At 69.0% G+C, this 57671-nt stretch carries 41 protein-coding genes (2 of these 41 cut by a window edge); 20 read left to right on the top strand and 21 right to left on the bottom strand.

Translation table 11 applies throughout. The features are described from left to right. The 3 genes in view from KRR26_RS10665 to KRR26_RS10655 are tightly spaced (at most 30 nt apart) and all read left to right on the top strand, a layout consistent with a single transcriptional unit that may run on beyond the window. Positions 1-626, top strand: partial view of a WGR domain-containing protein gene (locus tag KRR26_RS10665; protein WP_217079760.1) — the 3' portion only. It extends 229 nt beyond the left edge of the window; 626 of the gene's 855 nt are visible here — the last part of the coding sequence; its start codon lies beyond the left edge, outside the window; the stop codon is at positions 624-626. Positions 627-656: 30 nt separating this feature from the next. Then, positions 657-1082 carry a hypothetical protein gene (locus KRR26_RS10660; RefSeq protein ID WP_217079759.1) on the top strand — a complete coding sequence of 142 codons (426 nt, stop codon included), beginning with the start codon at positions 657-659 and terminating at the stop codon, positions 1080-1082. Further along, positions 1079-1789 (top strand): hypothetical protein, encoded by a 711-nt coding sequence (locus KRR26_RS10655; protein ID WP_147422881.1) that lies wholly within the window; start codon positions 1079-1081, stop codon positions 1787-1789. The genes KRR26_RS10660 and KRR26_RS10655 overlap by 4 nt, the downstream gene beginning before the upstream one ends. Position 1790: 1 nt before the next feature. On the opposite strand, the gene KRR26_RS10650 is transcribed toward KRR26_RS10655, so the two are convergent. After that, a complete protein-coding gene (locus KRR26_RS10650) occupies positions 1791-2651 on the bottom strand; it encodes a hypothetical protein (RefSeq protein WP_217079758.1) in 861 nt (286 codons plus the stop codon). Between the two features lie 226 nt (positions 2652-2877). On the opposite strand from KRR26_RS10650, the gene KRR26_RS10645 reads away from it, so the two are divergent. Genes KRR26_RS10645 through KRR26_RS10635 form a run of 3 tightly spaced genes read left to right on the top strand, consistent with a single transcriptional unit; the run spans position 2878 to position 6624 of the window. After that, positions 2878-4575: a substrate-binding domain-containing protein gene (locus tag KRR26_RS10645; protein ID WP_217079757.1), complete on the top strand. Its 1698-nt coding sequence runs from the start codon at positions 2878-2880 to the stop codon at positions 4573-4575. Between the two features lie 58 nt (positions 4576-4633). Further along, the gene (locus KRR26_RS10640) at positions 4634-5443 is read left to right on the top strand and encodes a hypothetical protein (RefSeq protein ID WP_217079756.1); all 810 of its coding nucleotides are present in this window, start codon (positions 4634-4636) and stop codon (positions 5441-5443) included. Next, complete coding sequence (locus KRR26_RS10635; protein WP_217079755.1) at positions 5440-6624, top strand: substrate-binding domain-containing protein; 1185 nt, start codon at positions 5440-5442, stop codon at positions 6622-6624. Before KRR26_RS10640 ends, KRR26_RS10635 begins: the two co-directional genes overlap by 4 nt. A gap of 55 nt (positions 6625-6679) precedes the next feature. Here KRR26_RS10635 and KRR26_RS10630 read toward each other — a convergent pair whose 3' ends face one another. The 5 genes from KRR26_RS10630 to KRR26_RS10610 form a co-directional block, all read right to left on the bottom strand. Next, complete coding sequence (locus tag KRR26_RS10630; protein ID WP_217079754.1) at positions 6680-9649, bottom strand: hypothetical protein; 2970 nt, start codon at positions 9647-9649, stop codon at positions 6680-6682. Positions 9650-9840: 191 nt separating this feature from the next. After that, positions 9841-10443 carry a TetR/AcrR family transcriptional regulator gene (locus KRR26_RS10625; protein ID WP_120202919.1) on the bottom strand — a complete coding sequence of 201 codons (603 nt, stop codon included), beginning with the start codon at positions 10441-10443 and terminating at the stop codon, positions 9841-9843. A 172-nt stretch (positions 10444-10615) separates the two neighbouring features. Continuing rightward, positions 10616-11131 (bottom strand): hypothetical protein, encoded by a 516-nt coding sequence (locus KRR26_RS10620; RefSeq protein ID WP_120202916.1) that lies wholly within the window; start codon positions 11129-11131, stop codon positions 10616-10618. A gap of 28 nt (positions 11132-11159) precedes the next feature. After that, a complete protein-coding gene (locus KRR26_RS10615; RefSeq protein WP_217079753.1) occupies positions 11160-12143 on the bottom strand; it encodes a HEAT repeat domain-containing protein in 984 nt (327 codons plus the stop codon). Between the two features lie 5 nt (positions 12144-12148). Further along, positions 12149-13189, bottom strand: coding sequence for a hypothetical protein (locus KRR26_RS10610; RefSeq protein ID WP_328707108.1), 1041 nt, complete (start codon positions 13187-13189; stop codon positions 12149-12151). Positions 13190-13569: 380 nt separating this feature from the next. Here KRR26_RS10610 and KRR26_RS10605 point away from each other — a divergent pair, with 380 nt between their 5' ends. After that, on the top strand, positions 13570-14004 hold the full coding sequence (locus KRR26_RS10605) for a GFA family protein (protein WP_120202911.1): 435 nt from the start codon (positions 13570-13572) through the stop codon (positions 14002-14004). A gap of 280 nt (positions 14005-14284) precedes the next feature. Here KRR26_RS10605 and KRR26_RS10600 read toward each other — a convergent pair whose 3' ends face one another. The 3 genes from KRR26_RS10600 to KRR26_RS10590 all read right to left on the bottom strand — a co-directional run bounded on the left by KRR26_RS10600 (position 14285) and on the right by KRR26_RS10590 (position 16701). After that, positions 14285-15097 (bottom strand): M14 family metallopeptidase, encoded by an 813-nt coding sequence (locus tag KRR26_RS10600; RefSeq protein WP_120203334.1) that lies wholly within the window; start codon positions 15095-15097, stop codon positions 14285-14287. A 103-nt stretch (positions 15098-15200) separates the two neighbouring features. Next, positions 15201-15650 carry a Spy/CpxP family protein refolding chaperone gene (locus KRR26_RS10595; RefSeq protein WP_120202909.1) on the bottom strand — a complete coding sequence of 150 codons (450 nt, stop codon included), beginning with the start codon at positions 15648-15650 and terminating at the stop codon, positions 15201-15203. Positions 15651-15771: 121 nt separating this feature from the next. Further along, entirely contained in the window at positions 15772-16701 is a 930-nt protein-coding gene (locus KRR26_RS10590; protein ID WP_217079751.1) for a LysR family transcriptional regulator, read from the bottom strand. A gap of 83 nt (positions 16702-16784) precedes the next feature. Here KRR26_RS10590 and KRR26_RS10585 point away from each other — a divergent pair, with 83 nt between their 5' ends. From KRR26_RS10585 to KRR26_RS10575, 3 genes are all read left to right on the top strand, one after another. Further along, positions 16785-18020 (top strand): acyl-CoA dehydrogenase family protein, encoded by a 1236-nt coding sequence (locus KRR26_RS10585; protein WP_120202905.1) that lies wholly within the window; start codon positions 16785-16787, stop codon positions 18018-18020. Positions 18021-18127: 107 nt separating this feature from the next. Then, complete coding sequence (locus tag KRR26_RS10580) at positions 18128-19045, top strand: DUF6310 domain-containing protein (RefSeq protein ID WP_217079750.1); 918 nt, start codon at positions 18128-18130, stop codon at positions 19043-19045. Then, positions 19042-19797 carry a DUF5953 family protein gene (locus tag KRR26_RS10575; RefSeq protein ID WP_120202900.1) on the top strand — a complete coding sequence of 252 codons (756 nt, stop codon included), beginning with the start codon at positions 19042-19044 and terminating at the stop codon, positions 19795-19797. Before KRR26_RS10580 ends, KRR26_RS10575 begins: the two co-directional genes overlap by 4 nt. Positions 19798-19878: 81 nt before the next feature. On the opposite strand, the gene KRR26_RS10570 is transcribed toward KRR26_RS10575, so the two are convergent. From KRR26_RS10570 to KRR26_RS10555, 4 genes are all read right to left on the bottom strand, one after another. Continuing rightward, on the bottom strand, positions 19879-20781 hold the full coding sequence (locus KRR26_RS10570) for a MaoC family dehydratase (protein ID WP_217079749.1): 903 nt from the start codon (positions 20779-20781) through the stop codon (positions 19879-19881). 15 nt (positions 20782-20796) lie between these two features. Further along, positions 20797-24480 carry an efflux RND transporter permease subunit gene (locus KRR26_RS10565; protein ID WP_217079748.1) on the bottom strand — a complete coding sequence of 1228 codons (3684 nt, stop codon included), beginning with the start codon at positions 24478-24480 and terminating at the stop codon, positions 20797-20799. Next, the gene (locus KRR26_RS10560; RefSeq protein ID WP_217079747.1) at positions 24477-25598 is read right to left on the bottom strand and encodes an efflux RND transporter periplasmic adaptor subunit; all 1122 of its coding nucleotides are present in this window, start codon (positions 25596-25598) and stop codon (positions 24477-24479) included. Before KRR26_RS10560 ends, KRR26_RS10565 begins: the two co-directional genes overlap by 4 nt. A 130-nt stretch (positions 25599-25728) precedes the next feature. After that, entirely contained in the window at positions 25729-26364 is a 636-nt protein-coding gene (locus tag KRR26_RS10555) for a hypothetical protein (protein WP_120202891.1), read from the bottom strand. Positions 26365-26502: 138 nt separating this feature from the next. Between KRR26_RS10555 and KRR26_RS10550 the strand changes: the two genes are divergently transcribed. The 8 genes from KRR26_RS10550 (at position 26503) to KRR26_RS10515 (ending at position 43592) form a co-directional block, all read left to right on the top strand. Then, positions 26503-27207 carry a TetR/AcrR family transcriptional regulator gene (locus tag KRR26_RS10550; RefSeq protein ID WP_120202889.1) on the top strand — a complete coding sequence of 235 codons (705 nt, stop codon included), beginning with the start codon at positions 26503-26505 and terminating at the stop codon, positions 27205-27207. Between the two features lie 285 nt (positions 27208-27492). After that, positions 27493-31041 carry a DNA polymerase III subunit alpha gene (gene dnaE / locus KRR26_RS10545; protein ID WP_120202887.1) on the top strand — a complete coding sequence of 1183 codons (3549 nt, stop codon included), beginning with the start codon at positions 27493-27495 and terminating at the stop codon, positions 31039-31041. Then, a complete protein-coding gene (locus tag KRR26_RS10540) occupies positions 31041-31862 on the top strand; it encodes a crotonase/enoyl-CoA hydratase family protein (RefSeq protein ID WP_120202885.1) in 822 nt (273 codons plus the stop codon). Before dnaE ends, KRR26_RS10540 begins: the two co-directional genes overlap by 1 nt. 57 nt (positions 31863-31919) lie before the next feature. Next, positions 31920-32723 (top strand): SDR family oxidoreductase, encoded by an 804-nt coding sequence (locus tag KRR26_RS10535; protein ID WP_120202883.1) that lies wholly within the window; start codon positions 31920-31922, stop codon positions 32721-32723. Between the two features lie 128 nt (positions 32724-32851). Next, positions 32852-38626 carry a beta strand repeat-containing protein gene (locus tag KRR26_RS10530; protein ID WP_217079746.1) on the top strand — a complete coding sequence of 1925 codons (5775 nt, stop codon included), beginning with the start codon at positions 32852-32854 and terminating at the stop codon, positions 38624-38626. Between the two features lie 529 nt (positions 38627-39155). Continuing rightward, positions 39156-39434 carry a metal/formaldehyde-sensitive transcriptional repressor gene (locus KRR26_RS10525; RefSeq protein WP_217079745.1) on the top strand — a complete coding sequence of 93 codons (279 nt, stop codon included), beginning with the start codon at positions 39156-39158 and terminating at the stop codon, positions 39432-39434. Between the two features lie 13 nt (positions 39435-39447). Beyond that, on the top strand, positions 39448-41418 hold the full coding sequence (locus KRR26_RS10520; RefSeq protein WP_217079744.1) for a heavy metal translocating P-type ATPase: 1971 nt from the start codon (positions 39448-39450) through the stop codon (positions 41416-41418). A gap of 221 nt (positions 41419-41639) precedes the next feature. Next, complete coding sequence (locus tag KRR26_RS10515) at positions 41640-43592, top strand: M3 family metallopeptidase (protein WP_120202879.1); 1953 nt, start codon at positions 41640-41642, stop codon at positions 43590-43592. 55 nt (positions 43593-43647) lie between these two features. Here the strand turns inward: KRR26_RS10515 and KRR26_RS10510 are convergent, their stop codons facing one another. Further along, positions 43648-46155, bottom strand: coding sequence for a glycogen/starch/alpha-glucan phosphorylase (locus KRR26_RS10510; RefSeq protein ID WP_217079743.1), 2508 nt, complete (start codon positions 46153-46155; stop codon positions 43648-43650). Positions 46156-46416: 261 nt separating this feature from the next. Here KRR26_RS10510 and KRR26_RS10505 point away from each other — a divergent pair, with 261 nt between their 5' ends. Beyond that, entirely contained in the window at positions 46417-47001 is a 585-nt protein-coding gene (locus KRR26_RS10505; RefSeq protein WP_120202874.1) for a TIGR02265 family protein, read from the top strand. Between the two features lie 7 nt (positions 47002-47008). Here KRR26_RS10505 and KRR26_RS10500 read toward each other — a convergent pair whose 3' ends face one another. The 6 genes from KRR26_RS10500 to KRR26_RS10475 all read right to left on the bottom strand — a co-directional run bounded on the left by KRR26_RS10500 (position 47009) and on the right by KRR26_RS10475 (position 54892). Next, positions 47009-48193 (bottom strand): peptidoglycan DD-metalloendopeptidase family protein, encoded by a 1185-nt coding sequence (locus tag KRR26_RS10500; RefSeq protein WP_120202872.1) that lies wholly within the window; start codon positions 48191-48193, stop codon positions 47009-47011. A gap of 96 nt (positions 48194-48289) precedes the next feature. Continuing rightward, positions 48290-49783 (bottom strand): SpoVR family protein, encoded by a 1494-nt coding sequence (locus KRR26_RS10495; protein WP_120202870.1) that lies wholly within the window; start codon positions 49781-49783, stop codon positions 48290-48292. Positions 49784-49818: 35 nt separating this feature from the next. Then, complete coding sequence (locus KRR26_RS10490) at positions 49819-50928, bottom strand: DUF444 family protein (protein ID WP_120202868.1); 1110 nt, start codon at positions 50926-50928, stop codon at positions 49819-49821. Between the two features lie 24 nt (positions 50929-50952). Then, positions 50953-53016 (bottom strand): PrkA family serine protein kinase, encoded by a 2064-nt coding sequence (locus KRR26_RS10485; RefSeq protein ID WP_120202866.1) that lies wholly within the window; start codon positions 53014-53016, stop codon positions 50953-50955. A gap of 326 nt (positions 53017-53342) precedes the next feature. Beyond that, positions 53343-54140: an ABC transporter permease gene (locus KRR26_RS10480; RefSeq protein WP_217079742.1), complete on the bottom strand. Its 798-nt coding sequence runs from the start codon at positions 54138-54140 to the stop codon at positions 53343-53345. Then, positions 54137-54892, bottom strand: a complete 756-nt coding sequence (locus KRR26_RS10475; RefSeq protein WP_120202861.1) for an ABC transporter ATP-binding protein — start codon at positions 54890-54892, stop codon at positions 54137-54139. The genes KRR26_RS10480 and KRR26_RS10475 overlap by 4 nt, the downstream gene beginning before the upstream one ends. A gap of 319 nt (positions 54893-55211) precedes the next feature. On the opposite strand from KRR26_RS10475, the gene KRR26_RS10470 reads away from it, so the two are divergent. Beyond that, positions 55212-56789, top strand: a complete 1578-nt coding sequence (locus tag KRR26_RS10470; RefSeq protein WP_120202859.1) for an ArnT family glycosyltransferase — start codon at positions 55212-55214, stop codon at positions 56787-56789. Between the two features lie 70 nt (positions 56790-56859). On the opposite strand, the gene mltG is transcribed toward KRR26_RS10470, so the two are convergent. Continuing rightward, positions 56860-57671, bottom strand: the 3' portion of a protein-coding gene (mltG, locus tag KRR26_RS10465) for an endolytic transglycosylase MltG (RefSeq protein ID WP_120202858.1). Its footprint extends 259 nt past the window's final position; 812 of the gene's 1071 nt are visible here — the last part of the coding sequence; its start codon lies beyond the right edge, outside the window; the stop codon is at positions 56860-56862.

Genomic DNA, 57671 nt, shown 5'->3' with positions numbered 1-57671 from the left:
CCGTGCCCGCGGGGCCGCCGGCTCGGCCCGCGTTGCCTCGCCGCGTGCCCGCGCTCACCGCGCGTCCGGAGCAGGTGGCCGCCGCGGCTGCCGCGCTCATCGGGCTGGACAAGAGCCTCGGCCGGCGAAGCTGGCGGGTGACGCGCGAGGCCCTGCGCGCGCGCAGGACGCTGCGCGCCCTGGGCGGCGTGGACCCTGCCGCGCACGCCGAGCTGTCGGGCCCGTTCGCCTCGCTGATGGAGCGCGTGGTGGCCACGGGCCGGGCGCGCCTGCCGGTGCGCCATGCGCTGGCGCTGCTGTCGGCGGTGGATGTGGCGGCCTTCGTGCGGACGCTCGACGTCTGGCGCCGCGCGGCCACGCCGGTGCCCGGCGCCAGCGTGGTGGTGAAGCAGGCAGACGCCCTCTCCGAGCCCGAGCTGGCGCTGCGCGTGGGCGCGCTGCTGGTGGAGCGGCCGGAGCTGCGGGGCCACTCCGAGGACCGCTGGGGCAAGCGCTGGACCGAGCTGCGCCCGCACGTGGAAGCGCACCTGACGGACGCGGGCGGCTCGTTCGCCGCGTGGCTGGGGGCGCTGGATACCCAGGGTGACGCGCACGTCGCCAAGCGCAGGACGCGCCTGGAGGCGTGAAGCCCGGGCCCGGTGCTAGCCTGGGCAGGCATGAACATCTCGTCACGTGGGGGGCTGGCGGCGCTGTGCGTGCTGCTGGCGACGGTGGGCTGCGCATCCCGGAGTGCTGGGCGCAACCCGAACATGGCGTCCGACGCGAGCATGGAGAAGCGCGCGGACGCGCTCGAGGAGCGCAACCAACAGCTGCGTGAGGAGCTGCGCCGCAAGGAGGCGGAGGTCGAGCAGTCCTTCGCGGCGGTGACTCGCGCGGAGGATGCCGCGCAGCTCGGCTCGCTGGGCTGTGCCGGCGCGACGCCCTCGGCCTCGCCCGCGCGCGGACTGCCTCGCTCGGGCGCGGTGCACGCGAAGCTCGCGCTCCAGCGCCAGAGCTATCGCGTGACGACCTCCTTCACGCCCGCGCGCACGGTGGGCACGTGGAAGGTGTCCCAGGGCACGTGCCAGGTGGCCTCGCCATGAGGGCCGCGAGTCGTTGGTCCGCGATGGGACTGGTCGCGTGGACGGGGCTCATGGGCTGCGCGTCGGATCCCCGCGCGCGGATGATGGCGCTGGAGCAGGAGAACGCCCGGCTCACCCAGGCCACCCAGGCGGCGGACGAAGCCGTGCGCGCCTCGGCCGAGTACTCCGAGGAGCTTCAGTCCCCAGCGAAAGCGGGCAACACCTTCTCGCTGTACTACGCGCCCGCCACGCTGGAGCAGGCGGCCTCGCGGATGGTGCCGTACCGGATGCCGGGCCGGGACTTCCACAGCAAGCTCGCCGGCGACATCGTCGTCGAGCGCCTCACCGACTTCCGCCCGCTGTCTCGCAACCGGCTCGCCTGTCGCGCCCACCTGCGCGGCGACAACGTGCGCTACACCGGGAAGGTGCCGTCCTTCGCCAAGGGGCAGGTGCGCGACTTCGAGCGCGCCGTGGCGGCGGGCGCGGTGGCCGACCTGGAGGTGCAGCTCACGCTGGAGGGGTCCTCCGTCCAGGCGCGCGCCCAGGCGGTGCAGGCCCGCTTCAACTCCAAGGAGGGCGCGGGCTACGAGCGGCAGCTCACGGACGAGATGAACCAGCGCGCGCTGCGCCTCCCGCTCGTGTTCGACCTCTCCATCCAGGGCACCTCGGCGACGCCCCGGCGGCTGATGGTGACGGGCAACCACGTCATCGTCACCTACACGCCTTGAGTCAGGGCGACTCGAACGGCGGGGCGGGTTCCTTGGGGGCGGGAGTCTCCGGGGCGCTCGTATCGGTCGCGGGCGCCTCGGCGGGCACGGTGCGCGGCGGCCGGTCGATCTCCTCGGACGGGTACTCGCGCGCGGCCTCCAGGTAGCGCTGGGCCTGGAGGCGCTTGCGCTCCTGGCGGCTGAGTCCGTCGGGGCTCACCAGTTGTAGCGCGCCGTCCTCGCCCTGCTCCACGCGGTGCCCGTCGCAGAAGAGCCACTCGATGCGCTCGTTGGCCGCCTGACGCGCGAAGTACAGGTCCGGCTCGCCCATCTGCGGCTTCTTCGAGCACCAGGTGCGCCGGGCCGTGGCCTCGCGCTCCTCGGCCTCGTCGCGCCACTTCTGACGGGCCTCGCTCAGCGCCGCCGCGGCCGCCGCTTGAGGCGCCTGGGCCAGCCTCTCCTGCGCCTCCTTCACCAGCGCCGCGCCGCGTTGGGCGATGTCCGGGAAGGCCCCCGCGCGCCGGAAGCGGCACTCCTGCAACTTCGTGAGGTTGCGCTGGTGGACCGTGAGCACCGGGGGCAGGCTGCGCGCGGCCTCCTGCAAGAGCGCCAGGTGCTGGGGATGCTCCACCGCATCCGGATGCGTCGCGTCCGCCGTCTCCTGGAGGAAGCGCGCCAGCATCCCGTTCACCGCTGACAGCTCGTCCGACAGCCACCGCGGCTCGGCCTTGCAGAGGTTGGACTTCGCCGCCGCGTAGTCTCGGTAGTCCACGCGCGCCATGCCCAGGGAGTACCGCTGGACGGGGGGCGCGGGGGTCGTCGCGCAGGCGCCCAGCGCCGCGCCCAGGCCCAGGAGGGCCATCCGCCGCCAAATCACCTTCATCCGGCCACTGTGCCAGCCGGTTGGAAGGCAAACCAACGACGAGGAGCCTGCGTGCAGTCGAAATTCACCCACGCCCCGTATGAGCAGGCGGGCACGACTGCCACGAACAGGTGACGCCCGTGTGACGAGGGGGTGAGAACGGCAGCGGAGACGGGGGGCTGACTTGTGGGGCCACGGCGGGGCCTTTCACAGTGGGCATCGACTCACCGAAGGGGGAGAGACGTCGATGCGGAAGGTCCACATCGGAATGCTGGCGCTGGTGCTGCTGAGCGCCTGCAAGTGCGGGACGGGCGAGGGGCCCCGGGACGAGGCCACCGCGCGCGCCGAGGCGGTGCCAGACCGCGCGCTGGTGCTGACCGTGGCCTACGGCAGCGAGAAGAAGACGTGGCTGGAGGAGCAGGCCCGGGCCTTCGAGGCCAGCGGCGCCGTGACGCCGAGCGGCCGGCCCATCCGCGTGGTGGGCAAGGCCCTGGGGTCGGGCGAGGCGGTGCAGGAGATTGCGTCCGGGCGACTCAAGGCCCACGTCTTCAGCCCGGCCTCGACCGCGTACCTGCCGCTGCTCAACAGCGCCTGGATGGCCACGTCCGGCCGCACGCAGCCGCTGGTGGGGCAGGGCGAGCCGGTGCTCCTGTCGCCCATCGTCATCGCCATGTGGAAGCCCATGGCGGAGGCGCTGGGCTGGCCCGCGAAGCAGCTGGGGTGGGCGGACCTCCTCAAGGTGGCGGCCAGCCCGCGTGGCTGGGCCGACTACGGGCACCCCGAGTGGGGGAGCTTCAAGCTGGGCCACACCCACCCCGAGTTCTCCAACTCGGGGCTCCTGGCCGTGCTCGCCGAGGCCTATGCGGGCGCCGGCAAGACGCGCGGGCTGACGGCTCAGGACGTGGGCTCGGAGGCGACGCGGGCGATGCTCCAGCGCATCGAGTCCACGGTGGTGCACTACGGCAAGTCCACCGGCTTCTTCGCGGACAAGATGCTCCAGCGCGGCCCGGGCTACATGTCCGCCGCGGTGCTGTACGAGAACCTGGTCATCGAGTCCCAGGGCAAGGCCTCCGACGCCCCGTTCCCGCTCGTGTCGCTCTACCCGGTGGAGGGCACCTTCTGGTCGGACCACCCCTATGCGGTGCTGGACGCGGAGTGGGTGGGCCCGGAGGAGCGGGCGGCGGCCGCGGCGTTCCTCGCCTTCCTCAAGGCCCGGCCCGCGCAGGAGCGGGCGCTCGCGCTCGGCTTCCGGCCGGCGGATCCCTCCATCGCCATCACCACGCCGGTGGACGCCGCGCACGGCGCGGACCCGCGCCAGCCGCAGACGCTCCTGGAGGTCCCCGAGGCGAATGTGCTGGAGTCGCTGCTCGCCACGTGGCGCCAGACGAAGAAGGCCACCGACATCGTCTTCGTGTTCGACAAGTCCGGCAGCATGAAGGGCCGCCCGCTGGCCGAGGCGAAGGTCGGCGCTCGCCGCTTCCTCGACACGCTCTCCGACCGGGACGAGGTGGCCCTGCTCTTCTTCGACAACAACGTCTATCCGGTGGTGGGGCCGCGCGTGCTGGACGCCGCGGGGCGCGCGGAGCTGGGCAGCCGCATCGACACGGCGCTCGCGGATGGTGGCACCGCGCTGTACGAGGCCACGCTGGCCGCGTACCGGGCCTCCCAGGCTCGGGCGAAGGTGGCGCCCGGCCGCATCCACGCGGTGGTGGTGATGACGGACGGACGGGATGAGAGCAGCGTGCTGTCGCTCGCGCAGCTCAAGGCGGGGCTCACGGGAGACAGCGAGCGCGAGTCCACGGTGCGCGTCTTCACCATCGCCTACGGCAACGACGCGGAGGGGCAGGTCCTGGAGCAGATCGCCGAGTCGGGCAAGGGCTCGTTCTCTCGCGGCAACGTGGAGGACATCGTCCAGGTATACCGGGACGTCGCTTCGTTCTTCTGACCATGCCCCGTTCTTCTTCCACCGCCTACGCTTCCACCGCCGACTGGGAGGCACCTCGATGGCCGAGCGCGGCGTGAGCACCTTGCTGCAACACCTGCCCCGCGTGCTGGGGCGCGCGGCGGCGGCTCCCTTGAACCTCGGGGTGGCGGGGGCCGGAGCCCTGGGCGCGGCGGCGCTGCACTCGTGGCCGGTGCTCGCGCTGGGCGGCGCAGCCTATGCGGCGATGGTGGCGTGGGACGTGGCCTCGCCGGACTTCTGGCGCGGGGTGTTGTCCCGCCCCCAGGGCGCGCGGCCCGGCGGTCCGCTGGACGCACGGGCCTTCGCGGACCCCCGGGTGCGCGAGGCCATGCTCGGCATGCTCGGCGCGCGGCGCTCGTTGGAGAATGCGCTGGAGGATGCGCCCGCGGGCGTGCGGGCCCAACTGGGGCTGGCGCTGACGTCGTTGCGGGAGTTGGAGGAGCGGGCGTGGCGGTTGGCCGCGCGCGGTGACGAGTTGTCCGCCTTCCTGCGCGCGACGGACGCCCAGGCGGTGCGAGAGGCCATTCGCGTCACCTCGCAGCAGGCGACGCAGGCGAAGGACGCCGAGGCGCGGGCTCAGTACGAGAGCGCCCGGGCGGCGCACGAGGCGCAGCTCCAGGCGCTGCGGGACATTGGCGCGGCGCATGACCGGGTGCTGGCCAACCTGACGCGCATCGCCGCGACGATGCAGGGCCTGCCCGCCCAAGTGATGCGCCTGCGCGCGCTGGATGCGCAGGCAACCGAAAGCATGTACGGGGACCTCAACGAGGAACTGGGCCGGATGAACGGCGAGCTCGGTGCCTTCGAGGAGTCCCTCCAGTCGTTCCAAGCGGTGGGAGTCGCGTCATGAAGCCCAAGGTCCTCATCATCATCGGATTCCTCGCCGCGGTGGGCGGCGTCTTCTACCTGACCTCCAAGCGGGGGGACGAGGTGCCGGGCGCCAGCACCGCGAGCGCGGCGACGCCGTCTCGGGACGTGACGGAGATCTCCTTCCTCTACAGCACGGAGAAGAAGGACTGGGTGGAGGCCGCGGCGGCGGGCTTCCAGCAGGAGCACCCGGACATCAAGGTGACGCTGGTGGGGCGGGGCTCGCTGGACGCGGCGCAGGCCATCCTGGATGGGCGCGAGAAGCCCACGGTGTGGAGCCCGGCGGACAGCGCGGTGTTGCGGATGCTCTCCTCGGACTGGGCCACGGACCCCACGCGAGGTGCGCTGTTCGCCACGGATGGGGACGCGGCGCCGCAGCCGCTGGTGATTACGCCGCTCGTGTTCGTGGTGTGGGAGGACCGGGCGCAGGTGCTCCAGAAGGCGAACGCGGGGCAGGGCGTGTCGTGGAAGACGCTGCACAAGGCGGTGGCGAGCGACCAGGGCTGGCCGGCGATCGGCGGCAAGGCGGACTGGGGCTTCGTGAAGCTGGGCCACACGGACCCCACGCGCTCCAACTCGGGATTGCAGGCGTTGTTGCTGGCGACGATGGAGTTCTACGGCAAGCGCACGGGCCTGACGGTGGGGGACCTCCTGGACCCCAAGTTCCAGGACTGGGTGAAGCAGTTGGAGAAGGGCGTGACGCGCTTCGAGCCCTCCACGGGCACGTTCATGACGGACATGGTCCGCTTCGGGCCCTCCAAGTACGACGTGGCGGTGGTGTACGAGAACCTGGCGATTTCGCAGATCGCCAACGCGCAGGGCCGGTGGGGGAACCTCAAGGTGTATTACCCCTCGCTGACGCTCTGGAGCGACCATCCGGCGGCGGTGCTGCAGGCCAGCTGGGTGACGCCGAAGCAGAAGGTCGCGGCGGCCGAGTGGCTGCGCTACCTGCACAGCCGCCCGGTGCAGGAGCGGGCGCTGGCGTTTGGCTTCCGTCCGGCGGACCCCTCGGTGCCGTTGAAGACGCAGGACCCGGCGAACCCGTTCACGCGGCTGGCGGAGCAAGGCGTGCAGGTGGACGTGCCCCCCGTGGCAGAGATTCCCGAGGGCCCCGTGGTCCGCAACCTGCTCACGCTGTGGACGCGCCTGATGGCCAGCCGGTAGTCACCGGCCGGCATCTGTCTTCAGTGAAGCCGTCGCGCGAGGGTTTGACGCCAGCTCACGGGAGTGCGGGCTTCACGTCCACGCGGGCCTGGGTGATGGGCAGCTTCCATCCTTGGAGATAGGGCTTGCCGTCCTCGGCGGGCGCGTCCACGTCCAGGTTGCTGGCGAGGTAATACAGCCGCTGGATGTCCAGCCGTGAGGGCCCCTTGCGGCCGCTGTCGAAGCGCTGCGCCAGGTAGTACGGCGGAGTGGCCTGGTAGTACAGCGTGGCCTGGATGCTCCGCACTTGCGACAGCACGTTGGGCGGCAACGTCACTTCGTAGCGCACCGAGTCCGTGCCGCTCAGCTTCGGGTTCGGGACGTAGTCCGGGTCCGTGCCGGTCCCCGTGGACTTCGTCTCGCTCGCGAAGGGGCCCGTGGGGCTCCAGCCTCGGGGCCGCAGGCGATTGTCTTTCTCCACCTGATACTGGTGCAGGAAGCTGGTCGTGAAGCGCCCCTCCGAGTCGCGGATCAACTCTTCGTAGATCTGCACCTGGTTGCCCTGCTGGATGACCTGGTGGTGCGGCTGGAAGAGCTGCTGCCCCTGCGGGCCCGGCAGGAAGAACTCACTCGGCAAGACGGTGTTGCTCAGGCCATCCAGCAGCTCGCCCACCGCCGACGTCCGCCCCGAGGCCCAGAGCGGACGGCCGCTCTCGTCCAGCACGAGGAACTCGATGAACGCGCGCCGGAAGCCCACCCCGCTGGGGAAGTTGTGGCCCGCCTTGTTCGTGACGGTGACCGTCACGGCCACTCCCTGCGGAATGGGTTGGATGGAGGGGATGGCGAGGCTCGCGGTCAACGGCCGCATCTCCGAGAGCACGGCCTCTCGCGCGGTGACGAGCGCCGGCACCGGGCCGCTGTTCATGTAGTCGACTTGCCGGATCCCCAACTGCAAGGGGAACTGCTCGAAGAACGCGGTGAGGAAGAGGTTGAGCCCGAACAGCGTGTGCCGTGAGTAGGTGCTGCGCGGCGCGAGCGCCAGCTCCGAGTCCGGCAGCCGCCCCTCGGTGATGGGGAAGGTGTCGTCCTCGATGTTGGCGATCTTGAACGTCAACGGCTTGCCGTCATGCTTCTGGGACATGTGGCAGTCCTGGCAGGCCGTGTCATGGGAGTCGCTGTTCAGCCATTCCAGATACGTGGCCTGCTCGTAGTGCACGCCGTGCAAGGTGCCGTCATTGGAGAACACGGGCAGCCGGATGGCGTGGCAGCTCGAACAGAGGTCCCCGTCTTGGGTGTACGGCGCCCCGCGTGGGGTGATTCCCAGCGCGTGCTCCATGGGCTTCACCTTCACGTCCGCGTACGGCCCCACCAACTCGGTGGTGGAGGTGAGCTTGAAGTTGCCCGTGTAGGTCGCTTCGTTCCCGAAGCCCTCGTTGGAGATGTGATGGCAGACCGCGCAGGAGATGCCATCCCGCGCGAGCCCGCCGTACTTCGCCAGGGCGGGCTGCTCATCCCGCCACGCCGCCGCCATCTTCCGGGAGAAGAGCTTGCCGCCACGCAGTTGGTCGTCTGGCAGCAATCCCTTGCAGGCCGGGTCCGGGGGAATGAGCTGCGTGTCGAGCGCGAGCTGTCGCTTCCCCATGGCTCCGTGGCAATGCAGGCAGAGGTTCTCGATGCACTTGCCCTTGCCCTTCAGCCCCGCCTGGGCGACCGCGAGGTTCAGCTCGCTTTCGAGTTGGGCGAAGAAGATGGGGTCTCTTCCCGCCAGGCCCATGGGACTTGCCCGCCACTCGGCATAGGGCGAGAGGTTGAGGGGCGCGCCGTGCTCGCGCATCTGGATCATGTTCGGCGTCTTGCCCGTGGTCACCGTGGCGTCGTGACAGGAGATGCACTGGTCGGAGGTCAGGAACATCGCCGGCGCTCCAGGTCCGGGTGGGGCGGGCACGTGGTCGTAGGTCTCGGCCGGGAAGCGCAGCTCCCACGCCTGCTCGAAGGAGAGCGCCGAGAGCTGGGGAAACTCGCGGAGGAAGTCACCGCTGGGGCGGGCCGCGGGAGGTGCCGCCGCCCGGAGGGAGGCCGGGACCGCGCGCGCGGGGACGGCGGGGTGTGGCCCCAGCAAGTCCCAGGCGATGGCATTGGGCGCGAAGGCCGCGACCCGCCCCTGGTAATGATAGACATGCTCGCGCCCGATGAGGCTCTCCAGTGCGATGAAGGTGGACTCCTTCTCCGCGGAGGCGTGGCAGTTGATGCAGTCAGGCCCGAACCCGTAATAGGGGAACACGACGGTGCCCTGGGGATTGCCGGTGGGCAGCCAGCTTGGATCCAACTGCGTCGGATGCGCGGGGAAATTGGAGAGGCTCACGCCGGAGCGATCCCGGATGGGGGGATTGCCCACCTGCTTGTAGTCGAAGTACGCCCAGTACCACTGGTCCCGAGAGCCTCCCGAGGACTTCACCATCACCGTGAAGCTGTCGGCGACCGTGCTCTGCCGCACGTAGAGGTTCTGCGTGGAGGGTTGGATGTACAGGGTCTTCTCATCCAACGCGTGCATCTCTTTGACAATCATTGCCCCGGGCGGCGGTACACCCACCCGGCCTCCACACATCCAGGCGATCATCTCCGGGGAGTAATAGATGCGCACGGCGGGATGGACCCCCAGGTTCTTGAGCGTCTTGTCCTGGGGGCAGCCCTGCACGGGGCCACTCAGACGCCAGTGCGTATCCGACAGCCATCCGAGCTGGGTCGTGTAGACCCGGTCGAGGATGAACTTGCGCAGCAGCAGGGCGTAGGGCTCCTCCGCGGCCTCCCACAGCGGGCCGACGGGAGGCGCCAACCCCACCGCCGGGATGCCGCGGGGCGCGAGCCAGCACAGCTCCTGCTCCGTCTTGTAGCGCCCGTCATTGGGCGGCGGTTCGCCGGATGGGAGGCACTCCGCGGCGGCGCTGGGGGTTGCGGGGGGCGATGCGAGGTCCTCCGCGCGAGCGAGCGTCGCCATCGAGAGACAGGACAAGATGAGCCAGACCGCACAGCGACACGGATTGCGCATGGGTCCCCCGTGAGGTGCCGCCAGCAGTGGCGGGCGAGGACCAGCGTGGCAGCTCTGTTCGCTGCGCCTCGCTGACCGGGCGCGGGACTGTCAGGAAGCCGGGCGCGTGTGGGCTGCCCGGGCAGGCCCATGTCCACGGTTGAATAGCGACCCACGGCCCGAGGACCGTGGCACGGCGCTCGAGGGTTGCGTCAAGTCGCGGGAGGCGTGGCGCGCAGGCCTTCGAGCATGATGGCGAGCAATCGCTCCGCGCGGGCGGGATCCACGGGGGACTGCTCGGCGGCCCAGGCCACCGAGTTGGCGAGCGCCATCACATCCGGCGCGCTGACATCCGCGCGAATGACTCCCGCCGCTTGGGCCCTGGCGAGCACGCGCTGCCCCGCATCACGCATGTCATGACACGCGCTGGTCAGGTCCTCGTCCGCGCTCAGCAGTTGCAGCATGGGCCCCGCGAGCCCCCGGTACGTCGCGCTGTGCTGCACGAGCGCTCGCAACCACGTGGCCAGCGCCTCGGCGGGGGAGGGGGCGTCGAGCAACTCCGTGGCTCGCTGCCCCAGCACGCGGAGCCGGTCCTGGAGCAGCGCCGCGAGCAGTGCGTCGCGCGTGGGGAAGTGCCGGTACAGCGTTCCAATGCCCACCTCGGCACGGCGGGCGATCTCCTCCAGCGAGGCGTCCGTGCCGCGCTCGATGAAGGCGGACTCGGCCGCGGCCAGCAGGCGCTCGAAGTTGCGCCGCGCATCGGCGCGCGACGGGCGGTGGGCCGCTGAACGGGGGGAAGAGGTCTGTGGGCTCATCGGGGCTTCATCGCGGGGCTGGGGAGTGCGACGGGCGCCTTCGCGTCAGAGGCGAAGGCGTCCGCCGGGGCTGGGAGCGGGGGCTCCGGAGCGACAGCGAGGGGACCGTAGCACGTAGGCCAGGGGGCTCCTCGTGGGCGCTCCGAAAGGCGCTCCAGGTCACGACACGGGACTAGCGGATGCTGCCCACGTCCGTGCTGCGGTTGACACTCTGGCCCTTCGACACGCTGTACCAGGACGTGACGTTGGTGCCGTAGCGGTCGTACTGAAGGTGGGCGTGCGGGCCCGTCGCGTTGCCCGTCCCGCCGATGTTGCCCACCTGGCAGCGGTCACACGTGCGGTCGTAGGAGTCGCTCGTCTTGATCCAGTGCCACTGCCGGAACGTGTAGCCATCCGACCAGGCGTGCTTGGCCTCGTTCTGGTTGCCGCTGCCGTTGCCGTTGCAGACCACGCCCGTGGTGCGGATGGAGACGTCCCACGACAGGGTGGCCACCACGCCCGTCTCGGCGCCCCAGTAGTTGCAGCTGCTCGCGCCAATATCCACCGCGCCGTGGAACGTGCCGGAGGAGTAGTACGTCGTGGCCGTGACGGAGCCAGGGAAGGGCGAGCGGACGCTGTACGCGCTCGAGGCCGTGGGAAGGAGCGCCAGGGACGTCAGCGCCGCCAGCATCTTCGTCGTGTTGCGCATCGTGGTTCCTTGTTCCTTTCAGGTCGTTTCACCGAGCCTGACTCAACCGCTGCTTCTCCCTCAGGAGCAGGCTCCACTCCTGGAGTCCCATGCCGAGCACCCGCGTCCAGGCGTCCACCTCGGGCGCCAGGCGTGGGTCCACCTCCCGCAAGCGCTGGAGGTCCGGCACCGCGCCGGAGAACCCCAGCCGGGCGATGCTCTGGAGGATGGCCTTGCGCACCTCGGGGTCCTCTTCCTCGCGGTACATGGCGAGCAAGGACTCCCGAGAGGACTTCATGCCGGAGGCGGGAACGCCGCCCAGCGCGGTGACCGCGGCCGCGCGAACGCTGGAGTCTCCACCGCGCAGCATCCGCTGGAGCCGCGCCTGCGAGTCCGCGCTGATGGCCTCGGTGGACACGGTGCCGAGGATTCGCGCGGTGAGGCTCGCGTCCGTCGAGCCCACCGCCGCCGCCACCGCCGCGTCCGCCGCGGGACCGTGGTGGCCCGAGTAGACGAACTGGTTGTCCTCGATGAGGTTCGTCGCGGCCTCGCGCCGCACGTCGGGCGAGGCGTCACGCATCAGCCGCTCGTACATGTCCCCGGTGCGCTCAATCGCGCTGCTTCGCCGCATGGCGCGCACGGTCGCGGCGCGCACCGCGGGGTCGGCATCTCCCAGGGCGCGCTCACGGACCGCGTCCAGCGCGCTCGACTCCAGACCTCGGTCGGTTCGCGCCACCAGCGCCGCGGCCAGATGCTCGACCATGGCGGGGTCTCGCTCCCGCGCGAACGCGTCGCGGAGCTGGGCCTCTGGCAGCGTGACGGCGGTCTCTCGCAACAGCGCGCGCAGATAGCCGCGATACGCCTCGGACTTCGAGCCGAGTCCGCGGCGGATGGAGTCCATCAACCCGTCGAGTGAGCACGTCTCGGCCTTCAGCACAGGAGGCGAAGGCGTCTGGGCGTGGGCGCTCACGACGGGTGAGAGCACCAGCAGCAGCCCGGCGACGCTGGCGCGAGAGACGTGGGAGACAGGCATGGGGCTCACTCGTCGTGGTGGAGGCAGCCGAAGGGGTCTTGCGTGGAGAGGCTCAACCACACGCGCTCGAAGTCGACGACGCCGCTGGCGTAGATGCGCTCGAAGTCCTGGTACGTCGGTTGGAAGCGCGGATCGACGAGCGCCATGGTGGCCATGACGGGCAGGGCCTCGCGGCCCGCGGCGCGCGCGGCGAAGCGGAAGAGCGCCCAGCGCACGCAGACGTTCTGCTCCGCTGGGAATGCCTTCGCGTAGAGCTCCAGCACGTGGGCCTTGTCCTCGGCCAGTGAGAGGTCGTGCGCCGCCGCTTGCCGCCCGTCTTCGCTGCCCTCCGAGGTGAGGATGTGCGCGTAGCGCTCGGTGCTCTTCGCGTCGAGCACGGGGTCCGCGTGCAGAGGCATCGTCAGCGCGAGGTAGCGGATCTGCTCGTCGGGGGACTCGGCGCTCACGGTGAGCAGGCTGTCGAGATACGGCCGCACTTCTCCCGTGCGGCGCGCGTCCTCGGCCATCACCTTGCCCAGCGTGCGCGTGGCCACCCAGCCCGCCTCGCCCGAGCTGGGGTCCTTGGCGAACGCGGTCAGTCGCGTGAGCACCGCGGGCTCGAAGTGGCGCTGCGTCTCCAGGGCGAGCAGCAGCCCCGTGCGCCGCTCGGCATCGAGGCTCGCATCCAGGCTCATGGCCGTGAGGCGCGCGGCGACCTGTGGCAGGTGGACCGCCTCGCTGTCCTTGAGTCCGGACAGCAGCACCTCCAACTCGTCGGCGGGCGCCTCGCGCGCCCAGTCGAGCACCTCGCCTGCTTTCGCCGCATCTCGGCCAATCAGCTCCGCGAGCCGCGCCTGGAGGTACTCGCGCACCAGCGCATCACCCGAGCCGAGCAATGGCGCGGCCCACTCCCGGAACGTGCCGAGCGTCACCTCTGCGTTGAAGCGCTCCAGGTCCTGCCAACATGGCGGCGCATCGAACCGGCGTGGCGCGGCGGTGGCCTCGCCCTCCGCGAGCGTGTTGGCCTGCGCCGCGCTGTGATGCGTCTCGCCAGATTGTGCAATCACCGCGGGACTGGATCCCGTCGTGTGCTGCTCAGAAGCCACGGAGGGGGCTCGCCAGGTCCACCAGCCCACACCTGCCACGAGGAGCGCCGCGCCCAACGCCACCACGCGCCATGCCGTGCGTCGGACGGGACGGTCTGCCCGAGGTGACTCGGCGCGGGGAACGGAATCGGGCGGCATGGGCGGAACCTGAGGGGGGAGGGCCTTCCACGTAGAGGAGGGCGGGCCTCCGCCCGCATCCCAGAATTAGCGACTTTTCGTGCGCGGCACCGGAGGACGCGCGGGACTGGAGGTCACCTGGAAGAAACCTGACAAAAGGCTGTCATCTGGCGAAGATAGAACCTTCCCATCGCAGCGCACACACCGCACACCGGAGACACACCATGAGCCAGACCGATTCGAAGGCGACGAGCAACGAGAAGACCTACACGGGGACCTGCCTCTGTGGCGCGGTGCGGTTCGAGGCGCGGATGGACCTGAGCCGTGGCGCGAGCCAGTGCAACTGCACCTACTGCACGAAGTTCGGCGTGACGTCCGTGGGGCTGAAGCCGGATGCATTCCGGCTGGTCGCGGGCGCCGAGCACCTGGGCGAGTTCCGCAAGGAGGGCAGCCTGAACAGCCGCTCCTTCTGCAAGCACTGCGGCGTCCAGTGCTTCGGCGCGGGCTACGTCGAGGAACTCGGCGGTGCGTTCGTCTCCGTCAACATCAACTGCATCGACGAGGTGGACGTGGGGCAGCTCACCATCGGGTACTGGGACGGTCGCCACAACAACTGGGCGGCCGGTCTGCGCAGCAAGCCGTGGCCCGTGTTCGCGTGAGCGCGGCCTTCAGCGCGGCAGCACCGTGCTTCCAGGCGCGTGAATGGGCCAGCGGCGTTCGATTGCCTCCATCGCGCGCACGTGGCCCGGTGGAGGCCGCGTCACGCTCGCCCGGTCCCAGGAGCGCCTTCCAGTCTGCTCCAGCGCCTCGCGCAGGGCCAGCATCGCGGCCGTGTCTCTTGGCGGCCGGGGGTTGCGATACGCGACGAGCTGGGAATCGCTCTGGATGGCTTTGCAGCGCAGGTGAGTTGCCGGACTCGCATCCAGGCCGGCATCCGTATCACGGTGGCTCTCCGGGCCTCACGCCCGCGGCCAGGTCGACGAAGCCGCGAATCCAGATGAGATTCACCGCGTGGCACGTCGCCAGAGGCGTCACCGTGGTGGTCTCCAGCGTCGCCGCCCACGGCACACCTAGACGCATGTACCAATCCGTCACGCTGCCATCGTGGAACTCGATGAGCCCGTCCGCGTCGGTGACGTTGTTCTCGTCCACCTTGCGCTGTCGCAGCACCGCCACGCGGGCCGCGCAGGCCGCGACCAAGGGGCGGTACGCCGCCTTGTCTCCGAAGGTATAGGCATACGTCGCGGGACCCGGCAGGTAGTTGTCCTGATGGATGTCCAGCGCGGCGTCCGGTGGAGCGAAGCGCGCGAGGTCCGTCCGCACCGCGCGCGTCTCCTTGGGCCCTCCGTCGTAGAGCGCCCACCGCAGGAAGGGCGGGTCTCCGTTCAGCTCGCCGCGCCACTCGCCGGGGGCGACCTCGTAGCGCAGGAAGTCATTGTTGGGCTTCTCGTCGCTGCGGTTGTAGCGCGTGCCGTCCTCGAAGCCGGAGGGGTTGATGCAGGGGTAGATGCGCAGGCCCACGCCGCGCGCCTTCGCGTAAGCGATGACCTCGGGCAGGTGCTCAGCCAGCGTCAGCGGGCCCGCGGGCTCTTCACCGTGGAAGCCCGAAGTGAGCACCAGCCAGCGTTTGCCCGGGACAATGAGCCGGAAGAGTGGGTACTCGCGACCTCCTTCGAGGACCTGGCCATACTCGGAGACGTCGGCCAGGGAAGCGAAGGAGCGGATGCGCCGGGCATAGTCGGTGTAGTCCACACGAAAACGATAGGTGTGGCCCTCCACGGTGCCCACCTGCCCTTCTCGCCGCCCGTTGAGTGCGTCACGGAGGCGGAAGGCGCAGGGGGGTGTTGGCTGTCATTCACTTCTGGCCGGTGTGCTCGCGGTACTCGGATGCCAGCTCCTGCCGCTGCGCGGGCGTCAGGGTGCGGTGCACCTCCAGCGCCGCATCCGTCACGCGGTGCGCGAAGGCACGCATCGCGTCGATGCGCGCGTCCACCAGCGCGTGGAGCTTCTGCGCGTCGGGGGTGTCCGACTCGAGCTGGGCGACCACCTCGTCGCGGACCGCGCGCTGGTCCTCCATGAGCTGCTTGCCCTCGTCGAAGACGCGGTCCTTGACGGCGCTGATGGACTGGCGCTGGGCGGGGGTGGCACTCAGGTCGTCCAACTTGTCATTGAGGCGCCAGGTCACCATCTGCCGCATGCGCTCGGGGTCGCGGCCCCAGCCCGGGTGGCCTCCGCGCAGGGCGAAGCCGGTGAGCATCACGAAGGCGGCGACGGCGGTGGTGGCAAGGGCGATTCGCTTGATCATGGTCTCTCTCGTGGAAATGGGGCACCTGGCCCGCGGGCACGTCACGACTCCGACGGTGCCCAATGTGCGGGAGGGCCATTGCGCGCGCTTGTATGGCGCGTGAAGAAACATGAAGCCGGCCCTACCGGGTTCGCTCCCTCGGTCGGAGGGCCTCCAGCGCCAGCAGCTCCGAGCGCAGCCATTGGTTCAGGGGCTCACTGTCCACCTGTCGGTGCCAGTAGAGGTGGAACTCGACGGGAGGCAGGGCCACGGGCATGGGCAGCAGGTGATTGCCGAGCGGGGCGTTGATGGTCTTCGCGCGATGCCGAGGCATCGTCAGCAGCAGGTCCGAGCCCGCGACGATGCGACACGCGGCCTCGTAGTGCTGGCAGCGCACGGCGAGGTCTCGCTGATAGCCCAGCCGGCCCAGCACGAGGTCCTCGATGGCCAGCCCCGTGCGCCGAGATGAGACGGTGACGTGGCGCGCGGCGAGGTAGCGCTTCACGTCCACGCTGCGGCGGCGCGCGCTCACCACGCAGAAGCTGTCTTTCAGGAGCACGGCGTGGCGCAGATGCGGGCTCGTCGCCTGCGCCACGTCGATGGCCAGGTCCAGCCGTCCCGAGGCGAGGTCGCGTTCCAATTTGCCCCGCTCCAGCCGCACGCTGGTGACGCGCGCGAGCGGCGCACTCTGGCTGAGTCGTTCGAGCAGCGGCGGGAGGAGCGCGGGCTCCAGCTCATCGTTCATGGCGAGCGTGACGTGGACGGCGTCGCGCGCGGGGTCGAAGTGACGGGTGCGGTGCACCGCCTGCTGGAAGAGGGTGAGCGCCTCGCGAATCTCAGGGGCTACGCGCTCGGCGAGCGGGGTGGGGGTCAGTCCTCGGCCCTCGCGCACGAATAGAGGCGCGCCCAGTTGCTCGCGCAAGCGAGCCAGCGCGTGGCTCACGGCGGACTGACTGAGGAAGAGGACTTCGGCGGCCCGCGTGAGGTTGCCCTCGCGCAGGACGACATCGAAGACGCGGAAGAGGTTGAGGTCGAGCTGACCGAGCCTCGGCGTCCCTTGAACGTCCTTCATGTGTACAGATGACCAACATTCACTGGATTCATCAATGGTGACGACCCGAGGATGGTCGCCTTCCTCCAAGCGGGAGCGCCCCGATGCACTTCGAACCGAGCGACAAGGCCAAGGACTACCTGGAGCGGGTGCGGCGCTTCATGCGCGAGCACATCGAGCCGGTGGAGTCCGAGTACTGGGCCGAGGTGCATGCGAGCAGCGCAGGCACGGACTGGCGTCAGTGGAAGGTCCCCGCGCGGATGGAGGCGCTGAAGGCGCGGGCGCGGTCCGAGGGACTGTGGAACCTCTTCCTCCCCGACCCCAAGCTGGGCGCGGGCCTGAGCACGCTGGAGTACGCGCCGCTCGCGGAGGAGATGGGGCGCAGCCTGATGGCCCCCGAGGTCTTCAACTGCAACGCGCCGGACAGCGGTAACATGGAGGTCCTCTGGCGCTATGGCTCCGAGGCGCAGCAGCGCCAGTGGCTCGCCCCGCTGCTCGCCGGGGAGATTCGCTCGGTGTTCTGCATGACCGAGCCGGACGTGGCCTCCTCGGACGCCACGAACATGCAGGCCACGGCCGTCGTGGAGGGCGACGAGGTGGTCCTCAATGGCAAGAAGTGGTGGACCTCGGGTTTGGGGGACCCTCGGGCGAAGGTGGCCATCTTCATGGCTCGCACGCCAGACGCATCCGCGGACCGTCACCATCAGCACTCCATGGTGTTGGTGCCGCTGGACGCGCCGGGAGTGAGCATCCAGCGGATGCTCCCGGTCTACGGCGACCTCGACGCGCCCCATGGCCACGGAGAGGTCCACTTCCGCGACGTGCGGGTGCCGCGTGACGCCATCATCGCGGGGCCCGGCAAGGGCTTCGAGATTGCACAGGGGCGACTGGGGCCGGGCCGCATCCATCACTGCATGCGCTGCATTGGCGCGGCGGAGCGGGCGCTGGAGTTGATGATCGACCGAGGCATGTCGCGCACGGCGTTCGGCAAGCCGCTGCTCAACCTGGGTGGGAACCGGGAGCGCGTGGCGGACGCTCGCATCGCCATCGATCAAGCGCGACTGCTGACGCTGTATGCCGCGTGGAAGATCGACGCGGTGGGCGCGCTGGCGGCGATGACGGAGATCTCCGCCATCAAGGTCGTGGCACCCAACGTTCTCCAGCGCGTGGTGGATGACGCCATCCAGCTGCATGGTGGGGCGGGGGTGTCGCGCGACACGCCGCTCGCGAACTTCTTCGCCCAGGCACGCAGCCTGCGCCTCGCGGACGGCCCGGACGAAGTGCACAAGGGCGTCATCGCCCGCATCGAGCTGGCGAAGCGGGGCTTCTCGCGAAGCTGAGGTCCGGACGAGGAAATTTCTGACCCAGCGGCTCTCGTCTTGGGGCCGCTGGGGAAAAGACGGCGAACGGGGATGGAAGCCGCGCGGCGATTGGGAATGATGCCGCGATGCGCTCCCGAGCCTGTCTCGCGGTTCTGATTCTCGTTTCGGCGTGCGCGACGTCGACGCCGCCGCCCAGTGTGCGCGGAGCGCGAAGCCAGCGCGTGGCCAACCTCCAACGTGCGGCGAAGTTGCCGTGGACTGACGGAGGGCGCTGCGTCGTTGGTGAAGCCTCTCAGTCCTGGTCCGTGCTCGTGGAGCGGTGCTACTTCGCGTTGGACCACGACCGGGTCGAATTCCACGACACCTCGGGTCGATGCACGGTCGCTTCCGCGGACGCCGCCGCCGTGGGACTTGGAGTCTGCGTGCTGGCGGCTCCCGAGATTGTCCTGGGGGCGGTCATCGTGCTGGGCGTGGTGGTGGTGGCGGTCGCGATCAAAGAAGCGCTGGATGCGTATGAACTCCGCCACCCCTTCCACGAGGAGGCCGTCGCGGGCAGGGGAGCGAAGGGGGCACCCCGAGAGGCCGTAACGAAGCGGGAGCCGCATCCAGAGCCGGAGCCCGCGGGGCAGGACTGGCTGCCCCCGATGCCCCCTGGCGCCAGGGCCCGGACGCGCCCCGCGAGCTGTGAGCCTGTCCCAGTACCTCACGCGGGCGGAGACGCGATTCACAACGCGTGCGCCGACTCGTTTCCTCCGAACCGTTACCCCGGTATGGATGTGCTTGTGGCCGGTGTGCGCTTCGATGCTCTACAAGTGGGTGCGCGCGTGCTGTGGGAGGTCAAGACCGACCGATTCGACACGTACAATGCATTCATCCAGAGGCAGGAGATTGAGAAAGAAGTGATCCAGATAGGGAAAGAGCGTCGAGCCGCAGCCGCCTGTGGCTATGGCTTCGTTGTGGGAGTGAGCACCGCGGTCCACAAGATGGCGCTGGAGAACGAAGATCCCTCGCTCGAAGTCGTCATCACGGGGTGCATGCGATGAATCGCCGCAGGACCCTCACGCTCATCGTCTATGCACCTGCGCTCGCGGAGAATGAGGGTCGGACGCTCTCCATCGTTCATGGCATGGAACAGGCGCTGCCGGGTCTGAGCTTGGCGTGGAGGCTTGCCGAAGGTGGGCATCCCGTGGCACTGCCGCATCGTGACGTGTGGTTGGTGGAGAAGACCGAGGCAGGGGGCTTCCCGATTGTGTGCAACGGGGATGCGCGTTCCCCCGTGATGGTGAGCGGGCGAGTGCGCTCTGGGTTGCTCAGCCCAGGCGGTCAGTCTCAAACGGAAATTCATGCAGACCTGCCCATGGATGAGCCCTCGCTCGTGGCCGCTGCGGCGCTGCTTGAGGGGGTGGCGGAGGGGGCGCGTGCGTTCTGGGGCCACGTGTCACCGTATGGCTACGGCTCAGAAGTCGCGCGCCAGTTTCGGCGCTCGCCGCATGGACCGGAGCGAACGCCTCGTGGCCTTCCGATGATCAACCTTCCCGAGAAGAGCTCCAGGCCAGAGGCTCCCTACTTCCTCGGGTGGATGAACTATTGGTCGGCGGCTGGCGCGAAGGCCATCGGGTTCCCGGATCCAACTCGCGACTCCGAGTTGCTCACTCGGGCACGCGGCACCCCGTCGGGTGGCTGGGTTGTGAAGCTCACGGATTCGCCACTCGATTACGACAACCCCGCCCATCTCGAAGTGCTCAAGCGGACCTACGAGCGGTTTCCGGAGATCGGCGGGCGCGCAGCTTCGTGAGCGATTTCCTCCGCCCACGGTTCCTGTCTCCTTCTCTCTGGGGTGACAGTCACCGTGGGCTGGGGGCTCCGCGGTCCTGCCTCAGTTCGGGACGGTGGGCTCCGCGTCCGTCGGCTTCAGGTCGCCTTGGAGGTGCGGCGTGCCGTCCTCCGCCGAGACCCGGAAGGCCACGGCGCCTCCGGCTCGCGTGGTCTGGAAGCGCACGTTGGAGCCCAGGAACAACGGTCGACGGAACTCGCAGGTGAGCGTGAGCACAGGGGATTCGGCGGCTTCACCCATCTCCGCCACGCAGCGCGCCAGGGTCCACATTCCGTGCGCAATCGCTCGCGGGAAGCCGAACAGGCGCGCAGACATCGCGTGCAGGTGGATGGGGTTGTAGTCCCCGGACGTCCTCGCGTAGCGCCAACCCGTATCGAGCGCCACCTGCCACGCGGCGGGACGGCTCTGCTCGAAGGGGTCCACGTCCTCGGTCTGCGGACCGCGCTCCTGGCGTGCGGCGGACTCCGTCCCGGGGAGCTTGCGCAGCATGGTCGTGACGGCCTCCCACGCCAGGACGCCTTCGGTCTCCACGCGCGTGTGCAGGTCAATCTCTCGCCCGTGGCGCGCCTCGCGCTGCTCGCCCAGCGTGCACGTGATGGACAGCGGCGCGGTGTCCGCCAGCCGTTGATGCTGCCGGATGACGTTGCGCACGTGGATCATCCCGAGCAGGCGGTAGGGGAACTCGGGCCGGTTGAGCAGCGCGATGTGCAGCGGCGTGGCGAGCACCTGCGGGAACGTGACGGGCAGGAGGCCGTCCGCCTCGAAGCCGCACACCTCCCGGTAGCGCGCGAGCTGCGCGGCGTCCGGGACGACTCGGGCCACGCGCATGCCCAGGCGAGGGAACTCCGCCGCGCGCGAGGGCTTGCGGGCCACGGCCGCGCGCAGAAGCTGCGCGCCGAGCGAGGGCAGGAGAGGAAGTTCGAGAGGCTGCGAGGTGTCGGACATGATGGCTTCCTGGGGCTACGAGGGCGGGTGCGGCGGCGGGGGCGGGGGCCCCGCCGAGTCGGTTGCGTGGGAGGGAGCGACGTCCCAGCGGATCCACTTCAGGTCGCGAACGACCATCGTATACAGGACGGGCACCAGCAGCAGCGTCAACACGGTCGCCACTGTCAGGCCGCCTATCTGCGCATAGCAGAGCGGCTGCCACAGCGGGCCCCCATGCAGCGCGAGCGGGAACAGGCCGAGCACCGTCGCGCCCACCGTCACCAACACGGGGCGCAGGCGCATCATGCCGGCGTCCAGCAGGGCTTCGCGCAAGGGCTCTCCGCGCTCGTGCATCTCCTCGATGTAATCGAAGAGGACGATGATGTGACTGACGATGACGCCCATCAGGCTGATGACCCCGAGGAAGGCCATGAAGCTGAAGGGCGCGCCCATCACGACCAGCGACACCAACGCCGCCGCCGCGCCAAAGGGCAGGGCGGCGAAGACGATGAGCGGCTTGACCGCGCTCTTGAACTGGACGACCAGCGCCAGGTAGATGGACACCAGCAGCATGATGAGCACCAGCCGCATGCTGGAGAAGCTCTTCACCTGCTCCTCCGCCTCGCCGCCCACCTCGAGCGTGTAGCCCAGGGGCAGCGCTCCACCGAGCGCATCCAGCCGGGGCTTCGCCGCGTTCATCACCTCGGAAGGCAACACGCCTGACTGAGGGAACGTGGCCACGGTGATGGTGCGGAATTGATCCCGCCGGCGAATCTTCTCCGTCTGGAGTGAGTACGCGATGCGTGACACTTGCTGGAGCGGCACCTTCTGCGGCCCGTTGCGCGCGCTGACGTAGAGGTTCTCGATGTCACTGAGCTGGGCGCGCTCCTCGCCGCGCAGGCGCGCGACGATGTCAATTTGATGGTTGCCCTCGTTGAGCTGGCCCACCGTGACGCCGTTCATGGCGATGGCCGACGAGGTGGCCACGTCCAGGTTGGTGACGCCCGCGAGGTTGGCGCGGTCTGGATCCACCTCCAGCTTCACGGAGAAGGTGTCGCTGCCCCAGTCATCGCGCGTGCGCGCGCCTCCCGGTGCCTCGCGGAAGATGCTCTTGGCTTCGTCCGCCAGCCGGCGAAGCTCGGGAATGTCTTCACCGGACAGCCGGATGGACACCGGGATGCCCACGGGCTTTCCCGTCTCCAACTCCCGCACGTCCAGGCGGGCGCCCGCGATCCTGCGCGACAGGCGCTCCTGGAAGATCGGGACGAGCGAGCGCGTGTCCCCCTTGTCGCGCACTTGGATGACGAGCTGCGCGTAGTTGAGCTGTTGTTGCTCGGGTGCCACCGAGAACCAGAACCGCGGGCCTCCTCCGCCCACGAACTCGGTGACGGACTCCAGGATGGTGCGCGGCTTTCCGTCGGAGCCAGGGTGGGCCTTGCCGTACTCGGCGGCGACCTCTTGGATGACGACCTCTGCCTGTCGAGAGATTTCCCGGGTGGCAGCCAGCGTGGCGTCCTCGGGCAGCCAGACATCCACATAGGACAGATACGACAGGTCCTTGGGGAAGAACGCCGAGCGCACGCGCGAGCCCACGAGCGCGGCGAGCACCAGGATGACGAGCGCCAGACCACAGACGAGCAGGCGGTGGTCGATGGCCCAGCCCACCACCTGGTGATAGCGCCGCGCGAAGCCTCGTGAGCGCCGCTCCTCTGGAGTGGGCTCGGGCTTGTCCGGCGCGCGCAGGATGGTGGAGGCGAGCAGGGGGATGAACGTCATGGACACGATGCGCGAGGAGACGAGCGACAGCGTGAGCACGATGGGCAGCGTGTGGATGAACTTCCCCGTGTCTCCCGGCAACGTGAGGAACGGCAGATAGGCGGCGATGTTGGTGAGCGTGGCGAACAGGATGGCCGTGGCCAGCTTGGTGGGCCCCAGCCACGCGGCGATGCGCGGCTTCCAGCCCAGCGCCAGCGAGTGCTTGATGGCGTCGCTGGCCACCACGGGGTCGTCCACCAGCAACCCCAGCGCGATGATGAGCGACGCGATGGAGATCTGCTGGATGTCCACGCCCACCACGTCCATCAGCCCGAACGTCATCGCGAGCGTGATGGGGATGGACAGGGCGAGCAGGAGCGCGGTCCGCCACTCCCAGAAACCCACCAGCGCGACGAGCACCACCAGGATGATGGCCTCGTAGAGCGACGTCATGAACAGGCTGACGTTCTCCTTCACCTGAAGCGGCTGGTCCGACGTGCGGCGGATGATGAGGTCCTCGGGCAACAGCCGCTGCACATTGGCGAGCTCCGCGCTGACGTCGCGGCCGAACTCACCAATCTGCGCGCCCGGCCGCATGTTGATGGCCAGGGTGATGGCGCGTGAGCGCAGGAAGCGTCCTTGCGCGTCGCGGGCGACGAGGAAGTTGAGGAAGCGCGCGGGGCTCTGGTAGTCGCGCCGCACGTCCACCAGGTCGCGCAGGTACACCGGCGCGCCGTGGGCGCTGGTGGTGACGACGACGTCGCCCACCTGCGTCTCGCTGGTGAACTCACCCGACGGGTCGATGGTCACTCCCTTTTCGCCCACCTCGATGATGCCGCCCGGCGTGGTGATGTTGCGCGTCGACAGCAGGTTGGTGAGTCCCGACTGCTGAAGGCCATAGGAGGCCAGCCGCTCCTGCGAGTACTCCAGGAAGATCTTCTCGGGGAGCACGCCCGTGCGAGTCACCTTGGAGACGATGGGCAGCCGTTGCAGGTAGCGCTGGATGGTGTCCGTGAAGTCGTCGAGCTGTCTGTAGCTGTACCGATCGCCGGCGCTCTCCTGGAGGCGGGTCCGGGTGTCGGCGGGGTCGCGCACCACGATGGCGGGCCAGACGTCCGGGTGCAACTCGGAGAGGCTCAGGTGGTCCTGGGCGAACGTCCTGAGCTGCGCGAGCAGGACCTCGTCCGGCAGCAGGGTCTCCATGTCGACCCCGATGAAGCCGGGGCTCTGGAGGAAGCGCGCGTTGCGGGTGTTGGGGAGGGTGTCGAAGAAGCGGCGCGCTCGGTCGCCCATGCGCTGCATGGACGCGGCGTTGATGGAGGGCGGGAAGCTCACCACCAGCGTCGCGTGGGGCGGACCGGGGGGAATCCCCGCGCGCACCGCTTCGATGGCGCGTGCCACGGCGCGTGAGCGCAGCTCCAGCTCGATGTCATCCGCCTTGGGGCTGGCCACCGTGAGCATGAGGGTGGCGGTGTCTCCAAAGTCCTTGAGGAAGTTCACCGGGCCTGTGCCCGCGGGCAGGTCGCGCAGCGTGCTCAACCGACCCTGGATGTCGTCGAACTCCTTGGCGCGGTCGTTCACGTCGTCTTTCAGCGTGACGTAGACGACGGAGATGCTCGTGCGGCTGATGGACTCGATCTTCTCGACGGTGGCGTTCTCGGAGATCTTCTGTTCGATGCGCCGGGTGACCAACTGTTCGATCTTCTCCGCCTCCGCGCCGGGCCACAGGCAGGTGGCCACCGCCACGCGCACCGCGATGACGGGGTCCTTCGCCTTGGGCATGCGGAAGTAGCCAAAGACGCCCCACAGCAGCGTGAAGGCGAGGAACACCCACGCCACATGCCGCTTCTCCGTGAAGTAGCGGGCGGTGTTGTGCTGGTGGTCCACCCGCGCCTGGTCTCTCGCGCGCTCCCTCTCTTCGTAGGACGGCGTCGCCTCACCGCCCTGTGGGCCGGGCGCGCTCAAGGAATCACCTCCACCGCCTCGCCATCGGACAAGAGACTGGCGCCCGTGACGACGATGCGCTCGCCTGCCTTCAGCCCCTTCTTCACGGGGATGACGCGCCCCAGGTACTCGCCCAGCTCGACCTCGCGCGCGCGGGCCACCGGTTTTCCTCCGGACTCATCGAGCACGAACACGGCGAAGGACTGCGGATGACCGGGCGCGCGCACGATGGCCGCCAGGGGGATGAGCAGTTCCTCCGGAATGGGTGCGCCCGCGCCCAGCGACAGCGCGGCCACCATGCCGGGCTTCAGCCGCTGGTCCGCGTTGGCGATGGAGATCTCCACCTCGAACACGCGGCTCTTGGGGTCCGCGGACGGCGCGATGCGCGAGATGCGCCCCTCGAACTGTTCACCGGGGAACGCCTGCGTCGTCACCGTCTGCGTCGCGCCCAGCCGCACGCGGGGCAGCACGGTGTCGGGCACGCCGAAGATGACGCGCACGCTCTGCGTCTCCGCGACGGAGAAGGCCACCGTGCCGGGCGCGGCCAGCGCGCCGACCTCGATGTTTCGCTGGAGCACCACGCCCTCCAGCGGCGAGCGCAGCGCGGTGTCCGCCAGCGACGTGCGGGCCTCCTCCACTCGGGCTCGCGCGGCGGCCACCGCTCCGGCCGCGCTGTCTCGCTGCGTGCGCGCGGTGTCGAGCTGCGCGGGCGTGGCCACCTGTCCCTCGACGAGCTTGGAGGTCCGCGCGAAGTTCAGCTCGGCTTGCTCCGCGGCGGCGCGTGCTTGGGCCAGCGCGGCCTGGGCCTCGGCGAGCCGCTGCGAGTAGTCCGTCTTGCGCAGCGTGGCCAGCTCCATGCCCGCGCGCACGGGGTCTCCCGCCTGCACGAGCCGAGGCTTGCCCTCCACGTCGCGCACCTTGGCGATGGACTCCACGTAACCGCCGACCTTGAACGCCAGGTCCACGCGGGTGGCGGGTTGGATCTCCGCCGAGTAGCGCGCCTGCGCGCCCGTGCCGGCTCGCTCCACGGTCGCCACCTTCACGGCCGTGGGAGGTTGGGGTGGGGGCGCGTGCCCGCCGCACGCGAACAATGAGAGGGACATCACCCCCAGGGCGAGGGCTCCGCGCTGCATCCACATGGTGCCAACTCCTGCATGGCGCATGGTCGACGACAGACGGCGGCCGAGCGTGGTGGCAGTCCCCGGGGAAATCCACCCGGCCCTGACTCAGGTGGTGACTATCTGCCTTCCCCCGGGCGCGGCCATTCGTTCACAGGACAACGAGCAGGCTCAGCGACGCGCTGGGATAGACGGAGCGCAGCTTCAGCGTGCCGCTGCCGTTGCCCACTTCCAGCTCCCGCACGTCCGTCGTGGCGAAGCCAGGGCCCACGCGCGCGGACAGGCCGAGTCGCCCCGCGCCAGGCCGCCACATCGCACCCACCGCCGGCTCCGCGAACAACGCCGTGGTGTAGCTGCCCAGATCGTTCGCGTTGGCTCGCGCGTGGAACTCCTCCGCGCCCAGCGTCAGCCCGACGAAGGGCTGGAGCGCGCCGTCCGCGAACGACGCCAGCGTGTAGCGGCCCTCCGCGCCCAGCGCGTAGTTGAGCTTCACGTCGCCCGAGTTCGTCCCGATGAACCGGGCCTTCGCTCCGAACTGGCTCCATCCGCCCGTGCGCGCCACCAACCCGAACGCCCACGGCGCCTCCCGCGACGGCGCCAACTCCAAGCGGATGCCCACGAGCGAGTCATCCAGCGCCGGCGGTTGCACCTCCACCAGCAGCGCGCCCGGTAGCGGGCGCTCCATCCCCATTCCGGCGTCATCCGCCCACGCGGGGACCGCCGCCAACGACGCCGCCACCCACACCCACTTCGCCCACTGCGCGCGCTTCACGGAATCGGTTCGCATCGACGTTCTCCCTTTTTAGTCGTTCGACTAAATTAGTTACACGACTAACTAAGGTCCGGGCGGGCGCATGTCAAGCCAACCGACCGGGCACGCGGGCCGTGGCTTGCGGGTGGGAATGCGGTGCCCTATGTGGGTTGAATGGCCCGACCCCGCGGCACGCCCGAGCCCCCAACGCCTCCGGAACCCGACGCGCGCGAGCGCCTCATCGCCGCGGGCTATCGCGTCCTCTCCGAGCGGGGCTACGACGCCACGACGGTGAAGGAGGTGGCGCGCGAGGCGGGCGTGAACCAGGGGCTGGTGCACTACTACTTCGGCAGCAAGGATGGGCTGCTGCTCGCGGTCACCGCGGAGGCGCGGCGGCAGTACGAAGTGGAGCTGAAGCGGCTGCGCGAGGAGATGCCCATGGAGCGGCTCGCGACGGCGAGCTTCTCGTGGGGCGAGCGGTTGATGGCGGAGCGGCCGGAGCAGGTGCGCCTGCGCCACGAGCTGTACGCGCTGGGTCTGCGCAACCCCGAGCTGAAGCTCGCGGTGGCCCAGCTGCTGGATGAGAGCGACGCGGCCATCGCGCAGACGGTGGCCCACGTGCGCCACGGCGCGGGCTCGACTCCGGACGCGGTGGATGTTCAGTACGCGGCCATCGTGCGCGCGTGCTTCGACGGGCTCTCGCTGCACCACCAGTTGGATTCGCGGTTCGACCCGGGGCCCGCCTTCGCGCTGTTGCGCCGCATCGTGCTCGCCAGCCTGGGCGGCGGGCCGGAGGGCGCGAAGCCTCCCGCGCGCAAGGTCAAGGCCCGCTCGGGTGGAGTGCCCGCGCGACCGCGGTCTCGTGGACGCTCGCGCTGAGCGCGCCACCGCCACTTGGAGTTCCCCTGGCCCGGCCGCCGAGTGCGCGCCCGATGGGCTCGGAGGTGGGTCCGGCCGTGGGGCCGGACGGCGGCACGTGAGCGAGCGCCCGGAAGGTCCTCGCGTTACTCCTTCACCCCCACCGGTGGGTCTGGCACAAGAGGCCCGCGGGGCCGAATTTCTGGCCCCGGCGGCGCGGCGGGCGCGGGTCCATGACACTGGACTGGCGAGCAGGAGACCGCCGCCCTAGTGTTCCGGCGTCACACCGAACGGACCCCCACGCCTATGTCATTTACCCACCTCCACCTGCACACCCTCTATTCGCTCCTCGATGGGGCGATCCGGATGAAGGACCTCATCAAGACGGTGAAGGAAAAGGGGATGACGAGTGTCGCCGTGACGGACCACGGCAACATGTTCGGCGCCATCGACTTCTACAAGAAGGCCAAGGACGCCGGCATCAAGCCCATCCTCGGCATCGAGGCGTACGTCGCGGGCCCCAAGGGGCGCGAGGACCGCTCGGAGAAGGTGGCGCACCACCTCATCCTCATCGCGAAGAACGCGGAGGGTTACGCCAACCTGCGCTACCTGTCCTCCACCGCGTACATGGACGGGTTCTATTACCACCCGCGCATGGACAAGAAGGTGCTCGCGGAGCACAGCAAGGGCCTGTTCGCCCTCACCGCGTGCCTGGGCGGCGAGGTGACCAGCGCGTGCTTCCGCGGGGACATGGACCACGCGCGCCGCGCGGCCCAGGAGTACAAGGACATCTTCGAGCCCGGGCACTTCTTCCTGGAGGTGCAGTCCAACGGGATGCCCGAGCAGGACAAGGCGAACGAGAACCTCAAGCAGCTCTCGCGCGACCTGGACATCCCCCTGTGCGCCACCGCGGACGCGCACTACATCAAGCGCGAGGATGCCCGCGCGCACGAGCTGCTCATGTGCATCGCCAGCGGCAAGACGCTGGCGGACAACAAGCGCATGAAGCACTCCACGGACAAGCTCTACGTCACGAGCCCCCAGGAGATGATCGAGGCGTTCCGCGACATCCCCGAGGCGGTCCACAACACCCAGCGCATCGCCGAGCAGTGCACGCTGGAGCTGAAGCTGGGCAAGCCCATGCTGCCCACCTTCAAGGTCCCCGACAGCCACACGCCCGACAGCTTCATGGCGGAGCTGGCCTTCCAGGGGCTGCGCGAGCGCTTCGAGGAGCTGCACGGCAAGTACCCCATCGACCGGGACCTGTACCTGGCGCGCCTCAACCTGGAGATTGGCGTCATCCAGAAGATGGGGTTCAGCGGCTACTTCCTCATCGTCCAGGACTTCATCAACTGGGCGAAGAAGCAGAACATCCCCGTGGGGCCGGGCCGTGGCTCGGGTGCGGGCTCCATCGTGGCCTACGCGCTGCGCATCACGGACCTGGATCCCATCCCGTACAACCTCCTCTTCGAGCGCTTCCTCAACCCGGAGCGCGTGTCGATGCCGGACTTCGATATCGACTTCTGCCAGGACCGGCGCGACGAGGTCATCAAGTACGTGGGCCGCAAGTACGGCGAGATGAACGTGGGGCAGATCATCACGTTCGGTTCGCTCAAGGCCAAGAGCGTGCTGCGCGACGTGTGCCGCGTGTTCGGCCTGCCCTTCAGCGAGGGCGACCGCATCGCGAAGCTCGTCCCCGAGGTGCTCAACATCACGCTCAAGGAGGCGATCGAGATGGAGCCGCGCCTCAAGGAGATGTTGGAGAAGCCGACCAACATCGGTGAGGTGGAGGGCAAGCCGGTCACCACCAAGGACGTGTTGGAGATCGCCCTCGCGCTGGAGGGACTGCACCGGCAGGCCGGCATGCACGCGGCAGGCGTGGTCATCGCGGACAAGCCGCTCTGGGAGTTCGTGCCCGTCTACCAGCCACCGGGCGAAAAGATTCTCATCACCCAGTTCGCCAAGGACGAGGTCGAGGCCGCGGGCCTCGTGAAGTTCGACTTCCTCGGCCTCAAGACGCTCACCGTGATTCAGCACGCGCTGGACCTGGTGAACCGCAATCACAACAAGGAGATCCTCCGCCACGAGATTCCCCTCACCGACGACAAGGTGTGGGAGTTGATGGCGAAGGGGGACACGGCCGGCGTGTTCCAGATGGAGTCGAGCGGCTTCACCGAAATGGTGATGAAGCTCAAGCCGTCTTGCTTTGAAGACGTCATCGCCGCCGGCGCGCTCTACCGCCCGGGCCCGCTCGACTCCGGCATGGTGGACGTCTTCATCAACCGCAAGCACGGCCGCGAGCCGGTGTCCTATCCGCACCCCGCGCTGGAGCCGGTGCTCAAGGACACCTACGGCGTCATCGTGTACCAAGAGCAGGTGATGCAGATCTCGCAGGTCCTGGGTGGCTACACCCTGGGCCGCGCGGACCTGCTTCGCCGCGCCATGGGCAAGAAGAAGGCCGAGGTCATGCAGGCCGAGCGGGCCGGCTTCCTCGAGGGCTGCAAGACGAACAACGTCGACCTGAAGGTCGCCGGCGAAATCTTCGACCTGATGGAGAAGTTCGCCGAGTACGGCTTCAACAAGAGCCACTCGGCGGCCTATGGGCTCGTCACGCTGCACACCGCGTGGCTGAAGGCCCATTACCCCTGCGAGTTCATGGCGGCCCTTCTCACCAGCGAGAAGGACAACACCGACAAGGTGGTGAAGCACATCGGTGAGGCGCGCGAGTCGGGCCTCCAGGTGCTCCCGCCGGACGTGAACCAGTCCGACATGGCCTTCGGCGCGGTGGAGGGGAAGATCCGCTTCGGACTGGGCGCCATCAAGGGCGTGGGCGAGGGCGCCATCGAGTCCATCCTGGAGGCGCGCAAGGAAGGGTCCTTCAAGAGCCTGTTCGACTTCTGCGAGCGCGTGGACAGCCGCCGCGTCAACCGCAAGGTGATGGAAGCGCTGGTGAAGGCCGGCGCGTTCGACTTCGAGAAGCGCCCCCGTCGGCAGATTTTCGAGACCATCGAGAAGGCCCTCAACCGCGGCTCCGCCAGCCAGAAGGACAAGGCCGCCGGGCAGAGCTCGCTGTTCGGAATGCTGGCGGGACCGGCGACCGGCGGCGGAGGCGGCCTCAAGGACGACTACGTCGACACGGAGGAGTGGCCGGAGAAGGAGCGGCTGGCGCTGGAGAAGGAGGCCATCGGCTTCTACGTGTCCGGCCACCCGCTGCATCAGTACGACAAGGAGCTCAAGCGCTACGCGCGGCCCGTCACCGCCGTGCAGCGCGCGCGTCGAGACGAGAAGATCACCGTGGCTGGCATCATCACCACGCTGCGCGAGCGGCCCACCAAGACGGGCAAGCGCATGGCCTGGGTGACCATCGAGGACTTGTCCGGCTCCATCGAGCTCGTGTGCTTCCCCGGCAAGGACGGCACGCGCAACGTGATGGGCAAGGACGGCAAGTGGGCCAAGCAGGGACCCAAGCCGGGCTTCGAGCACTGGGAGTCGCTGCTCAAATCGGATGACCCCATCCTGGTGACGGGCACCGTGCAGATCTCCCAGCGCGACGAGGATGCGCCCACCGCGGAGCTCATCGTCGAGGACATCCAGAGCCTCAAGGCCGTGCGTGAGAAGCGCACCAAGCGCCTGGAGCTGCGTGTGCCAGTGGACCTCCTCACCGAGGAGCGGTTGACGAAGCTCAACGAGCTGGCGAAGAAGTACGCGGGCGCGACGCCCGTGGCCGTGAGCGTGTTGTTCCAGGGCGAAGCCGAGGCGTACATCGGTGGCACGTCGCTGAAGGTGCAGGTGACGGATGACCTGCTGCTCGCGGTGGACAAACTGTTCGGCCTGAGGGTCGTGGAGTTCGGGTGATGGACTTCCAATCGCTGCGCATCGAGCAGTCGGACGGCGTCGCCGAGGTGGTGCTCGTCGGGCCATCCAAGGGCAATGCCCTGGGGCCGGACTTCTGGCGGGAGATGCCCGAGGCCATCCGCGCGCTGGAGGCGGACGACGCCGTGCGCGTGGTGCTCCTGCGAGGGCAGGGGAGCCACTTCTCCTACGGGCTCGACCTGATGGGGATGATGGAGTCGCTCGGGCCGCTCATCGCGGGCGACGCCAATCTGGCGCTGGAGCGCACGAAGCTCCTGCGGCTCATCGAGGCCATGCAGCTGGCCACCGAGGGCCTGGCGCGCTGTCGCAAGCCGGTGCTCGCGGCGGTGCAGGGCTGGTGCATCGGTGGGGGCATCGACCTCATCGCGGCGTGTGACTTCCGCTACTGCTCGACGGACGCGAAGTTCTCCCTGCGCGAGGTGAAGCTGGGCATCGTCGCGGACATGGGCGCGCTGCAGCGGCTGCCGCGCATCATCGGCGAGGGGAACACTCGCGAGCTGGCGTACACGGGCGGCGACATCGACGCGGATCGCGCGCTCCAGATGGGGCTCGTCAACCGCGTGTTCGACACGCCCGAGGCGCTGCTCGCGGAGGCGCGCGCCACGGCGCGGCGCATCGCGGACAACCCGCCGCTGGTGGTGCAGGGCGCCAAGCAGGTGATGGAGTACTGCTCGGACAAGTCCATCGCGGATGGCCTGCGCTTCGTGGCGGTGTGGAACTCGGCGTTCCTCCAATCGCTCGACTTGGGGGAGGCCTTCGCGGCCTTCGCCGAGCGCCGCCCGCCCCGCTTCCAGGGGCGCTGAGCGGCTGGCACTTCTACCGGCGCCCGCGAGCCGGGCGCCTTCACGAGGAACGAACTCATGGCGGATGGCGTGTTCAAGGACGGGCTGCTGGCGGGCAAGGTGGCCTTCATCTCGGGCGGAAGCAGCGGCATCAACCTGGGCATCGCCGAGGGCTTCGTGAAGGCGGGCGCGAAGGTGGCCATCAACGGCCGCAACGTGGAGAAGCTGGAGGCCGCCGTGAAGGGGCTCCAGGCCCACGGCACCGCCATGGGCGTCGCCGCCGACGTGCGCGACTACGCCTCCGTTGAGGCCGCGATGAAGACGGTGCATGACGCCTACGGCGACATCGACGTGCTCGTCTGCGGCGCCGCGGGCAACTTCCCGGCTCCCGCGCTCGGCATGTCGTCCAACGGCTTCAAGGCGGTGATGGACATCGACGTGCTGGGCACGTTCAACGTGTCGCGCGCGTCCTTCGAGCACCTGCGCAAGCCCGGCGCCGCTGTCATCAATATCTCCGCGCCCCAGGCCTACCTGCCCATGGCCATGCAGGCCCACGTGTGCGCGGCCAAGGCCGGCGTGGACATGCTCACCCGCGTGCTGGCCATCGAGTGGGGCGGCGCCGGCGTGCGCGTCAACGCCATCACCCCGGGCCCCATCGACGACACCGAGGGCATGCGTCGGCTGGCCCCGAGCGCGGACTCGCGCGAGCGCATCATCCAGACGCTGCCGCTGCAGCGCTTCGGCACCACCCAGGACATCGCCCGGCTGGCGCTGTTCCTCGCCTCGGATGCCGCGTCGTTCATCACCGGCTCCATCATGGTGTGCGATGGCGGCCAGTCCCTCCTGGGTGGCGGCGCACTCATGAAGGCCATGGGGATGTGACTTCGCCGTTTCAGTTGAGCTGAAAATATCCGCCCTGGCATTCCTGGGGGCTGGGATTGTCTGGTACAAGGCATTGCCTCGCGCCTGGCTGCTTGCCGCGCGAGGCCTGCTCGCTGGCCGGAGAAACCATGCCTCCACGTCTTGTGCCGCTCGCCCGATGCCTCGGGTTGGGTGTGTTGTTGCTGGGTGTGTCCCTGGGTTGTGGCGGTGACACCGTCTCGCCGCTGCCTCCGGCTCCGAAGCCCATGCCGGACGCGGCGCTCTCCAAGGTCGTGGTGGATCGCTCGGCGGACGTTCTCGCGGACGGGCAGACGGTGGTGGGCATCACCGTCACGGTGGTGCAGAAGGACGGCGCGCCCATGGCTGGGCGCACGGTGCACGTGGAGGTGTCCGGCGACGGCAACACCGTCACGCAGCCTGGGGCGAAGACGGACGCGCTGGGCGTCACGCATGCCTCGGTGGTGTCCACGCGCGCGGGGGTGAAGACCGTCACCGCCTCGGTGGACGCGGAAGGGGGCGCGGTGGTGCTCGGCGCTCATCCCACCGTCACCTTCGTCGCGCCGCGCGCCGTGTCGTTGGCCTTCACGGCCTCGGCGCTGTCCGCGACGGCGGGCGGGTTGATGGGCGGGCTGGAGGTGGCGGTGCGCGACGCGCAGGGCCACACGGTGATGGGGGCCACGGATGAGGTGACGCTGTCCCTGGCGGCGGGCCCTGGTGGCGCGGCGCTGGAGGGCACGCTCTCCGCGCACGCGGTGGACGGCGTGGCGCGCTTCTCCGAGGTGCTGCTGAAGAAGGCGGGCGCGGGCTATGCGCTCAAGGCCGAGGCGACGGGCTTGGCGGCGGCCACCAGCCCCTCGTTCGAGGTGGCTCCAGGCGCGGCGGTGAAGCTGGCGGTGTCGGACGTTCCCGCGGTGGTCACGGCGGGCGCCGCGCAGAGCGCGCGCGTGACGCTGCGAGACGCCTACGACAACGTGGCCACGAACTACGTGGGCACCGTGGGCGTGAGCAGCTCGGACGCCGGGGCGACGCTGCCCGCGGCGCATGTGTTCACCGCGACGGACGCGGGGCAGTTCACCTTCGCGGGCATCGTGCTCACGCGCGCGGGCGAGCAGAACCTCGCGTTCCGCGACACGGCCCTCTCGGCGCTCGTGTCCGTTCAGGACGTGCGGGTGTCGGCGGGCGCGGCGGCGAAGCTCGCGTTCGCGCAGGTGACCGCGCAGGTGTCGGTCTATGCGCCGCTTGGGTTGGTGGAGGTGGTGCTCCAGGACGTGTACGGCAATCGGGCCATGGCCAGCACGCCCGGGGTGACGCTGGGGCTCGTGCAGGCAGGGGCGTCGTTGGCCGGTGTTGTCACCGTCGCGCCGGTGGATGGATTGGCCTCCTTCACCACGCTGTCCATTCCGGACGAGGGCCGCTTCCAACTGCGCGCCACGGCGACGGGGCTCCAGGCCGCCACCAGCACCGAGGTGGTCGTGGTGGATGACGTGCCCCCTTCTCGGCCCGCGCTGGCCCAGGCGGGCTCCACCTCCACGTCCGTCACGGTGACCTGGACGGCGGTGGGGGACGACGCGGACCTGGGGCGCGCGACCTCGCAGGACCTGCGCTATTCGACGTCTCCCATCGACTCGGCCGCCGCGTTCAACGCCGCCACGCCCGTGGCGGTGGGCGCTCCCGCCGTGGCTGGCACGGCGGAGTCGGCGGTCATCTCGGGGCTCGTGGCGGGCCAGACGTACCACGTGGCCTTGCGCGTGACGGACAACCAGGGGCTGGCCGCTCGTTCGGACAGCCTCGCGGTGTCCACGAAGGATCCGCAGGTGGAGCAGCTCGCCTTCGTGACGCAGCCGGTGGACGGCGCGTCGGGCGCGGCGCTGGCGGAGGTGCGGGTGGCGTTGCAGGACAGCTCGGGCACCACGGTGACGAAGGCCACGTCGGCGGTGACGTTGGCGCTGACGGGTCAGCCGTCCTTCCCTCCGGTGACGCAGACGGCGGTCAACGGCGTGGCCACCTTCACGGGGCTCCGCTGGGACACCGCGGGCACGTACACCTTCACGGCGACCTCGGGCTCGCTGCCGGCCGTGACGAGCCAGTCCTTCACCATTCGCGCGGGCGCGGCGGTGAGCCTCTCGCTCGTGGGCCTCGTGGCGCCGGTCATCGCGGGCGCGCCCCAGAGCGTGGAGGTCACCGTGAAGGACGCGGCGGGCAACGTCGCCACGGGCTACACGGGCACGGTGCACTTCGCGTCCACGGATGCGCAGGCGGTGCTGCCCGCGGACTTCACGTTCGGCGCGGGCGACGCGGGGCACAAGGTGTTCTCCGGCGTGACGCTGAAGACGGCGGGTTCGCAGTCCGTCACCGCGAAGGACTCGGTGAATGCGGCGCTGTCGGCCTCGCTCACCGTGGACGTCTCGTCGTCGGGGGGGCAGTCGCTGGTGGTGGAGGGGCTGCCGGCCTCCGTGGGCGCGGGAACCTCCCGGCCGCTCACCGTCACGGTGCGGGACACGTACGGAAACATCGTCACGGGCTACGCGGGGACGGTGCACTTCACGTCCACGGACGCGCAGGCGGTGCTCCCGGCCGACGCGACGTTCCTCTCCGCGGACGCGGGGCGGAAGACGTTCGCGGGCGTGGTGCTGAAGACGGCGGGCAGTCGCTCGGTCACCGTGACGGATGTGGCCAACGCCGCGCTCACTGGCACCGCGAGCACCGAGGTGGCGCCAGGCCCGGCGTCGTCACTGGCGCTGTCGCTGGCCAACGCGTCGCCGGTCGCGGGTGCGCCGGTCTCCGCGACGGTGACCGCGCGTGACGCGTACGGCAACGTGGCCACGGGCTACGTGGGGCGGGTGGCGTTCACGTCCACGGACGCGCAGGCGCAGCTCCCGGGCGAGTACCTGTTCGTCGCGTCCGATGCCGGGGCGCGCCTCTTCTCGGTGACGTTCCTCACCGCGGCTCCGGGCTCGCTGACCGTGAAGGACACGGCGCAGCCCGCGCTCACGGCCACCGTGTCGGTGACGCCGGTGGCGGGCCCGGCGGCGACGTTGTCGGTGCAGGCTGGGGCCGGTCCTTTCGTCGCGGGCGCGCTCGTGAACTTCGACCTCACGGTTCGCGATGCCCACGGCAACGTGAGCACGGGCTATGTCGGCACGGTGCACGTCAGCGCATCGGATGCGCAGGCGGTGCTGCCCGCGGATCAGACCTTCACCGCCTCGGACGGTGGGCGTCACACGTTCTCGGTGGCGTTCCACACGGCGGGCTCGCAGACCGTGACCTTCACGGACACGTCGAATGCCTCGCTGTCCGCCGCGCACACGGGCGACGTGAGCCCCGCGGCGGCCACCGTGCTGGTCTTCACCTCCGCGCCGACGACGGGGCAGGTTCGCCAGTCGCTCGCGGACGTCGAGGTGGTGCTGCGTGATGCCTATGGCAACCGCACGCAGGCCAACGGGCCGCAGGTGACGGTGTCGCTCGTGGGGGCGGCGAACCTCGGTGGGACGACCACGCGGGCGCCCTCCGCTGGGCAGGTCACCTTCTCGGGCCTGACGGTGGACGGGGAGGGGACCTATCAGCTCCGCGCCACCGCGAGCGGACTGTCCGATGCCACCAGCGCCAACCTCGTCATCACGGACACGACCGCGCCGGGCGTGGCCGCGGACCTCTCCGCGAGCACGCTGTCCGCCACGAGCATCAAGGTGAGCTGGACCGCGACGGGGGACGACGGAAACCTGGGCATCGCGCAGTCGTATGACCTGCGCTACGCGACCTCGCCCCTCTCCGAGGCCACCTTCGCCTCCGCGACGCCGGTGTCGGGCGTGCCGGCGCCCCAGGCTCCGGGCTCGGCCGAGAGCGTCAACGTGACGGGATTGGTGGCGGAGACGACGTACTACTTCGCCCTGCGCGTGGTGGACGGGGCGGGCAATGGCAGTGCGTTGGCCTTCGCGAGCGCGATGACGGGCAACCCCTGCACGAACTTCACCTGCTCGCCCCCTTCGCCCGCGTGCGGCTCGGATGGCGTGTCGCGCGTGACGTATGCGTCCGCGTGCGAGGTGCAGGGCGGCGTGCCCGTATGCGTGAACACGCCCACGAGCAACGTGTGCCCCGGCGCGGGCGGTGTCTGCTCCGCGGGGGCGTGCGGCACGGCGTCCAGCGCGGCGGCGGGTGAGCTGGTCATCTCCGAGGTGATGCACTCTCCGTCGGCGGGCACCACCCAGTACGTGGAGCTGACCAACGTGAGCACGAAGCTGCTCGACGCGGCGGGCCTCACGCTCAGCTACGACAATGGCGCGGGCTCGGTGGTCAGCTACACCCTGGACGCGGGGCCGGGCGCGGCGGTGCCGGTGGGGGCTTCGCACACGCTCGTGCTCGCGCAGGACAAGAACCCGGCGACGAATGGGGGCGTGTCGGCGGACCTGGCGTTCGGCTCGGCGTTGACGTTGGGCAACACGGGGCGGCTCACCCTCAAGAAGGGCGCCACCGTGGTGGATGACCTCACGTACACGAGCAGCTATCCGCAGACAGCGGGGCGCGCCATGACGCTCGCGTCGAGCCTGGTGGGCACGTCCGCCAGCGCACGGCCCTGGTACTGGTGCGATGCCGTGCAGGACATCGTCGCGGGAGGAGACCGCGGGACGCCCAACCGGACGAATGACACGTGTGGCCTCGCCGTCACGCCGCCCGTGGACTGGTGCGCCATCCAGTATCCGAAGACGTTCCCCGTGGCGGGTGATGCCAACTACCCGGCGACCATCCTCACCACGGACTCGAAGAGCATCACCTCGCGCTTCTATGAGCCGGATGTCACCACGCGGAACCTCGTGGGCAACGACTTCTATCCGCGCATCGAGGCCGAGCTGGGTTACGGCACGGATGTCGCGCACCCCGAGGCGTGGACCTGGACGTCCGCGGCCTTCAACCCGAGCTATGCGGGCGCCTCGCCGAACGACGACGAGGTGCAGGCCACCCTGCACATCCCCACTGTGGGCACGTACCTGTATGGCTTCCGCTACCGGTTCCAAGGGCCGGGCCAGTCGTGGACGTACTGCGACCAGACCGGCATCGCGGTGCCGCCGTCGGGGACCTACGGCTCGGTGACGGTCGCGTCGCCGGTGCAGGGCCCCGCGGTGAACTCCGCCGCGCCGGGCGTCATCGCTCGGGGCGCGACCCTGACCCTGGCCGGCATCCGCTTCACGGGCGCCACGACCGTGACGGTGGGGGGGGTGGCGCAGACGTTCACGGTGGCCTCGGACACGCAAATCACCATCGCGAGCCTCGCGGACACCACGCCCATCGCCGCGCAGCCCATCGTCGTCACCTCGCCCAACGGGAGCAGCGCGCCCCAGAACGTCACCGTCATCGACCTGCTCATCTCCGAGCTGGACGCGGATCAGGTGGGCAATGACACGAAGGAGTTCGTGGAGCTGTCCACGGGCGTCCCGGGCGTCAACCTCTCGGGCTACGTCCTGGTCTTCTACAACGGTGCCAACAACCAGTCGTACCTGGCGGTGGACCTGAACACGACGACGGACGCCGGTGGCCGGGTGGTGGTGGGCAACCCCGGGGCGATGACGCCCGCGCCGGTGCTCACGTTCGCCAACGGCCTGCTCCAGAACGGTGAGGATGGCGTGGCCGTCTACCAGAACACGGCCGCGAGCTTCCCCAACAACACCCCCGTCACGGCCACCCGCCTCATCGACGCGCTCGTCTACAACAACGCCGCGACGCCTCTGGCCACGGGGCTGTTGAACGTCCTCTTGTGGCCCGCCGGGGACGCGCGCCGTGTGCAGGTGAACGAGAACGCGACCAACGCGAAGGACACCGTGTCCATCCAGCGCTGCGGCCCGGGGCGTCGCGATGGCCGCGTGTTCGGGGTGGCGCTCCCCACGCCGGGCGCGGCCAACACGTGCCCGTAGCCCCGCACGGCTGAAAGACTCGCATCAAGAATGGGCCGCTCCGGAACGCACCCCGGGGCGGCCCTCTTCTTATCCATCCACGTCTGGTTGGCGCGCGCAGCCGCACTGGCCCCGTCCGCGTCGTTGCGCTTCGAGCCGCGCGTCCCCAGGGCGGGGACGGCAGGGGCTGGCGCTCGTGGAGGGCACCGTGTCGCGGACCGGAGCGCCTCATCGCTCCGGACAATGCACGCTGACGGGCTCGGGAAACACGGTCACTTGGGGCCCACTGACGTGTTCGCGCGGGGCGTTCGGGGGCGGTGGCGCTGACCGGCGCCTCTCGATGAGCAGCACGAGACGCATGGGCAAGCCATGCTCCTCGCTTCCCGCGTGACTGTCGGTGGGATGCAGGTGGGCTTCGAGGCGACGCGGTGGGTTGCCGTATTCCCGGCGGATGGCGAACGGGGGGCGTGTCACTGGCGCACATACCCCCTGGGGTATATGGGTAGCGCCGGATACCCCGCGGGGGTATATGGGGCGAAGGAGGACTTCGATGGCGCATACGACTCAAGACAAGGACCGGCTGCTCAAGCGTGTGCGGCGCCTCCGTGGACAGGTCGAGGCAATCGAGCGGGCGCTCGAAGAGGAGCGCGAATGCAGTGACCTGCTCCTGCTCATCGCCGCGGCACGAGGCGCGACGAATGGCTTGATGGCCGAGGTCGTCGAGGGACACGTGCGCCACCACATCATCGACCCAGACAAGAAGCCTCGGTCCCCGCAAAGCGAAGCCGCGCAGGAGCTCATCGACGTGCTTCGCACCTACCTTCGTTAGAGGCGCCGCTGTGATGTCGAAGCCTTCCGATTCGCTCTCTCCACTCGACCGTCAACCTGAGGCGCGTCCTGATGGCTCCGTGGGGCACGGCCCCTCGTTGCCCCCGGACCCTGAGCACGACCATGAGGCGCATGCGCATGGGGCCGAGATGGCGGAGTGGGTGCGCATTGGCCTCGTCGCGCTCGCGGCACTGGTGAGTGGAGTGGGGCTTTGGCGCCCCGTCGCTCGCGTTGACGTGGTGGCGCTCGCCGCGGCCGTGCTCGGGGGCTACCCCATCTATCGCGAGGCGCTGGGTTCGCTCCTCAAGCGCCGCATGACGATGGAGCTGTCGATGACCATCGCCATTGGCGCGGCCCTGGCCATTGGGGAGGCCTTCACGGCGTGCGTCATCGTGCTCTTCGTCCTGGTGGCGGAGGTCCTCGAGCACCTCACGGTGTCTCGCGGGCGTCATGCGATTGAGCACCTCTTGGGGCTCATGCCGCAGGAGGCGGCCATTGCGCGCGACGGCGCTACGGTCGCGGTTCGCATCGGCGAGGTGCAGGCCGGAGACGTGGTGCTGGTGCGCCCCGGTTCGCGGTTGCCCGTGGACGGAGTGGTGTGCGGCGGCCACTCGTTCGTGGATCAGTCGAGTATCACCGGTGAGTCCCTTCCGGCGGAAAAGGTCCCAGGGGCGCAGGTCTATGCGGGGTCCATCAATCAAACGGGCACCCTGCAGGTGCGGACGGAGCGAGTCGGTCGGGATACGGCCTTCGGCCGCATCATCGAAGCGGTAGAGCATGCGGAGGAGAGTCGCGCCCCGATTCAGCGCATCGCGGATCGGCTCGCCGGCTACCTGGTCTATTTCGCGTTGGGCGCCGCCGCGCTCACCTGGCTCATCACCCGCGATGCACGGGCGACGATTTCAGTGGTCATCGTGGCGGGCGCGTGTGGCATCGCGGCAGGCACGCCGCTCGCCATCCTCGGCGCGATTGGGCGCGCCGCCGCGCGAGGCGCGATTGTCAAAGGTGGCGCACACCTCGAAGCGCTGGGCCAGATCGACACGGTCGTGCTGGACAAGACGGGCACCCTGACGCTGGGGCAGCCCGAGGTCGTCTCCGTCGTCATGGTCGATGGGGTGAGCGAGGCCTCGGTTCTGGGGGCGGCGGCGCTCGCTGAGCGGCCGAGTGAACATCCCTTGGCGAGGGCCATCCTGGAGAGGGCACAGCGCCTCGCCCTGAGCGCGGAGTATCCGACGGAGTTCCGCTATGTGCCGGGGGCGGGCATCGCGTGTCGCGCGCCCACGGGAGAGGAGGTCCGGGTGGGCACTCGCGCCTTCCTGACGGAGTCAGGTATCGGCGTGGCGGCGCTGCCGTCCTTGCCGGCGCATCTCTCGGAGGTCGTCGTCGCGCGCGGAGGGAGATTGCTGGGCGCGCTGCACCTCGCGGACGTGCTGCGGCCCGAGGCTCCTCGTGCGGTGTCCGTGCTGAAGCAGCTGGGGCTCCGGACGGTCCTCTTGACCGGAGACGCCTCCGCGGTCGCGGACACCGTGGGGCGTCAGCTCGGAGTGGATGAAGTGTGTGGGGAGCTGCTCCCCGAGGACAAGCTCGCTCGGGTGCGTGGGCTGCGCGCGGCAGGGCGCCGAGTGGCGATGGTGGGCGATGGCATCAACGACGCGCCCGCGCTGGCGGAGGCCCATGTCGGCATTGCGATGGGCGGCGGAACGGACGTGGCCCGTGAGAGCGCGGGAGTGCTGCTGTTGGGCGATGACCTGCTCGTCTTGGTGGACGCGCTTACCGTGGCCCGCAGATGCCGCGCCATCATCATGCAGAACTTCTGGGGCACGCTGCTCGTGGACTCGGCGGGCATTCTGCTCGCGAGCCTGGGGCTGCTCAATCCGCTCGTCGCTGCCTTCATCCATGTCTCCTCGGAGCTCGCTTTCATCCTCAACTCCACGCGCCTGTTGCCACGGGGACGCGAGAAGCAAGGCGCCCCGGTCGGTGGGTAGGGCCCTTCGTTCCCCCTCTGAGACACTCGCATCGAGAACAGGGCCGCTCCGGAACGCACCCCGGGGCGGCCCTGGTCGCCTCGGGAGTCCTGGGCCCCAGGAGGGCACGCGGGGCGTTCGCTGGGCGGCACCTCGTGCGTTCTGGCTCACGTCCCTGATGCCCTGGCGACGCGGGCGCATTACCTTCGCGGTCCTCTTTCCCCAGGCCCAGGAGCCTCCCCGTGTCCGAGTCCCTCACCCCCGTCGCAGGCCGCTACGTCACGTGCCCGCCGGATGAATTCCGTCGCGCGTGCGAGGACGCCATGGCCGCCGCCCGCGCCGGCATCGAGCGCCTCAAGTCCATGCCGCTCCCGCGCGACACGCGTCAGGCCCTGGAGACGCTCGACGAGGCCGGCGCGGCCCTGGATGACGCCTCCGCGCGCGCCAGCGTCGTCCGTCATGCGCACCCGAAGGCCGAGCTGCGTGAGGCCGCCGAGGCCGCCGAGCAGGCCATCGAGACGCTCGCCAACGACATCCGCATGGACCGGGGCATCTACGACGTCCTCGCCGCGCTGGACCTCTCCCGCGAGGACGCCGCCACGCGCAAGTGGATGGAGAAGGTGCTGCGCGACTTCCGCCGCGCGGGCGTGGACCGAGACGAGCCGACGCGCGCTCGCGTGAAGGCGCTCCAGGAGGAGCTGGTCCGCATTGGCCAGGACTTCAGCCGCAACATCAGCCAGGACACCCGCTCGGTGGAGCTGCTGCCCGAGGCGCTGGGCGGCCTGCCCGAGGACTACGTGCGGGCCCACGCCCCCGGGGCCAACGGGAAGGTGCGCATCACCACGGACTACCCGGACCTCATCCCCTTCATGACCTACGCGCGCGACGGGAAGGCGCGTGAGCAGCTCTGGCGCGCCAACCGCCAGCGCGGCCATCCGGCCAACGTGGACGTGCTCAACAAGCTGGTGTCGCGCCGCCACGAGCTGGCCACGCTCCTGGGCTACGCGTCCTGGGCGGCTTACGCCACCGAGGACAAGATGGTCCGCAGCGCGGAGGCCGCCTCGGACTTCATCCAGAAGATCGCCCAGGCCTCCGAGGCGCGCATGGGCCGCGACTACCAGCAGCTGCTGGCCCGCAAGCGTCAGGACGAGCCCGGCGCCGCGCGCGTGGACCCGTGGGACTCGGGCTATCTCGATGACCGCGTGAAGGCCGAGCAGTACGCCTTCGACTCGCAATCGGTCCGTCCCTACTTCGAGTACACGCGGGTGAAGCAGGGCGTGCTGGACCTCACCGCGCGCCTGTTCGGCGTGACGTACCGTCACGTCCCCGACGCGGCCGTGTGGCACCCGGACGTGGAGGCGTATGACGTGTACGAGGGGAGCACGCTGCGCGGGCGCTTCTTCCTGGACATGCATCCGCGCGCGGACAAGTTCAAGCACGCGGCCCAGTTCGTCCTCACCAGCGGCAAGGCCGGGCACCGGCTGCCGGAGGGCGCGCTCATCTGCAACTTCCCGAAGCCCGGCGCCGAGCCCGCGCTCATGCAGCACAGCGACGTGGTGACGTTCTTCCACGAGTTCGGCCACCTGCTGCACCACATCTTCGGCGGCCACACGCGCTGGGCCGGGGTGTCGGGCGTGCGGACCGAGTGGGACTTCGTGGAGGCGCCGTCGCAGATGCTGGAGGAGTGGGGCCGGGATGCCACGTGCCTCCAGACGTTCGCCCGCCACTTCCAGACGAACGAGCCGCTGCCCGCGGAGCTGGTGGCGCGGATGAACCGCGCGGACGAGTTCGGCAAGGGCCTCTTCGTGCGGCAGCAGATGTTCTACGCGAAGCTCAGCCTGGAGCTGTACCGCCGCGACCCCACCCACCTGGACCCCACCGCGCTCGTGCGCGAGCTCCAGTCGCAGTTCATCCCGTTCCCGTACCAGGAGGGCACGTACTTCCACCTCTCCTTCGGGCACCTGGATGGGTACTCGTCCAACTACTACACGTACATGTGGTCGCTCGTCATCGCGAAGGACCTCTTCACCGTCTTCGAGAAGAAGGGCCTGCTCAACCCCGAGCCCGCGCAGTCGTACCGCCGCGCGGTGCTGGAGCCGGGGGGCTCGGATGACGCCGCGCACCTCGTGCACCGCTTCCTCGGGCGCGACTACGACTTCCGTGCCTACGAGGCGTGGTTGAACAAGGCGGCGTGATTCCACGCGGGTGGGGCGCCCGATGCTCGGGCGCCCCGCCTCGCTTCGTGCAGGACTACTCCACCTGCGTCTTGCGCACGCGCCAGATGTCCTGGGCGTACTGGTGGATGGTGCGGTCGGAGGAGAAGATGCCCGCGCGCGCGACGTTGATGATGCACTTGCGCGTCCACCCATCCGCGTCCTGATACGCGCGGACGACCTCCTCCTGCTTGGCCATGTACGCGCCGAAGTCCGCCAGCACCAGGTAGCGGTCCTCCTCGAGCAGGCTGTCCACCAGCGGGCGGAACAGGTTCTTGTCCTCCGGCGAGAAGAAGCCGGTGGAGATGAGGTCCAGCGCCTCGCGCAGCTCCAGGTTCGCCTGATACTCGTCGCGCGGCCGGTAGCCCGCCTTCTTGCGCGCGATGACCTCGTCCGCCGTGAGGCCGAAGAGGAAGAAGTTCTTGTCGCCCACCGCGTCGCGGATCTCCACGTTGGCGCCGTCCAGCGTGCCCAGCGTCAGCGCGCCGTTGAGCATCAGCTTCATGTTGCCGGTGCCGGACGCCTCCATGCCCGCGGTGGAGATCTGCTCGGACACGTCCGCGGCCGGGATGATGCGCTCGGCGAGGCTCACGCGGTAGTTGGGGAGGAACATCACCTGCAACCCAGTGGTGCCCGCGTCGCTGTTGACCACCTCGGCGATGCCGTTGATGAGGCGGATGGTCAGCTTGGCCAGGTGGTATCCCGGGGCCGCCTTGGCCCCGAAGATGAACGCGCGCGGATGGACGATGGAGGACGGGTCGCGGCGCGCCTTCATCCACAGCGCGACGATGTGCACCGCGTCCAGGAGCTGGCGCTTGTACTCGTGCAGGCGTTTGATCTGCACATCGAAGATGGCGTCTGGATTGAGCTGCACCCAGCGCAGGTCACGCACGTGCCGGGCCAGCTCCTCCTTGTTGGCGCGCTTGACGGCGCGGAAGGCCTCGCGGAACGCCGGGTCCTCGGCGTGCGGCTCCAGCTTGCGCAGCTGATCCAGGTCGCAGGTCCACCCATCGCCGATGCGGCTGGTGATGAGCTTGGACAGACGCGGGTTGCACCACGCCAGCCAGCGGCGCGGCGTCACGCCGTTCGTCTTGTTGTTGAAGCGCTCGGGGAACATGGACGCGAAGTCCGGCAGCACGTCCCGGCGCAGGAGGTCCGTGTGCAGCGCGGCCACGCCGTTGATGCTGTGGCTGCCCACCACCGCGAGGTGGGCCATGCGAATCTTCTTCTCCGGCCCTTCCTCCACCAGGCTCATCCGCCGCAGCTTCTCCACGTCGTACGGGTAGCGGATCTGCACCTGCCTGAGGAAGCGCTGGTTGATTTCGTAGATGAGCTCCAGGTGCCGGGGCAGCAGCCGCTCGAACAGCGTCGCCGGCCACTTCTCCATCGCCTCGGCCAGGAGCGTGTGGTTGGTGTAGCCAAACACCGCCTGGGTGATGTCCCACGCCTCGTCCCACGTCAGGCGCTTCTCATCCACCAGCACGCGCATCAGCTCGGCCACGCCAATGGCCGGGTGCGTGTCATTGAGCTGGATGGCCACCTTGTTGGGGAAGTCCCTGAAGTCCGAGTGGTTCTTCAGGTAGCGCCGGACGATGTCCGCGATGGAGCACGCCACGAAGAAGTACTGCTGCTTGAGGCGCAGCTCCTTGCCGGCCTGGAACGCGTCGTTGGGGTAGAGGACCTTGGAGATGACCTCCGAGTCGTTCTTCTCCACCACCGAGCGCTCGTAGTCGCCCGCGTTGAACAAGAGGAGGTCGAACTCCTCGCTGGCCCGGGCCTGCCACAGCCGCAGCGTGTTGACGGTGTTGTTGCCGTAGCCCGCGATGGGCGTGTCGTACGGGACGCCAATGACAGTCTTGCCGCCCACCCACCGCGCCACGGGCCGGCCATCCGGGCCCTGCTGGTGCTCCACGCGCCCGAAGAAGCGCACCGGCACGGCCTTCTCCGGCCGGACGATTTCCCACGGGTTGCCGAACTTCAGCCACTCGTCGGCGCGCTCCACCTGGTAGCCGTCCACGATGTCTTGCGTGAAGATGCCGAACTCGTAGCGGATGCCGTACCCCATGCCGGGGTAGCCGAGCGTCGCCAGCGAATCCAGGAAGCACGCCGCCAGTCGCCCCAGACCGCCGTTGCCCAGGCCCGCGTCCGGCTCCATCTCCAACAAATCCGTCAGGTCCGTGCCCACCTCGCGCATGGCCTCGGCCGCGGCCTCGTACATGCCCAGGTTCAGCAGGTTGTTCCCCAGCGCGCGGCCCAACAGGTACTCGGCGGAGAGGTAATAGGCGCGCTTGACGTCCTGCTCGTAGTACGCGCGCGCCGTCTTCACCCACCGGTCCGTCAGCCGGTCTCGCACCGCCAACGACAGCGCCATGAAGCGGTCATGCGGCGTGGCTGTCTCCGGATTCTTCCCGCGCGAGTAGCGCACATGCTCCAGGAAGCCTCGGCGCACGCTCGCGGCGTCCAGCCCGGTGCGGCCGCTGTCTTCGGGGGGGCCCACCGGCGAGGACGGGGACTGCGCGGGGGGGACGGAGGCGGGAGGGGCCATGGTTCGAGTGTCTCGGGGGCCAGGAGGGTGGACGGGCCGCGGACGCCTGGGTCCGCGCGGCCCGCGAGGCTACCGTGCCCGCACACCCCTGGCATGGGAAAGCGTGGGCGCCCCGCCGGGACTGCTCACTCGGACAACCCAGGGGCAAGGGGGCTCCCGGGACTTCGTGACGCGGTGCGTACCCGCTGGCCCAGTAGGTGCGTCTTCTCCGGTTAATGTGAGGAGTCGTTTGAAGCTGGAATTGGAGTAGAACGCGCCATCATGGCGCGCCTTGACAGTGACTTGGAGCAGCGGATCGCCATGTCCCGGCCGGGGGATACGGTCCGGGGCCTGAGCTTCTCGGCGGTGCTCGCGCTGGTGGAGCGCAAGCAAGGGCTGGAGGCGGCGGACCGCCTGCGGGGGCTCCTGTTCTCCCGGCCCCCGGTGGACTTCTTCTCGTACCCGGTCGTGGACTTCCTGCGGCTCTTGTACGGCACGGCGGAGACGCTCCGGGCGCACTACCCCTCGCGCGACGAGGCTTTGCGCGCGTGCGGGGATGCCATCGCGAAGGGCTTCTTCGAGTCCGCGGTGGGGCAGACGCTCCTGCGGCTCATCCAGGGGACGGACCCCAAGCGCATCTACTGCAACGCGCCCGCGGCGTACTCCACCTCGGTGAGCTATGGGCAGCGGGACTACCAGCCGCTGGGCGAGCGGAGGATCCGCCTGCACTTCCGCGGGGACATGCTGCCCCTGCCGGTGCACGAGGGCATCCTGGCCGCGGCCCTGGCGGCGCTGGGGCGCGAGGGCCGGGTGGTGGGCACGGCCCTGGGGCTGGCGGAGTTCGACTTCGTGATTGAGTGGACCTAGCCGCGCGCTACTTGGCGGCGGGGGCGGGGGCCTGCCCGGCCACCGCGGCCACGGAGACGGCCTGGAGCTGCTGCGCCAGCTCGTGCGTCTTGGCGAGGAAGTCCGGCAGCTGGGCCTTGGGCAGCGGATCCGCGCGGGGGAACTTCTGGGTGAGCGGGTTGGTGTACTGGCCCCCGCGCTTGAGCCCGAAGTGCAGGTGCGGGCCGGTGGAGCGGCCGGTGTTGCCCGAATAGGCAATCACCTGCTTCTGGGAGACGCGCAGGCCCGCGCGCACGCCCTGGGCGAAGCCCGACAGGTGCATGTACTGCGTCTCGAAGCCGTTGCTGTGGCGCAGGACGACCATGTTGCCCGCCGCGCCCGCGTTGCCCGCCTGCACCACGGTGCCGTCCGCCACGGCCCACACCGGCGTGCCAATGGGCGTGCCGTAGTCCACCCCGTTGTGGTTCTTCACGTACTGGAGCACCGGGTGGAAGCGTGAGCCGTAGCCGCTGGTGACGTGCGCGTACTTCAGGGGGCTCTTGAGGAAGGACTTCTTCGCGCTCGCGCCGTCCTCCTGGAAGTAGTTGGCCTGCCCGTCCGGCGTCACGTAGCGGAACACCTTCTTGTTCCCCACGAGCCCGCCCTCGTACGTGGCCGCCAGCACCTCGCCGTAGCGCAGCACGCGCCCCTTGGAGACGAACTTCTCCACCAGGGCGCGCGCCGTGTCTCCCTTGCGCACGTCGCGGTAGAAGTCGATGTCCCACGCGAACACGTCCGACAGCACCAGCCCGATGGCCGGGTCCTCGCCCGCCTCCAACGCCGCCTCGTACAGCGACGTGTTGATCTCCAACGCGACGAGCGACACCTGCTTCTCCACCTCGATGGAGCGCTTGCTGCCCACGTACTTCTCGCCGTCGCGGCGCACCTGCCACTCGTCCACGGTGCTCTGGCGGTAGTCGAAGAAGTCCAGCTCGCCATCGCGCATCACCAGGCGGAACTGGTCGCCCACGCGGGACTTGCGGAAGTCGAACACGCCCTCGAGCGCCGCGATGACGGCCTCCACCTGCGCGTCCGGCAGCGCCGCTTCATGCAGCGCGCCCGCCAGGGTCTGCCTCGGCTGGATGCGCCGGTTCTTGATGTCGTAGCGGATGGCGGCTTCGGAGGACGAGGCCACCAGCAGGGCGAGCAGACAGAGCAGGGCAGAGGTCTTCATGAGCAAGGGGCGCGAGTGTAGTGGACACCCGCGCCCTCGCCCAACTCCTGACTGGGAAACCTTCCAGGCCCGCCTGGCTGGCTGCTTCGGGTGGGCCTACAGCTCCACCTTCTTCTCCGAGTGGTTCTGCCCGTCGAAGCGCAGCATGGCGCCCTTGGCGTCGTAGCGCGTGATGATGTTCACGGGCCGGCGCCAGAGCGATTGGAGGTTTCGCAGCGTCTCGCGGGCGTAGTCGCCCTTGAGGTCCTGCCCGTCGTGCTTGTGCGCGAGGAGCATCTCGCCGCGGTTCTCGAAGTTGCCGTCCACCACCTCGATGATGGGCTGACCGAAGTTGGTGAGGCCCTGGAGCAGCTTCGCCTTCACCTTGCGGAACTCGCGGTTGAGGATCTCCCACGAGTTGCGCTTGTCGTTGAACCCATACACGAAGAGCTTCTGCTCCATCGCGAACTCGGGCGTGAGGAACGTGTCGATGAAGGTGATGTCGTTGTAGTGCTTGCGGACCTCGAAAATCTTCTCGCGGCCGGCGCCCAGCTTCTTGTCCCACGCGTGGCGCGCGCGCAGGTCATCGCACTCGTCCCACTCCTTGCCGAACTTGCCCTTGTTCCACCGGTCCTCGATGTCCCGCCACAGCTCGATGCCCAGCTTGTAGGGATTGATGGCGCCGGGGCGCGTGCCCATGGTGCCCGAGTGGTGGTCCGCGTAGTCGATGATTTCATCGTCGCGCAGGGCCCGCCGGGTCATGATGGTGGAGTGCCAGTAGCTGGCCCACCCCTCGTTCATGATTTTCGTCTGGCCCTGGGGCGCGAAGTAATAGGCCTCGTCGCGCAGGATGGCGAGGATGTCCGCCTCCCACGGCTCCAGCGGCGCGTGCTCCAGGAGGAACATCAGCACGTCGCGCTGGGGGCGCTCGGGGAAGCGCTTCGCGCGCTGCTTCTCGTCCTCCACCTTGCGCCGCTGCGAGTCGAGGAACTCGGACGGGTTGATGTAGCCGCGCATGTATTCGCGGCCCACCTTGAAGCCCTCCACGCCCTCGTTCGCCTTGCGCTCGTCCTCCACCCGCTTGGGGTCCGGGTTGCGGCGGATGTGGGGCGAGTGCTGGTCGATGAGGTTCTCCAGGCTGAGCGCCCGGTCGATGAAGTCCTCCACCTTCTCCACGCCCAGCTTGTCCACCCAGCGGCGCACCCGCGTGGCGTGGTTGGCCATCTCGTCAATCATCCGGCGGTTGGTGTGCCGGAAGGAGAAGTTGTTCTTGAAGAAGTCGCAGTGTCCGTAGACGTGGGCCATCACCAGCTTCTGGTCCACCTCCGGGTTGCTCTCCATCAAGTACGCGTAGCAAGGGTCGTTGTTGATGACGAGCTCATAGATCTTGCTCAGGCCGTACTCGTAGCCCTTGGCGAGCTGCTCGTACTCCATGCCCCAGCGCCAGTGCGGGTAGCGCGTGGGGAAGCCGCCGTAGGCGGCCACCATGTTCATCTCGTCGTAGCTGACCATCTCGAAGACGGTGTCGAAGAAGTCCAGGCCGAACTCCTTGGCGTGGCCATGGATTTCATCCCGGAGCTGGGCGAGGCGGGGTGTGAGGCTCTTGGGCATCGGCGGGTGCTCCGGCATGCCCCGGTGGGTCCGCGTCAGCGGCCCTTGCCGAGGAAGTCCTTGATGGAGGCGTAGATGGCGTCCTTGTCGGCGATCTCGCTCAGCGCGACGTTGGGCGTGTCTCCCACCGCCTCGCGCAAGTCCTTGATGAACTGGCCGCTGCCGTAGGGGGACTCCACCTGTCCGTAGGCGAACTGGTTGACGTTGGGCAGCACGTCGTTGCGGAGCATGTCGATGCACTGGCGCGTGTCATCCGCGCTCCAGTTGTCCCCGTCGCTGAAGTGGAACGGGTAGATGTTCCACGCGCTCTTCGGGTAGTCCGCCAGGATGATGTCCCGGCAGAGCTTGTAGGCGCTGGAGATCATCGTCCCGCCGGACTCGCGCGTGTGGAAGAACGTGTCCCGGTCCACCTCGCGCGCCACGGCGTCGTGGATGATGTAGCGCGACTCCAATCCCTTGTATTGGTGGCGCAGCCACGTATCCAGCCAGAAGCTCTCGATGCGGACGATCTCCTTCTGCTCGTCACCCATCGAGCCGGACACGTCCATCATGTAGATGATGACCGCGTTCGTCTCCGGCAGGTCCTGCAGCTTGTAGCTGCGGTAGCGGCGGTCCTCGCGCGTGGGGATGATGACCGGCATCTTCGGGTCATACGTCCCGGTGGCGATCTGCCGCTTCAGGGCCTGCTTGAAGGTGCGCTTGAAGTGCCGCAGGGACTCCGGGCCGGTGGTGTTGACCCCCGTGTAGCGGATGCGCTGGGTGATGAGCCGCTCGTTCTGGCGCCGCTCGATGTTGGGCAATTGCAGCTCCTCGCCCAATATCTGCGCCAGCTCGTCCAGGGTGATGTCCACCTCCAGGGCGTGGTCTCCCTCGCCCTGGCCGGCCTGGTGCCCGTCCCCGGGCTCGACAGCCCCGGGGCCCAACTGCTGGCCCACCTCGCCCTCGCCCTGCCCGACGCCGCCTTGCTCCTTGTGGCCATACTTGAAGCGCGGAATGTCGATGAAAGGGATGGGGATGCTGATGGCATCCTTGCCCTTCTTTCCGATCATCTCGCCCTTCTGCACGTAGCGGCGCAGGTTGGCTTTGATCTTCCCGCGGACGATCTGTTTGAAGCGCGAGTGGTCCTGGTGGATCTTCAAGGTCACGACGGGTCGCCCCTTCTTTCGGTGTTACTCCTTCGCGTCACCGCGGGCGAAGATGCTGGCCACGAAGTTCAGCACGTCCGTGGAGCAGATCTCGCAGTACCCGTAGTTCTTCATCATCCGGTCCTTCACCAGGTCGATCTTCTCCTGGGTCTCCTTGTCCACCACGGACGAGACGAGGTTCTTGAGCTTGATGCTGTCCTTCTGGTCCTCGAACAGCTTCAGCTCCAGCGCCTTGTGCAGGCGCTCGTTGGTCCGGTAGTTGAAAGTCTTTCCCTCCACCGCCAGCGCGCCGATGTAGTTCATGATTTCGCGGCGGAAGTCGTCCTTGCGGCTCTCGGGGATGTCTATCTTCTCCTCGATGGAGCGCATGAGGCGCTCATCGGGCTCCTCGTAGAGGCCGGTGTACTTGTTCTTGACCTTCTCCTTCTGGGTATAGGCCTTGATGTTGTCGATGTAATTGCCGCACAGCTTGCCGATGGCGTCCTCGTCGGCGCTGATGGCGCGCTGGACCTCGTTCTTGACGATGTCCTCGTACTCCTGCTTCACCGTGGTGAGCAGCTCCTTCATGCGCTTGCGGGCGTCCTCGCTGTTGATGAGCGAGTGCGTCTTGAGGCCGGCCTCCAGCTCGTTGAGGACCATGAAGGGATTGATGCAGCCCTCGCCCTTGTCGCTCACCAGCGCGTTGGAGATTTTATCCTGGATGTAGCGGGCGCTGATGCCTTCCAGGCCCTCGCGGACGCTCTCCTTGCGCAACTCCTTGATGTTGTCCTCGGTGAAGTTGGGGAGCGTCTTGCCGTTGTAGAGCTTGAGCTTCTGCAGGAGCGACAGGTTGTGCTTCTTGGGCTCCTCCAGGCGCGTGAGCACGGCCCACATGGCGGCCATCTCCAGGGTGTGCGGCGCGATGTGCTTGCCCTTGATGGCGCGGGAGTTGAAGTCCTTCTCGTAGATCTTCACCTCCTCGGTGAGCTTGGTGATGTACGGGATGTCAATCTTCACCGTGCGGTCACGCAAGGCCTCCATGAACTCGTTGTTCTCGAGCTTCTTGTACTCGGGCTCGTTGGTGTGCCCGATGATGACCTCGTCGATGTCCGTCTGAGGGAACTTCTTCGGCTTGATTTTGTGCTCCTGCGACGCGCCGAGCAGGTCGTAGAGGAACGCGACGTCCAGCTTGAGCACCTCGACGAACTCGATGATGCCGCGGTTGGCGATGTTGAACTCGCCGTCGAAGTTGAAGGCGCGCGGATCCGAGTCCGAGCCGTACTCGGCGATCTTCCGGTAGTTGATGTCGCCGGTCAGCTCGGTGGAGTCCTGGTTCTTCTCGTCCTTGGGCTGGAAGGTGCCGATGCCCACGCGGTCCTTCTCGCTGAAGACGAGCCGGTGGACGCGCACGTGGTTCATCACCTTGCCGAAGTCGCCCCCGTACTGCGTCATCAAGTCCTTGAAGACGAAGCGGCACGCGGGGCACAGCTCGCAGCCATCGGGGATGGTGTAGCCGCCCTCGGTGGGGGACAGCTCGCCGAACACCTTGGTGCGCCACTCGCGGGGCACCAGGTTGAGCGGCTCCTCGTTCATCGGGCAGCGCATCTTCTCCTTGCTGACCGAGCCGTCGGACTGCTTCCTGTCCGTCACCCAGGAGAAGGTGTAGGCGGCGCCCTCGGGTGTCTTGGAATACTCCTCGATGCCTTTCTTGAGCAGGCGCGCGATGGTGGACTTGGACGAGCCCACGGGGCCATGAAGGAGGATGACGCGCTTCTCGGTGCCGTACCCCTGCGCCGCCGACTTGAAGACATTCACGAGCTTCATCAAGGGCACATCGAGCCCGAAGATGGCGTCCCGCCCGCCGAACTTCTCATCACTGAAGAAGTGATAGCGGATGAGCTTCTTCTTGTTGTCGATGTACTCCGACTTCCCGTGGCTGAGGATCATGTCGTAGATCCTCTGGAAGGCGGTGCGGGTGACCTTGGGGTTCTTGCGAACGATTTCGAGGTAGTCCTCGAACGAGCCCTCCCAGTTGAGCTCCGCGTAGGTCTTGATGTCCTGGAGTGCGGCAATCCTGGAGACCCACGAAACCTTCTCAGCGTCCTTCATGTCTCTCCCTCGGGGCCGCCCGGCGGGTGCGAAAAGTCGCCGCCGACAGGGGCCAAAATGGTGAACCTGAAGGGCTGGATAGCCATTCCACACCCACCCCAACGAGGTCCCAGGCACAGCGCCAGCCCTGTTGCCCCTTCGGGACCCCGCCGCGGAGTGGGACCGCGCGTCAGCTCGTGGTGAGGCAAGCGCATCCCCACCACGGGGTGAAAAGGCAGCCTGATTATAGGGAGCCTCGTCCACGGGGGTAGGTCCCCCCTCGCGAGGGTGTGATTGGTGAACGCCCGCGCTGTGCTGCCCACGCGACTAGTGGACGTTCGCTTCCCTCAACTGTGGGGCAGCGTCCCCGTCCGCTCCACATGTCGGCGCGCCGCCGCGAGTGCGAATGCGGCCAATGGCCACAACACGGCACTGAAGGCGAGCAGGACGCCCCAGGTGGAGAGCAGCTCAGGGATTCCCGCACCCTTCAGCGCGGCGGCCCTGAGCCCATGCAAGGCGTGGGTGGCGGGGAGCAGGCGTGCGAGCGCATGCAATGTTGGAGGGAGGACGTCCGGTGGATAGAGGACACCCGCGAACAGATAACTGGCCATGTCCAGCGCATAGGCAAATGGGTCGCCGCGCTTGAAGACGAGCACGAACGCGGCGGACAAGAGGCCCAGCGCTCCAAAGGAAACGACGCTGAGGATGAGTGTCACCGCGAACCCCAGGGGGTTCAACGACAGACGCGCACCGAACAGCAGCGTCCCCGCGAACAGGAGGATGCCGGCGCGCACCAGACTCGCCGCCACGGGGCCCGCGGCCATCAGGGTCACGACCTGGACGGTGGGAAGCGGCGCGGCGAGCAAGGGTTCCAGCGAGCCATCGTTCTGCGCGGCGCGCACGGCTTCGCCAAAGCCTCGCTGGAGCGAGCGCAACAACGTCGCGGTGGCGAGCCCCACGAGCGTGAAGGAGTAGTAGTCCCCCCCGTACCGGCCTTGGAGGGCCGCGGGCTGACCCACGGCGCGGGCGAGGAAATAGAAGAGCGTGAGGGTGAACAGCCCACCTGTGGCGAGCAGCAAGGCGTTGAGGCGATAGGCGGTGGCGACCTGGAGGTCGCGCCGGAGGAACGCGAGCAGCCGCCTCATGCTGGCGCCTCGGCGAGCGCGAACAGCGCCTGAGCGGCGGGATGGACGTCCGCGTAGCGCCCCTGGGCGGCGATGCGCCCCTGGTCGAGCAGCACCACGCGCGCGGCGACGGCGCGGACTTCTTCCAGGTCATGGCTGGCGAAGAGCACGGCGGTCCCTCGCGCAGCCGCCTCGCCGAGCACGCGGGTGCGCACGCGCCGCGCGGCCCCCGGGTCCAGCGAGCGAGTCACCTCATCGAGGAGCAGCACTCGCGGCTGGTGGAGCATCGCGCGCATGAGCACCACGCGGGCCTTCTCGCCGGAGGACAGGGTGCGCACCTCCCGGTCCATCAGGGGCTGGGCTTCCAGCATCCGCGCCAGCTCCTCGATGCGTGGGTCCACCTCGTGCGAGGGCACGTCATAGAGCGCGGCGAAGAAGCGCAGGTTCTGGCGCGGGGTGAGGCGAGGGGACAAGCCGCGGTCATCGCTCAGGGCGGCGCCCACGTGGCGGCGAACCTCGGGACGTCCCTCGACGACGTCGAGTCCCGCCACCCGCGCGTGTCCTCCCTCGGGGAGCAAGAGGCCGCAGAGGATGCGCAGCAGGGTGGACTTGCCCGCGCCGTTGGGGCCGATGAGCGCCACCACTTCGCCCGCGTCCACATGGAAGGACAGGCCGCGCAGCGCGGGTCGTGGCCTCGCACGGCGTCCGCGCAGCCACGCGAAGGGCGGCGGCGGGTACGTCTTCTCCAGGGCGACGACCTCGACCTGCGGCATCCGCGCATTGGAGCCGAAATCGCACCGGGTGTCTTCCCGAGGCCTCGGCCCGTGGACTGCGCCCGCTCGCTTGGCGCGTTGCCCGGACGTGAGGCGGGCGCCATAGGCGATGCCTCGTGGTGTTTGGCGCGTGGGCCCGCCATGGGTTCGCGGCTCCCGCGTTAGGGAGGGACCGTGTACCCCACGGATGGTGCGACCGGCCGTGCACGGGTGCTCCCGGGCCTGGCGAGCCGGGCCTCACTCGGTCATGAGCACGCGGCTCACAAGAGCGCGGCGCCGGCTTGGTTTTGGGCCCTTCCTGCGTATCCTCCCGCGCTCCATGGCGACTGCCCCCAGCTCCGCAACCGTCCCCCCCGCCACCGCGCCCGCCCTCGCGGCGGTGCCCGCGCCCGAAGTCGAGCCGAGCACCCGGCTGCTCCTGGGCTTGTTGTTGCTCTTCGCGCTCGTGCCTCGGCTGGTGGTGTTCGCCGTCAACGAGAACTTCTACGGCGACGCGGTGGTGCGCACGGAGCTGGCCGAGCGGTGGCTCCAGTCGCCGCACGTCATCAAATCCTACGGTGACGGGGCCTATCAGTTCGGCCCGCTGCACGTGTACGCGGTGGGGGCGGCGCTGTCGGTGATGGACCGCGAACTGGCGGGGCGCGCGGTGAGCCTCGTGTTCGGCGTGCTGTCCGTGGTGCCGCTGTTCGCGTTGACGCGGCGGTTGTTCGGGTGGCGCGCGGGCATGGTGGCGGGGCTCGTGTTCGCCGCGTGGGGAATGCACCTGCAATTCTCCACCACGGCTGGCAGCGAGGCCGTGTCGCTCTTCTTCATGTTGGGGGTGTTCGCGCTCTATGCGGAGGCGGTGGACGAGAACCGCTTCTCGCCCTTGTTCTGGGCGGCGGTGCTGCTCAACTTCGCCTGCGCGACGCGCTACGACGCGTGGATGTACATCCCGCTGCTCACCCTGGCGCTCGTCTTCAGCAGCGAGGACAAGGTGGTGGCGCTGACGCGCGCCGTGGGCTTCGGGTTGGTGTGCCTCCCGTTCCCGCTGCTCTGGATGCAGGGCAACGAGATGGCGCATGGCGATCCGTTCTTCCCCATCAAGGCGGTGGAGAACTTCCACAAGCAGTGGGTCGCGGACTCGGGGGGCGGCGCCATCGGATGGCGCCTGCAACAGTTGGGATTCTGGCCCGGGGTGGCGCTCTTCACGCTGACGCCCGGCGTGGCGCTGCTGGGCAGCGTGGGCATGGTGAAGGCCTGGCGCGAGCGGCCCGAGACGCGCTGGCTGGTGGCCGCGGCGGTGGTGCCGGCCGCGTACTTCACCTTCCGCGCGGTGGTGCTGCTCAACTTCGTTCCGCTGGCGCGCTTCACGGTGACGCAGCTGGTGGTGCTGCCCGTCTTCGTGGCGCTGGGCTTCAGCGCGGTGGTGGCGGGGCGCGCGGCGTGGGTGCGGCAGGGCGTGTTGTGGCTGAGCGGTGGGCTCGCGGTGGCGCTGCCCGTGGCGCTGGGCCTCTTCACGTTCCGCGCGGAAGGCGGCCTGCGAGACTCACTGCGACCCGTGAGTCCCACCTCCACCAATCCGGTGGCGGTGATGAAGGTGGCGCACTTCCTCAAGGAAGAGGTGGCGGCGAAGGGCGGCGCGGCGGCCATCGACGATGACCCCGGGTACCTCGACCTTCAGCTCGCCTTCTTCTCGGGCCTGCCCGAGATGCGGATGGCTCGCGTTCGCTGGGACACCTTCCGCCAGCGCCTGAAGGAGACGCAGCCGCAGGTGCTGGTGCGCTTCGACCAGGGCGCCCTGGTGAAGGATGCCGGGGTCCAGCTGCAGGGCCGCACGCTCGTGCTCGACGGCGTCACGTACGAGGAGCAGGACGGCTTCTCCGCGCCGCTCCACGTGTACCGCCGCCGGCCATAGCTTCCGTGTGCGAAGGCGGACGTTCGCGTCCGCCTGGCTTCATCCGATGGGCGCGAGCGCCCGCCTGGTGTCACGGGTGCGCGGAGTTCGCGCCCTGCTTCTGGGGCTTGCGGAAGAACTCCACCTGCCACTTGCGCACGTTGGCTTCGTGGCACTCGTAGGTGGGGCAGAACAGGTGCGTGCCGTCGTTGCGCGAGACGAAGAACAGGTCCTCGCACTCGATGGGATGCAGCGCGGCCTGGAGCGCGGCGGTGCCAGGGCTCGCGATGGGGCCCGGCGGCAGGCCCGCGACCTTGTACGTGTTGTACGGGTGGAGCGTCTCCAGGTCCTTGCGCGTGATGTTCTTGTTGTACACGCCGCGCAAGAGCCGCATGGCGTAGATGACCGTGGGGTCGGTCTCCAGCCGCATGCCCTTCTTGAGGCGGTTGTGGAACACGCAGGAGATGCGCGGACGTTCCTGCGGCGCGCCGGTCTCCTTCTCCACGATGGAGGCCAGGGTGAAGGTCTGGAGCAGATCCAACTTCACGCCGTTCTTCCGGTCCGCGTCCGCGTGCTTGTACTCCTCGAGCGCGCGCGCGACCATCTTGGTCAGCACGGACTCCTCGGTGGCGTTGCGCGTGAACGTATACGTGTCCGGGAAGAGGAAGCCCTCGATGGTCTGCGCCGGGACGCCCGCCTTGCGCAGGAACGCGGGGCTCGCCGCGAGCGCCTCCAGCTTCTTGAGGTCGAGCTTCAGCTCGGAGTCCGCGACGATGGGGAGAATCTCCTCGGCGCGCAGGCCCTCCGGGACGGTGAAGCGATACACCTTCACCTGACCGGAGAGAATCTTCTCCAGGGCCTGGGTGGGCGTGAGGTCGCCGCTGAACTCGTACTCGCCGGCCT

The organism is Citreicoccus inhibens, from assembly GCF_019039035.1.
Classification (GTDB): Bacteria; Myxococcota; Myxococcia; order Myxococcales; family Myxococcaceae; genus Citreicoccus; species Citreicoccus inhibens.
The sequence above is the reverse complement of the archived record's forward strand: the minus strand, read 5'-3'. Positions and strand labels throughout refer to the sequence as shown.

What these genes read in the sequence shown, in the direction of transcription:
- KRR26_RS10660 (WP_217079759.1), top strand. Translation starts at nt 657, where the DNA reads ATGAACATCTCGTCACGTGGGGGGCTGGCGGCGCTGTGCGTGCTGCTG.
- KRR26_RS10655 (WP_147422881.1), top strand. Translation starts at nt 1,079, where the DNA reads ATGAGGGCCGCGAGTCGTTGGTCCGCGATGGGACTGGTCGCGTGGACG.
- KRR26_RS10650 (WP_217079758.1), bottom strand. Translation starts at nt 2,651, where the DNA reads ATGAAGGTGATTTGGCGGCGGATGGCCCTCCTGGGCCTGGGCGCGGCG.
- KRR26_RS10645 (WP_217079757.1), top strand. Translation starts at nt 2,878, where the DNA reads ATGCGGAAGGTCCACATCGGAATGCTGGCGCTGGTGCTGCTGAGCGCC.
- KRR26_RS10640 (WP_217079756.1), top strand. Translation starts at nt 4,634, where the DNA reads ATGGCCGAGCGCGGCGTGAGCACCTTGCTGCAACACCTGCCCCGCGTG.
- KRR26_RS10635 (WP_217079755.1), top strand. Translation starts at nt 5,440, where the DNA reads ATGAAGCCCAAGGTCCTCATCATCATCGGATTCCTCGCCGCGGTGGGC.
- KRR26_RS10630 (WP_217079754.1), bottom strand. Translation starts at nt 9,649, where the DNA reads ATGCGCAATCCGTGTCGCTGTGCGGTCTGGCTCATCTTGTCCTGTCTC.
- KRR26_RS10625 (WP_120202919.1), bottom strand. Translation starts at nt 10,443, where the DNA reads ATGAGCCCACAGACCTCTTCCCCCCGTTCAGCGGCCCACCGCCCGTCG.
- KRR26_RS10620 (WP_120202916.1), bottom strand. Translation starts at nt 11,131, where the DNA reads ATGCGCAACACGACGAAGATGCTGGCGGCGCTGACGTCCCTGGCGCTC.
- KRR26_RS10615 (WP_217079753.1), bottom strand. Translation starts at nt 12,143, where the DNA reads ATGCCTGTCTCCCACGTCTCTCGCGCCAGCGTCGCCGGGCTGCTGCTG.
- KRR26_RS10605 (WP_120202911.1), top strand. Translation starts at nt 13,570, where the DNA reads ATGAGCCAGACCGATTCGAAGGCGACGAGCAACGAGAAGACCTACACG.
- KRR26_RS10595 (WP_120202909.1), bottom strand. Translation starts at nt 15,650, where the DNA reads ATGATCAAGCGAATCGCCCTTGCCACCACCGCCGTCGCCGCCTTCGTG.
- KRR26_RS10590 (WP_217079751.1), bottom strand. Translation starts at nt 16,701, where the DNA reads ATGAAGGACGTTCAAGGGACGCCGAGGCTCGGTCAGCTCGACCTCAAC.
- KRR26_RS10585 (WP_120202905.1), top strand. Translation starts at nt 16,785, where the DNA reads ATGCACTTCGAACCGAGCGACAAGGCCAAGGACTACCTGGAGCGGGTG.
- KRR26_RS10580 (WP_217079750.1), top strand. Translation starts at nt 18,128, where the DNA reads ATGCGCTCCCGAGCCTGTCTCGCGGTTCTGATTCTCGTTTCGGCGTGC.
- KRR26_RS10575 (WP_120202900.1), top strand. Translation starts at nt 19,042, where the DNA reads ATGAATCGCCGCAGGACCCTCACGCTCATCGTCTATGCACCTGCGCTC.
- KRR26_RS10570 (WP_217079749.1), bottom strand. Translation starts at nt 20,781, where the DNA reads ATGTCCGACACCTCGCAGCCTCTCGAACTTCCTCTCCTGCCCTCGCTC.
- KRR26_RS10560 (WP_217079747.1), bottom strand. Translation starts at nt 25,598, where the DNA reads ATGTGGATGCAGCGCGGAGCCCTCGCCCTGGGGGTGATGTCCCTCTCA.
- KRR26_RS10555 (WP_120202891.1), bottom strand. Translation starts at nt 26,364, where the DNA reads ATGCGAACCGATTCCGTGAAGCGCGCGCAGTGGGCGAAGTGGGTGTGG.
- KRR26_RS10550 (WP_120202889.1), top strand. Translation starts at nt 26,503, where the DNA reads ATGGCCCGACCCCGCGGCACGCCCGAGCCCCCAACGCCTCCGGAACCC.
- dnaE (WP_120202887.1), top strand. Translation starts at nt 27,493, where the DNA reads ATGTCATTTACCCACCTCCACCTGCACACCCTCTATTCGCTCCTCGAT.
- KRR26_RS10540 (WP_120202885.1), top strand. Translation starts at nt 31,041, where the DNA reads ATGGACTTCCAATCGCTGCGCATCGAGCAGTCGGACGGCGTCGCCGAG.
- KRR26_RS10535 (WP_120202883.1), top strand. Translation starts at nt 31,920, where the DNA reads ATGGCGGATGGCGTGTTCAAGGACGGGCTGCTGGCGGGCAAGGTGGCC.
- KRR26_RS10530 (WP_217079746.1), top strand. Translation starts at nt 32,852, where the DNA reads ATGCCTCCACGTCTTGTGCCGCTCGCCCGATGCCTCGGGTTGGGTGTG.
- KRR26_RS10525 (WP_217079745.1), top strand. Translation starts at nt 39,156, where the DNA reads ATGGCGCATACGACTCAAGACAAGGACCGGCTGCTCAAGCGTGTGCGG.
- KRR26_RS10520 (WP_217079744.1), top strand. Translation starts at nt 39,448, where the DNA reads ATGTCGAAGCCTTCCGATTCGCTCTCTCCACTCGACCGTCAACCTGAG.
- KRR26_RS10510 (WP_217079743.1), bottom strand. Translation starts at nt 46,155, where the DNA reads ATGGCCCCTCCCGCCTCCGTCCCCCCCGCGCAGTCCCCGTCCTCGCCG.
- KRR26_RS10505 (WP_120202874.1), top strand. Translation starts at nt 46,417, where the DNA reads ATGGCGCGCCTTGACAGTGACTTGGAGCAGCGGATCGCCATGTCCCGG.
- KRR26_RS10500 (WP_120202872.1), bottom strand. Translation starts at nt 48,193, where the DNA reads ATGAAGACCTCTGCCCTGCTCTGTCTGCTCGCCCTGCTGGTGGCCTCG.
- KRR26_RS10495 (WP_120202870.1), bottom strand. Translation starts at nt 49,783, where the DNA reads ATGCCCAAGAGCCTCACACCCCGCCTCGCCCAGCTCCGGGATGAAATC.
- KRR26_RS10485 (WP_120202866.1), bottom strand. Translation starts at nt 53,016, where the DNA reads ATGAAGGACGCTGAGAAGGTTTCGTGGGTCTCCAGGATTGCCGCACTC.
- KRR26_RS10480 (WP_217079742.1), bottom strand. Translation starts at nt 54,140, where the DNA reads ATGAGGCGGCTGCTCGCGTTCCTCCGGCGCGACCTCCAGGTCGCCACC.
- KRR26_RS10475 (WP_120202861.1), bottom strand. Translation starts at nt 54,892, where the DNA reads ATGCCGCAGGTCGAGGTCGTCGCCCTGGAGAAGACGTACCCGCCGCCG.
- KRR26_RS10470 (WP_120202859.1), top strand. Translation starts at nt 55,212, where the DNA reads ATGGCGACTGCCCCCAGCTCCGCAACCGTCCCCCCCGCCACCGCGCCC.